The 57,671-nt window shown below is 47.0% G+C and carries 55 protein-coding genes (2 of these 55 only partly in view); 10 read left to right on the plus strand and 45 right to left on the minus strand.

The genetic code is table 11. The features are described 5' to 3' along the window. Positions 1-1,850, minus strand: partial view of a glycosyltransferase gene (locus tag KNQ18_RS10675; protein WP_214768993.1) — the 5' portion only. Its footprint begins 775 nt before the window's first position; 1,850 of the gene's 2,625 nt are visible here — the first part of the coding sequence; it begins with the start codon at positions 1,848-1,850; the stop codon falls past the left edge of the window. Positions 1,851-2,137: 287 nt separating this feature from the next. Here KNQ18_RS10675 and KNQ18_RS10680 point away from each other — a divergent pair, with 287 nt between their 5' ends. Beyond that, positions 2,138-2,302 carry a hypothetical protein gene (locus tag KNQ18_RS10680; RefSeq protein WP_167507528.1) on the plus strand — a complete coding sequence of 55 codons (165 nt, stop codon included), beginning with the start codon at positions 2,138-2,140 and terminating at the stop codon, positions 2,300-2,302. Between the two features lie 58 nt (positions 2,303-2,360). Here KNQ18_RS10680 and KNQ18_RS10685 read toward each other — a convergent pair whose 3' ends face one another. After that, positions 2,361-3,356 (minus strand): NADP-dependent oxidoreductase, encoded by a 996-nt coding sequence (locus KNQ18_RS10685; RefSeq protein ID WP_050678356.1) that lies wholly within the window; start codon positions 3,354-3,356, stop codon positions 2,361-2,363. 188 nt (positions 3,357-3,544) lie between these two features. Here KNQ18_RS10685 and KNQ18_RS10690 point away from each other — a divergent pair, with 188 nt between their 5' ends. Next, positions 3,545-4,603 (plus strand): PTS sugar transporter subunit IIC, encoded by a 1,059-nt coding sequence (locus KNQ18_RS10690; protein ID WP_215084729.1) that lies wholly within the window; start codon positions 3,545-3,547, stop codon positions 4,601-4,603. 86 nt (positions 4,604-4,689) lie between these two features. Here KNQ18_RS10690 and KNQ18_RS10695 read toward each other — a convergent pair whose 3' ends face one another. From KNQ18_RS10695 to KNQ18_RS10705, 3 genes are all read right to left on the minus strand, one after another. Further along, positions 4,690-5,319 (minus strand): HAD family hydrolase, encoded by a 630-nt coding sequence (locus KNQ18_RS10695; RefSeq protein WP_215084731.1) that lies wholly within the window; start codon positions 5,317-5,319, stop codon positions 4,690-4,692. Between the two features lie 25 nt (positions 5,320-5,344). Beyond that, the gene (locus tag KNQ18_RS10700) at positions 5,345-5,908 is read right to left on the minus strand and encodes a DedA family protein (protein ID WP_050676927.1); all 564 of its coding nucleotides are present in this window, start codon (positions 5,906-5,908) and stop codon (positions 5,345-5,347) included. 129 nt (positions 5,909-6,037) lie between these two features. Continuing rightward, complete coding sequence (locus KNQ18_RS10705; RefSeq protein WP_029341012.1) at positions 6,038-6,472, minus strand: YkvA family protein; 435 nt, start codon at positions 6,470-6,472, stop codon at positions 6,038-6,040. A 135-nt stretch (positions 6,473-6,607) separates the two neighbouring features. Between KNQ18_RS10705 and KNQ18_RS10710 the strand changes: the two genes are divergently transcribed. Both KNQ18_RS10710 and KNQ18_RS10715 read left to right on the plus strand, forming a co-directional pair. Continuing rightward, positions 6,608-7,357 carry an SDR family NAD(P)-dependent oxidoreductase gene (locus KNQ18_RS10710; protein WP_050676928.1) on the plus strand — a complete coding sequence of 250 codons (750 nt, stop codon included), beginning with the start codon at positions 6,608-6,610 and terminating at the stop codon, positions 7,355-7,357. A 346-nt stretch (positions 7,358-7,703) separates the two neighbouring features. Further along, positions 7,704-8,951 carry a murein hydrolase activator EnvC family protein gene (locus KNQ18_RS10715; RefSeq protein WP_133207947.1) on the plus strand — a complete coding sequence of 416 codons (1,248 nt, stop codon included), beginning with the start codon at positions 7,704-7,706 and terminating at the stop codon, positions 8,949-8,951. A 64-nt stretch (positions 8,952-9,015) separates the two neighbouring features. Here KNQ18_RS10715 and KNQ18_RS10720 read toward each other — a convergent pair whose 3' ends face one another. The 15 genes from KNQ18_RS10720 to lepA all read right to left on the minus strand — a co-directional run bounded on the left by KNQ18_RS10720 (position 9,016) and on the right by lepA (position 26,288). Next, complete coding sequence (locus KNQ18_RS10720; RefSeq protein ID WP_050676930.1) at positions 9,016-10,665, minus strand: methyl-accepting chemotaxis protein; 1,650 nt, start codon at positions 10,663-10,665, stop codon at positions 9,016-9,018. Continuing rightward, complete coding sequence (locus KNQ18_RS10725) at positions 10,662-11,636, minus strand: BMP family lipoprotein (protein WP_058704806.1); 975 nt, start codon at positions 11,634-11,636, stop codon at positions 10,662-10,664. Before KNQ18_RS10725 ends, KNQ18_RS10720 begins: the two co-directional genes overlap by 4 nt. A 138-nt stretch (positions 11,637-11,774) precedes the next feature. Then, positions 11,775-12,440, minus strand: a complete 666-nt coding sequence (gene deoC / locus KNQ18_RS10730) for a deoxyribose-phosphate aldolase (RefSeq protein WP_215084733.1) — start codon at positions 12,438-12,440, stop codon at positions 11,775-11,777. Positions 12,441-12,516: 76 nt separating this feature from the next. Next, entirely contained in the window at positions 12,517-13,401 is an 885-nt protein-coding gene (gene rarD / locus KNQ18_RS10735) for an EamA family transporter RarD (RefSeq protein WP_215084735.1), read from the minus strand. Between the two features lie 16 nt (positions 13,402-13,417). After that, positions 13,418-14,293: an EamA family transporter RarD gene (gene rarD, locus KNQ18_RS10740; protein WP_050676933.1), complete on the minus strand. Its 876-nt coding sequence runs from the start codon at positions 14,291-14,293 to the stop codon at positions 13,418-13,420. Positions 14,294-14,346: 53 nt separating this feature from the next. Continuing rightward, the gene (rluF, locus tag KNQ18_RS10745) at positions 14,347-15,042 is read right to left on the minus strand and encodes a 23S rRNA pseudouridine(2604) synthase RluF (protein WP_023467446.1); all 696 of its coding nucleotides are present in this window, start codon (positions 15,040-15,042) and stop codon (positions 14,347-14,349) included. A 107-nt stretch (positions 15,043-15,149) separates the two neighbouring features. Continuing rightward, complete coding sequence (mtaB, locus tag KNQ18_RS10750; protein ID WP_214724414.1) at positions 15,150-16,484, minus strand: tRNA (N(6)-L-threonylcarbamoyladenosine(37)-C(2))-methylthiotransferase MtaB; 1,335 nt, start codon at positions 16,482-16,484, stop codon at positions 15,150-15,152. A 5-nt stretch (positions 16,485-16,489) separates the two neighbouring features. Further along, the gene (locus KNQ18_RS10755) at positions 16,490-17,236 is read right to left on the minus strand and encodes a 16S rRNA (uracil(1498)-N(3))-methyltransferase (protein WP_215084737.1); all 747 of its coding nucleotides are present in this window, start codon (positions 17,234-17,236) and stop codon (positions 16,490-16,492) included. 4 nt (positions 17,237-17,240) lie between these two features. After that, positions 17,241-18,188, minus strand: coding sequence for a 50S ribosomal protein L11 methyltransferase (prmA, locus tag KNQ18_RS10760; protein WP_029341002.1), 948 nt, complete (start codon positions 18,186-18,188; stop codon positions 17,241-17,243). A gap of 25 nt (positions 18,189-18,213) precedes the next feature. Next, the gene (dnaJ, locus tag KNQ18_RS10765; protein ID WP_023467442.1) at positions 18,214-19,320 is read right to left on the minus strand and encodes a molecular chaperone DnaJ; all 1,107 of its coding nucleotides are present in this window, start codon (positions 19,318-19,320) and stop codon (positions 18,214-18,216) included. 132 nt (positions 19,321-19,452) lie between these two features. Then, positions 19,453-21,279, minus strand: a complete 1,827-nt coding sequence (gene dnaK, locus KNQ18_RS10770; RefSeq protein WP_029341001.1) for a molecular chaperone DnaK — start codon at positions 21,277-21,279, stop codon at positions 19,453-19,455. 48 nt (positions 21,280-21,327) lie between these two features. Then, on the minus strand, positions 21,328-21,885 hold the full coding sequence (gene grpE / locus KNQ18_RS10775) for a nucleotide exchange factor GrpE (protein ID WP_023467440.1): 558 nt from the start codon (positions 21,883-21,885) through the stop codon (positions 21,328-21,330). A gap of 24 nt (positions 21,886-21,909) precedes the next feature. Then, a complete protein-coding gene (gene hrcA, locus KNQ18_RS10780) occupies positions 21,910-22,944 on the minus strand; it encodes a heat-inducible transcriptional repressor HrcA (protein WP_023467439.1) in 1,035 nt (344 codons plus the stop codon). A gap of 316 nt (positions 22,945-23,260) precedes the next feature. Further along, complete coding sequence (gene hemW / locus KNQ18_RS10785) at positions 23,261-24,406, minus strand: radical SAM family heme chaperone HemW (protein ID WP_215084740.1); 1,146 nt, start codon at positions 24,404-24,406, stop codon at positions 23,261-23,263. 58 nt (positions 24,407-24,464) lie between these two features. Beyond that, positions 24,465-26,288 carry a translation elongation factor 4 gene (gene lepA / locus KNQ18_RS10790; RefSeq protein WP_023467435.1) on the minus strand — a complete coding sequence of 608 codons (1,824 nt, stop codon included), beginning with the start codon at positions 26,286-26,288 and terminating at the stop codon, positions 24,465-24,467. 232 nt (positions 26,289-26,520) lie between these two features. On the opposite strand from lepA, the gene rpsT reads away from it, so the two are divergent. After that, positions 26,521-26,781: a 30S ribosomal protein S20 gene (rpsT, locus tag KNQ18_RS10795; protein WP_023467434.1), complete on the plus strand. Its 261-nt coding sequence runs from the start codon at positions 26,521-26,523 to the stop codon at positions 26,779-26,781. Positions 26,782-26,907: 126 nt separating this feature from the next. On the opposite strand, the gene KNQ18_RS10800 is transcribed toward rpsT, so the two are convergent. Both KNQ18_RS10800 and holA read right to left on the minus strand, forming a co-directional pair. After that, complete coding sequence (locus KNQ18_RS10800; protein ID WP_251133344.1) at positions 26,908-27,351, minus strand: GNAT family N-acetyltransferase; 444 nt, start codon at positions 27,349-27,351, stop codon at positions 26,908-26,910. 13 nt (positions 27,352-27,364) lie between these two features. Next, the gene (holA, locus tag KNQ18_RS10805; protein ID WP_215084742.1) at positions 27,365-28,366 is read right to left on the minus strand and encodes a DNA polymerase III subunit delta; all 1,002 of its coding nucleotides are present in this window, start codon (positions 28,364-28,366) and stop codon (positions 27,365-27,367) included. 100 nt (positions 28,367-28,466) lie between these two features. Between holA and KNQ18_RS10810 the strand changes: the two genes are divergently transcribed. Further along, positions 28,467-28,628, plus strand: coding sequence for a YqzM family protein (locus tag KNQ18_RS10810; protein ID WP_023467431.1), 162 nt, complete (start codon positions 28,467-28,469; stop codon positions 28,626-28,628). A 36-nt stretch (positions 28,629-28,664) separates the two neighbouring features. On the opposite strand, the gene KNQ18_RS10815 is transcribed toward KNQ18_RS10810, so the two are convergent. The 15 genes from KNQ18_RS10815 to KNQ18_RS10885 form a co-directional block, all read right to left on the minus strand. Then, the gene (locus tag KNQ18_RS10815) at positions 28,665-30,827 is read right to left on the minus strand and encodes a DNA internalization-related competence protein ComEC/Rec2 (RefSeq protein ID WP_215084744.1); all 2,163 of its coding nucleotides are present in this window, start codon (positions 30,825-30,827) and stop codon (positions 28,665-28,667) included. After that, positions 30,827-31,435, minus strand: a complete 609-nt coding sequence (locus tag KNQ18_RS10820) for a helix-hairpin-helix domain-containing protein (RefSeq protein ID WP_214804379.1) — start codon at positions 31,433-31,435, stop codon at positions 30,827-30,829. The genes KNQ18_RS10815 and KNQ18_RS10820 overlap by 1 nt, the downstream gene beginning before the upstream one ends. Before the next feature lie 228 nt (positions 31,436-31,663). Further along, positions 31,664-32,392 (minus strand): class I SAM-dependent DNA methyltransferase, encoded by a 729-nt coding sequence (locus tag KNQ18_RS10825; RefSeq protein ID WP_058704798.1) that lies wholly within the window; start codon positions 32,390-32,392, stop codon positions 31,664-31,666. Continuing rightward, on the minus strand, positions 32,392-32,739 hold the full coding sequence (rsfS, locus tag KNQ18_RS10830; protein WP_023467427.1) for a ribosome silencing factor: 348 nt from the start codon (positions 32,737-32,739) through the stop codon (positions 32,392-32,394). Before rsfS ends, KNQ18_RS10825 begins: the two co-directional genes overlap by 1 nt. Next, the gene (gene yqeK / locus KNQ18_RS10835) at positions 32,736-33,311 is read right to left on the minus strand and encodes a bis(5'-nucleosyl)-tetraphosphatase (symmetrical) YqeK (RefSeq protein ID WP_023467426.1); all 576 of its coding nucleotides are present in this window, start codon (positions 33,309-33,311) and stop codon (positions 32,736-32,738) included. Before yqeK ends, rsfS begins: the two co-directional genes overlap by 4 nt. Continuing rightward, positions 33,301-33,870, minus strand: a complete 570-nt coding sequence (nadD, locus tag KNQ18_RS10840; RefSeq protein ID WP_215084746.1) for a nicotinate-nucleotide adenylyltransferase — start codon at positions 33,868-33,870, stop codon at positions 33,301-33,303. The genes yqeK and nadD overlap by 11 nt, the downstream gene beginning before the upstream one ends. Beyond that, positions 33,867-34,160: a ribosome assembly RNA-binding protein YhbY gene (gene yhbY / locus KNQ18_RS10845; RefSeq protein WP_023467424.1), complete on the minus strand. Its 294-nt coding sequence runs from the start codon at positions 34,158-34,160 to the stop codon at positions 33,867-33,869. Before yhbY ends, nadD begins: the two co-directional genes overlap by 4 nt. A gap of 2 nt (positions 34,161-34,162) precedes the next feature. Further along, complete coding sequence (gene aroE / locus KNQ18_RS10850; RefSeq protein ID WP_058265063.1) at positions 34,163-34,951, minus strand: shikimate dehydrogenase; 789 nt, start codon at positions 34,949-34,951, stop codon at positions 34,163-34,165. Beyond that, on the minus strand, positions 34,951-36,060 hold the full coding sequence (gene yqeH, locus KNQ18_RS10855) for a ribosome biogenesis GTPase YqeH (RefSeq protein ID WP_023467421.1): 1,110 nt from the start codon (positions 36,058-36,060) through the stop codon (positions 34,951-34,953). The genes aroE and yqeH overlap by 1 nt, the downstream gene beginning before the upstream one ends. A 143-nt stretch (positions 36,061-36,203) precedes the next feature. Beyond that, positions 36,204-36,788 (minus strand): YqeG family HAD IIIA-type phosphatase, encoded by a 585-nt coding sequence (locus tag KNQ18_RS10860; protein WP_023467420.1) that lies wholly within the window; start codon positions 36,786-36,788, stop codon positions 36,204-36,206. Positions 36,789-36,924: 136 nt separating this feature from the next. Continuing rightward, positions 36,925-38,274 carry an ArsB/NhaD family transporter gene (locus KNQ18_RS10865; RefSeq protein ID WP_195865607.1) on the minus strand — a complete coding sequence of 450 codons (1,350 nt, stop codon included), beginning with the start codon at positions 38,272-38,274 and terminating at the stop codon, positions 36,925-36,927. A 50-nt stretch (positions 38,275-38,324) separates the two neighbouring features. Next, positions 38,325-39,104, minus strand: coding sequence for a phosphatidylserine decarboxylase (locus KNQ18_RS10870; protein ID WP_214724403.1), 780 nt, complete (start codon positions 39,102-39,104; stop codon positions 38,325-38,327). Continuing rightward, positions 39,097-39,585, minus strand: coding sequence for a thioredoxin family protein (locus KNQ18_RS10875; RefSeq protein WP_050677692.1), 489 nt, complete (start codon positions 39,583-39,585; stop codon positions 39,097-39,099). Before KNQ18_RS10875 ends, KNQ18_RS10870 begins: the two co-directional genes overlap by 8 nt. Before the next feature lie 13 nt (positions 39,586-39,598). Further along, positions 39,599-40,732 (minus strand): beta-aspartyl-peptidase, encoded by a 1,134-nt coding sequence (gene iadA / locus KNQ18_RS10880; protein ID WP_215084748.1) that lies wholly within the window; start codon positions 40,730-40,732, stop codon positions 39,599-39,601. Positions 40,733-40,795: 63 nt separating this feature from the next. After that, on the minus strand, positions 40,796-40,990 hold the full coding sequence (locus KNQ18_RS10885) for a YjzD family protein (RefSeq protein ID WP_023467415.1): 195 nt from the start codon (positions 40,988-40,990) through the stop codon (positions 40,796-40,798). Between the two features lie 198 nt (positions 40,991-41,188). On the opposite strand from KNQ18_RS10885, the gene KNQ18_RS10890 reads away from it, so the two are divergent. Next, positions 41,189-41,998, plus strand: a complete 810-nt coding sequence (locus KNQ18_RS10890) for a Cof-type HAD-IIB family hydrolase (RefSeq protein WP_214768965.1) — start codon at positions 41,189-41,191, stop codon at positions 41,996-41,998. A gap of 260 nt (positions 41,999-42,258) precedes the next feature. Here KNQ18_RS10890 and KNQ18_RS10895 read toward each other — a convergent pair whose 3' ends face one another. From KNQ18_RS10895 to KNQ18_RS10925, 7 genes are all read right to left on the minus strand, one after another. Beyond that, positions 42,259-43,110, minus strand: coding sequence for a YitT family protein (locus tag KNQ18_RS10895; RefSeq protein WP_023467413.1), 852 nt, complete (start codon positions 43,108-43,110; stop codon positions 42,259-42,261). A gap of 185 nt (positions 43,111-43,295) precedes the next feature. After that, the gene (locus tag KNQ18_RS10900; RefSeq protein WP_215084750.1) at positions 43,296-45,596 is read right to left on the minus strand and encodes a glycoside hydrolase family 65 protein; all 2,301 of its coding nucleotides are present in this window, start codon (positions 45,594-45,596) and stop codon (positions 43,296-43,298) included. A 227-nt stretch (positions 45,597-45,823) separates the two neighbouring features. Next, positions 45,824-46,855: a LacI family DNA-binding transcriptional regulator gene (locus KNQ18_RS10905; protein ID WP_035398727.1), complete on the minus strand. Its 1,032-nt coding sequence runs from the start codon at positions 46,853-46,855 to the stop codon at positions 45,824-45,826. Between the two features lie 34 nt (positions 46,856-46,889). After that, positions 46,890-48,413, minus strand: coding sequence for an alpha-amylase family glycosyl hydrolase (locus KNQ18_RS10910; protein WP_215084752.1), 1,524 nt, complete (start codon positions 48,411-48,413; stop codon positions 46,890-46,892). Between the two features lie 22 nt (positions 48,414-48,435). Next, complete coding sequence (locus KNQ18_RS10915; RefSeq protein WP_050677686.1) at positions 48,436-49,269, minus strand: sugar ABC transporter permease; 834 nt, start codon at positions 49,267-49,269, stop codon at positions 48,436-48,438. A 1-nt stretch (position 49,270) separates the two neighbouring features. Then, the gene (locus KNQ18_RS10920; protein WP_050677685.1) at positions 49,271-50,626 is read right to left on the minus strand and encodes a carbohydrate ABC transporter permease; all 1,356 of its coding nucleotides are present in this window, start codon (positions 50,624-50,626) and stop codon (positions 49,271-49,273) included. 126 nt (positions 50,627-50,752) lie between these two features. Then, entirely contained in the window at positions 50,753-52,009 is a 1,257-nt protein-coding gene (locus KNQ18_RS10925; RefSeq protein ID WP_193749045.1) for an extracellular solute-binding protein, read from the minus strand. A gap of 455 nt (positions 52,010-52,464) precedes the next feature. Between KNQ18_RS10925 and KNQ18_RS10930 the strand changes: the two genes are divergently transcribed. Continuing rightward, positions 52,465-54,252: a glycoside hydrolase family 13 protein gene (locus KNQ18_RS10930; protein ID WP_215084754.1), complete on the plus strand. Its 1,788-nt coding sequence runs from the start codon at positions 52,465-52,467 to the stop codon at positions 54,250-54,252. Between the two features lie 138 nt (positions 54,253-54,390). Continuing rightward, on the plus strand, positions 54,391-55,542 hold the full coding sequence (locus tag KNQ18_RS10935; protein WP_214724389.1) for a cation:proton antiporter: 1,152 nt from the start codon (positions 54,391-54,393) through the stop codon (positions 55,540-55,542). 57 nt (positions 55,543-55,599) lie between these two features. Here KNQ18_RS10935 and KNQ18_RS10940 read toward each other — a convergent pair whose 3' ends face one another. Next, positions 55,600-56,373: an enoyl-CoA hydratase/isomerase family protein gene (locus tag KNQ18_RS10940; protein ID WP_064300354.1), complete on the minus strand. Its 774-nt coding sequence runs from the start codon at positions 56,371-56,373 to the stop codon at positions 55,600-55,602. 194 nt (positions 56,374-56,567) lie between these two features. On the opposite strand from KNQ18_RS10940, the gene KNQ18_RS10945 reads away from it, so the two are divergent. Further along, a protein-coding gene (locus KNQ18_RS10945; RefSeq protein WP_029340978.1) for an MATE family efflux transporter crosses the window boundary here: on the plus strand, positions 56,568-57,671 show its 5' portion. Its footprint extends 279 nt past the window's final position; only the first 1,104 of its 1,383 coding nucleotides appear in the window; its start codon is at positions 56,568-56,570; the stop codon falls past the right edge of the window.

Genomic DNA, 57,671 nt, shown 5'->3' on the forward strand with positions numbered 1-57,671 from the left:
CCGCCTGTCTCGAAGAAATAAGTTCTGACATTTCCATAGCGTCGCGCGAGACGCTCTACGGCTTGACGTGTCGCTATGTCCGTCGATCCATCATCTACGAGTAAAATCTCCGACTCCATGAATCGATCCATCCGCGTTAGACTGGCGAAACATTTATACGTGAGGTGTTTCCCATTGTTATAGATCGGAACGACGACCGACAGTTGCGGGGTCTGATTCGTCGGAACTACCGTCTGCTCGTTCCACTCAAATTGATCGATCAACAGTGTTTTTCCGTTCAGTTCATCTGCCTGGAACATGTCATATCCGATAGCTGACCGCCAAACAATCGCACCGTTTCGGCTACCGCTCATCTCTTGTACATGATACGGATGCTCGCTTCCCTTTCGGACGATGCTGGCATCGCTATATTTAAAGCCATTCACGAGGTCCTCTAAATAATATTCGCCATAAGATTCCTGTCCATCCATCCAAGCAACGAGATCCGCTTGATCATAGGTTTGCTCCGTCAACGTATCCGCTGAGACGATTTCGTCTGGTGTGAGACTTTGGCGATCAATCACGTCACGAATGGCTTCCCCATCCTGGGCGACGACGATGAGTAAGCGATGTTTCCGTGTTTCAGGTACTCGTCCAATGAACGCTAGGATCTGATCCATCCGTTCGAAGACCGTATGCTCCGTCATGACGGCACGAAGTCCTTCTGCCCGTAACCGTTCGATTTCATCCTGTGACGTACGTTCCACGATTGCCGTCGCCTCCTGTGCGTCATGCACAGTGAAGATATTCGGAAACTCGTTGTTGACGGCGATACTGTAATTCGACAAGATCAAATTCCCGAGTGCTTGCGATTCATAAACGCGACGAGCACACATCGTTTTACTGTATTTGATGCTATTCAGGTTCAAGACCCAGTCGTAACATTTACTGACTTGTTGTAAAGCATCGTAAGGAATCGCTGGTGCGACCCGTGATTGATAGCGCTCCGGAAACTGATAGGCTGGTAAGTCGAGATGATAATTCCGGTCCACGATATCGAGTTCGTGCGAGGATTGCATCACCCCATCAAACAACATCTCCGTATCTTTAACACGCTCCGGATATTTCGCCATCCAGCTACCGGCAAATAAAACACCTTTCTTTCGGCTACGTGTCGCTCCGATCGGATTGTGAATCAATGGATTGACACCAAACGGCATCGCCATGATCCGATCATGACCACATAAGACGCGGTATTCAGGAATCATCGCCTCATCTGAAGTCAGGACATAATCGGCAGCTTGCGCCACGTCTTGAAACCGTTCATGATTGCTCGGATCTTCCGTCGATTGAAAGACGACTGGAATTCCTTTGGCTTTGACTTCCTGCATCATCGAAAGCAGTCGTTGGCGTTTCTTTGAATTCGGTGTGGCGACACCTTTCCAATCGTCTCCTCGTAACCCCTTCCATGAGGAAACGACTAAAAAGAGATCAATCTCACGCTCGAAGACTTCTTCGAATGTATGCGCATTGACGTAGTGGAGATGAACGGCATCTTCATAATAGGCATACATGAATTCCGAGCAGACGATTGCCATCTCGATTGGTCGCTTTTCATAGTAACGCGTCGTCGTCCGGACCGGAATCTCCGAGACATCCAATTGATTCAGCAGTGATGCTTGGCTATTTTGTCGATAACGTGTCGTCGTGTTATTAGAAGTTCGAACCGTCGGCAGTCGCAAGACGTCTAACTGACGGAGTTTTTCGAGTGCATCTTTACTTGCGGTCGTCGCGCTCGTAAGCCGTTTTTTCTCTTCGCGGACCCAGTTCAGTTGTTGCATGATTTGTCGTTTCCATTTTTGATCACTCACACGTAAACACCCTTCCTCTTTTCAACTCTTTCTTAGTCTACGGAAGCAGTTCAAAGGCTACTTGAAGGACTTGCAAGGTTTTTGTAAAGACTTAGTGAAGCTTTTTTGGATTTTCCTTACATTCCAGTTCAGTCAACCTGTATTTCCTAGGAAATCGACCAGTTTCGCTTTCTTGTCCGTGGAAGTCATTCACATGTTTTCAAAAACGAATCCTATGCACTCTCATTGTTTTGGATTTAAAAAACGGGGAAACATTACTACGTACTGATAAAAGGAGATGACTGGACATGTTAAACGAAAAAAATCATGATTTACCAGATGAAAAGGCAGACGTTGGTCTTCACCCGGATCCTGATCCAGCTGAGACATCAGATCCCGGAATCAAGCCTGCGGAAACACAGCATCCGGATCCTGATCCAGAAGAGCTCGAGCGCGATCGAAAAAATTCGTGAATCTCACGCCATAGAAAAAGAGGTTGCGGAAATGATTCCGCAACCTCTTTTGGCATGTTCACTTAACTTTTACTAGTAGTTTCCCTGTGTTCGAACCATCGAACAAGCCAAGGAACGCATCTGGTACACGATCGAATCCTTCAAAGATCGTCTCTTCGTATTGCAACTTCCCTTCACTAACCCATTGACCAAGTTGCTCAGCTGCCTCTTTAAAACGTTTTCCATAGTCGCCCACTAAGAAACCTTGCATGCGCGCGCGCGCGATGATTAATTTCGATTGAACACGTGGACCAATGTCCTGTTGTGCGTTATATCCAGAAATGGCACCGCAGACTGGTACCCGCGCGAATGGATTGAGTCGATCAAGGACTGCATCACCAATCTCTCCGCCGACGTTTTCAAAATAGACATCGATCCCGTCTGGACATGTCCGGTCCAATGCCTCTCGGATGTCTTCCGTTTTATAGTTGATGACTTCGTCAAAACCAAGATCTGCTTTTAAGTGTTGTAGCTTTTCGTCACTTCCTGCGATTCCGACGACACGTGCTCCTTTGATTTTAGCGATTTGACCAACGATTGATCCAACAGCCCCTGCTGCTGCCGATACGACGACCGTTTCCCCTGGTTGTGGATTCCCGATATCAAGCAATCCGAAATACGCTGTCATCCCTGTCATTCCGAGAACACCGAGTGCTGTTGAAATAGGTGCGATCTGCTCATCGATTTTACGAACGGTTTTCGCATCGACGACTGCTTTTGTTGCCCAATCGAGCATCCCGACGACGACATCACCAGACTTGAGCCCTTCACTTTTAGACTCGATGACACGCGCTACGACACCTCCGTGAATCGGTTCATCAATCTCAAATGGTTGCGAATAAGAACGCGCATCGTTCATACGACCCCGCATATATGGATCGACCGAGATATAGAGTGACTCCAGTGCGACTTGTCCTTCCTTCAGCTCTGCTAACTCAAATGATTCATAGCGGAATGTTTCCCCTGTTGGCTTTCCGTTTGGTCGTGCTGCTAATACGATACGTTGTTCTGACATGATTCATGACCTCCTCATTCAATGTACTTCTTCACTGTAACAATTCCGTTTCTGAAAGACGAATCCTTTGCTCGTTTGGAATTTTCTAACTTTTTCTTGACGTCCTTCTGTTCTTGCCGTAAGATAAAACACAATTCATAACTTTTATACTGTTATGCATAAAAGCGTTACATAAGGAGAGGACTTGTATGGATTCATCTATTTTGCGTAAGCCGCGTCAATTCGCCGTTCATGTTTTAAACGGACTCAGTATCGGAATTCTCGTTGCCCTTATTCCAGGAGCACTACTCGGGGAACTCGCTAAGGCATTGTTGCCATACGTATCCGGAGCCCAGCATGTTTTAGATGCCACCACACTCGCGATGCGTCTTTTGCCGATGGTGATTGGTGTTGCCGTAGCCATGCAATTTAAAGTGACTCCGATTGCGACCACGTCGATTGGTCTTGCGACGGTCGTTGGATCAGGCGTTGCAACTCGTGCAGATGCGACCTTCGTTTTCGTCGGCACGGGCGACGTCATCAATGCTGGTCTGACGGCAGCTGTTGCGACGGCAATCGTCTTATTGATCGGTGAACGTTTCAAGACGTATACGGTGCTTGTCATGCCAACGATTTTGATTGTCGGTGCCGGTGGGATTGGTGTGTTAACGTATCCATTCGTGACACGGATCACGACAGCGATCGGACATGTCATCTCAGACTTTACGGCACTTCAACCCGTCTTAATGGGTATTCTGATTGCGATTACTTTTTCCGTACTTATCGTTTCTCCGCTTTCAACGGTCGGCATTGCGACAGCCATCAGTTTATCCGGTGTTGCCGCCGGAGCTGCGAATCTAGGCGTCTGTGCCGCTGGATTCGGTCTTGCGATTGCCGGGTGGCAAGCGAATTCACGCGGAACGTCGATTGCTCATTTTCTTGGTTCTCCTAAAATCCAGATGGCGAACTTCATACGTAATCCATTGATGATCCTACCTGTCATGTGTAGTGCTGCTATCCTTGGCGCACTAGCAGGAATGCTCGGCGTCCAAGGTACGCCGTTTAGTGCCGGCTTCGGGATGTCTGGTCTAATCGGTCCGATCAATGCGTTACATCTGATGTCAGGGGGCTGGACATTGTTCAACATGACATTCGTTCTCGGATTATTCATCGTCTTGCCCGTCATTCTTTGTCTGTTGTTCCATCTGCTCTTCCGGAGATTCCGTCCATGGATGAGTGCAGAGCCATACCGACTGGATTTTGAGTAAGTTCATCGTTAGCGTTCTTTCATCACAAAAAAAGCCAAGCCGACCGTCTAAAAAATCGACGGATCGAACTTGGCTTTTTTGTGCATTTATTTGATCACTGTCAGTAAGTCAAGCGGTGTCTCGATGACATGGTCCGCCGAATCCCACTCGGATTGTGTCCCAAAACCATACTGGCATAAGACGACCGGCATGTTTTGCTTACGGGCCGCTTCAACATCGGAAGACCGATCCCCGATCATCCAGTAGGACTCTTCCCCAAACTCCTCACGGTGTGCTCGCAAGATATCCGCTTTTTCTTTCCCGTTGACGGATTCTAAGCATTTCGGACTCGTGAAGAATGAACGAATTCTCTGGCTATCCAGCACAAGGTTTAGATAGTGGTTGCCACAATTACTCGCTGTTGAAATGGTATGTCCTGCGGAAACTAGCGCTTCTAATAAAGATCGAATTCCGTCGAACAAGACGTTCTGTTCTGCCATCGTCGCTTCTAGATGACCATGTCTTTTTTTACGAATCAACCGAATATCCTCTTCTGAGGCTTCCGGAATCGCCTTACGCCAAAAGGCACTTCCCGCCAAACCATAGCTCGCTTGTACACTCGATTGAGAAGGTTTTGGAAGATGCGGCATGTCCTCCATCGCTCGATGGATTGCTTCTGTCATCTGTTCCGTTGAATCAATCAATGTACCGTCAATATCGAATAAGATAATTGCCATGTTCCCACTCCTTTTAGATCTCCTCTTAGATCTCTTTTTTTGCTTTTCTCTTTTTTTGAATCAAGTAGCCAACCGTAATCAACACGCCTAAACCAATCCAAACTATTGGATGATTGAGGTGGTGCAATTTTCGCCATTCATGTCCGACGGCTTTCCCGCCCCAAATGAAAATCGCCGACCAAAGGAAAAAGGAAATCGTCGTCACGACGGTAAACGTCCAGCGTGAAACACCAGTCAGACCGGCACCAATCGCAAATCCGATGCGCCACATCGGAGACAGAAGAAGGATATAGCGTCCCTTTGTCTCCATTTGTGTCTGAAACTGAAGCATTTTTGTTTCCGAAATCCGAAACCATTTGAATAAACGATTCAATAACCGTTCACTCCCGAACTGACCAATCGTAAAGAAGAGGTTCTGACTAATGACGAAGCTCACTACAGCGAGGAACAACATAAATAAAAGATTCGCCTGTGCGGTATGCACGAGATATCCGGCATACGCGAGCGGTACTTCGCTCGGTATGAATGGAAACATGAGCGTCATCATAATCCCGATATAACCGTATGATTCCATCCACTGGTGTCCCATCTTCGCCCCCCTCTCTCTTTACCAACTATTTCTAGTGTATCGAACTTTCAAGAAGGCGTACAGGAAACGGCTCTCCGTAGACAAAGAAGAGCGACTTCTCATAGTGAAGTCGCTCGGATCATTATTTGATTAATACGCATCCTCACTTTGTACTGGTTGCGTACGACGCTTTTGTTGTTCATCTTGCCAGTCACTGAAACGTGTCAACTCTTCAAAGACTGTTTTCGTGACGAAAAGGATGACGGCGATATCGTCTGCGAAACCAAATCCGAGTACGAAATCAGGTACGAGATCAATCGGTGACACGAGGTAAATCAACGCTCCGATTACTTTTAAAATCGTCGTACGACGAATGTTGCGATATTCACCTGACTGGTACGCGCGAATCATATCGACGAACAACGTCAACGGCGAGAAGACGACGGACAAACGAGAGTTCCCGTTCACTTTAGCAGTTGCTCGTTGTAACAGCGAGTTCGTCTTTTTCGGACGATCGATATAATCTTTTGCATCTTCGGCATATTGATTTTGTTGTTTTTCTAATTGTTGATTTGAGAATTTCATTCCTGTTTTCCCCCATTCTAAAGTAACTTCAACGCTTTTCTATTTCCCTGTTCCTACGTATGATAATCCTGTCAGGTTTCAGGATATGATGGAACGGTAAAAAAGGGAGAGAAGCGTTACAGAAAGGATGATTTTATGAATCATGTTAATCAAACCGTCATCATTACGGGAGCGGCGAATGGAATTGGTGCAGAACTCGCCCGCACCTACGCTACGCATGGCGCAAATGTCGTTCTTGCTGACATCGATCAAATGACAGGAGACGAACTAGTTCAACAAATTGAAGAAGATGGTGGAACGGCTTACTTCTATCACCTCGATATCCAACATGAAAAAGACGTTCAACTGTTGATCGAAAAAGCGATTGAACATACGGGTCGCATCGACATCGTCATCAACAACGCCGGTATCATGATCCGAAAACCCTTACTCGAATTGTCGCTTGAGGAATGGGATCGGGTTCATCATACGAACCTGCGTAGCATCTTTCTAACGACTAAGGCCGCTACACCCTATTTGAAACAAAGTAAAAGTGGTGGTCGGATCGTCAACCTCGCTTCGACCCGCGCCTTCATGTCGGAACCGCATACAGAATCTTATGCGTCGACGAAAGGTGGCATTTTTGCCCTGACCCATGCACTTGCTGTCTCACTCGGAGAAGACGGAATTCTCGTCAACGCGATTGCTCCGGGTTGGATCGAAACCGGTGACTACCAAGAATTATCACCCGAAGACCACAGTCAGCATCCAGCCGGTCGCGTCGGAAAACCAAGTGATGTCGCACGTGCTGCTCTTTATCTAACGCATCCAGATAACGACTTCTTGACGGGAGAAACACTGGTCCTAGACGGCGGGATGACACGAAAAATGATTTACGAAGAATGATTCATGAAGAGTGCCTGATTTAGGCACTCTATTATTATTTTCATTTTACAAAAACTATACTTATACCTTTCTCAATTCTTCTTAAACCTTCTCTTGATATGATGTTACAAAAATATATCTTCTGACATCATTCGGAAATCAATTGATTACACGATAAACTTCCCCTTCATATCAACGATTTGCCCTTATCCGAATCTTAATCAATCATTATTTTCATAAATTCTTCATACTTTTCGCTAGCTTCTCTTGCATTTTTTTAAAAGAATTGTAAAGTTGATTTTCCGATTTTCTTGTTAGAGTGGGAAAGGTAACACTTCATACAAGGGAAAGGAATGACGCTTAGTTTATGAAACGACCTTTCGGAAAGTCAATTGGGCTATCGCTCATGACACTCACTTTACTCGCAAGTCCGCTCATGACGACAACTCCCGTCGACGCGGCAAGTTCATATAAAGAAAAGCAACAACAAAACCAGCAACAACAATCGAAGCAACGTGAGGCGTTGTCTCAAAAGAATAACCAGTTATCTAAAGCACAACAACAAGTCTACGCACTGGATCAACAGATTAATGGGCTGACATTACAAGTCGTCGAGAATCAAAAGAAAATCGACGAGAACACGAAACAGATTGCTCGATTAGAAGATAAAATCGAGAAGCTACAAAAGAAAATCAAGAAACAAGAAAAAATGCTCGGTGATCGTCTGGCGGTCCGTCAGTCGAAAGCCGATAACGCTCCGCTGCTTGAGGCCGTATTCGGCGCAAAAGATGTCGGTGATATGATTAGCCGCTTCAATGCCTTCAATACAATCGCGGAAAGCGATGCTTCTTTGTTAAAAGATTACGAATCAAACAAAAAAGAACTGGCAGCTGCGAAAGAAGAACTAAAGCAGACACGCCAAGACTTGATTGAAGATCGTAATGTTTTAAAAAAGAAACAACGTGAACTGAAACAAGAAAAACAAAAGCGCACAGCACTTTTGAAGCGTCTGACGTCGCAAAAGAAAAAAATTGAATCCAATATCCTAAGCCTGAAAGAGGCATCGGCCCAACTGAAGGCACAGGAAGCAGCTGAAAAAGCAGCAGCACGAGCAGCAAAGGCAGCTGCCGCAAAAGCTGCGAAACAATCGGCAGCACCAGCATCTGTTAGCAAGGCCAGCACGAAAGTCATCTCAAAAGCAAAAGGTAAATTCATCAAACCTGCTCAAGGCTCTGTTTCGCAAGGAATGGGTGCAGCAAGCGGAAGCAATGGTTATGCGTACCACAATGGAACCGACTTCGCTGGTCCACTCAACTCGCCAATCGTTGCATCTGCAAGCGGGACAGTCATCTTAGCAAGTTCAGGTGGTCCTTACGGCAACCACGTCTATATCTCTCATAATATCGACGGGAAAACGTATACGACCGTTTATGCCCATATGAATGCCTTGAACGTTAAACAGGGACAACAAGTCAAACAAGGACAGCAAATCGGTGTTCTCGGAAGCACCGGTAACTCAACTGGTCCACACTTGCATTTTGAAATCCACGATGGTGGGTACCAGTATGATGCGAATGGACGGACGAATGAGCTCGACCCAGAAAGCTTCTTCTAAGTCGATTCAAGAAAAAGTGCACTTCTTCTCTTCCCGAGAAGGAGTGCACTTTTTGCTGTGTTCATTAAATTTTGAATTGATGTGTCTGACTGTCAAGCGACGTCGTCGTCGACTCGAGTTCTTGCATCAATTGATGAATCTGTTCAAACGAGGCCTGTTGATCACGCATCGAAGCAGCGATCTCTTCATTTCCAGCTGCAAGTTCTTCCATGACACCACTGACTGTACTGACTTGACCAACGACATGGCGGGCTTGTTGCTTCGAATGAACGAGTTGTTTCGTCACGTAATCGAGGGTTTCCGTCACACTCGCTACCTTTTGACGTGTTTCACCGAAAGCTTGTTGAACATGCGTAAAGTTCTCGACCTGATTCGTCTGCTCCCGCTCCGCTTGCACGAGTGCTTCTTGTAAAACAGCACCGTCCTGACGAATCGAACGGACAAGCGAGAAGATCGAGCGCGTCGCTTCGTGTGTCTCATCTGCTAACTTTTTAACTTCACTTGCCACGACGGCAAATCCTCGACCAGCTTCTCCAGCCCGTGCCGCCTCGATTGCCGCATTGAGTGACAATAAGTTCGTCTGCGCGGAGACTCCCGCGACAAGTTGTGCCATCTGTTCAATTTGTTGCGTCTGTTCTAAGAAACCTTCCAGTTTCTGACCGAGTTCGCGATTTTGTTCTGTTGACGCGCGAAGTGACCGTGCTTGCTGTTCCATGACGGAACTACTTTGAACCATCACGTGATCGGCCGCCTGTCCTTCTGCATAAGCCGTTTGTGCACGTTGTTCACTCTCTTCAAAGAGCTGTTGCATATCGGACATCGTACTGACTGTCGTCTGGATATCGTCCGACACTGTTTGTGTCCCACTTGCCATCTCATTGATCGCATGGGTCATGTTTCCCGATACTTCAACGATGTTCGCGTTCTCTGTCGTCGCTTCCGTACTCATCTGACGAATCGTGTTCGACGAACGACTAATCGTTCCGATGACCTCATGCAATGTTCCTTGCATCTGCGCAACCGCTGTCTCGAGTCGACCAATCTCATCTTTTCGACCGGATACGACTAATTCCTGCGATAAGTCTCCGTCCGAAATCTGTTCTGCCGTCCGGACGACACGGCTGATCGGTCGCGTGATGCTACGTGCGAAGTACCAGTTGTATAACGCAAGACCAATCAGGAGAATGAATGTAGCGATCAAGACAGTCCGCGTCAGATTTAATGTCTCGTCTTTTGCTTCACGTTGTAAGACATCATAAAACTCTCCATTTTTCGTATGTAACGTGTAGAGATCACTGAGGACACCCTCAATCTGTGCAGCGTGCGAGCGAATTTCAATCGGATTCATCGCGTCCGTCAGTTCTGTCCGCTTCGTTGCAAGCGTCTTATACTTCATATCCGCCCGGTTCAACTCTTCTTGAAATGCAGGAATCAAATACGTCTTCTGTAATTCGTTTAATGCTTGTTCGTTCTTTTTACTAAGTGCCTGTACTTGCTCCGCCTGACTCTCAGACGGTTGGCTTGCCAGTCGGTTCCAGGCTGCTTGTTCGTATAAGAGCTTCGTTTCAAGTTCTGAGATCTCAACGAGCTGTTTCCCATAATCTTCGTTGTAGGACTGAATTTGACGGAGCTGGAACAAAGTCCATCCCATCAAGATGACGACACTCAAAATCGTCACTAACGTTGAGAGTAAAAATCGTTTCCGTAACGTCATTGGATCGTCACCTTACCTTCGAGCACATCTTGCTGCAGCTGCTCTAATTTTTTTCGTTCTCCGTCCGTAAAGTTCGTGTTTCGGATTGGAGCCAACTGGATCGCTCCTTCTTTGACGCCAAGGACGACTTGTCCGGACTGTAGACCTTTCGCAGCTACATCTTGTCCGATTTTCGTAATCGCAAGATCAACTTGTTTTAGCATTGACGTCATGACGGCGTCAGGTGCAATCGCGGTCTGATCGCTATCGACACCGATGGCTTTTTTCCCCTTCGTTTGCGCTGCCTCCAGGACACCACTTCCCGTCAATCCAGCAGCTGCGTATAATACGTCTGCCTTTTTCTGCATCATTTCGTTTGCGAGCGTCCGTCCCTTTTCGGGCGCTGCAAAGTCTTCAGCATATTCGACGAGTACTTTTGTTTTTGGATTGACGGCTTTTGCGCCAGCTATGTATCCTTTTTCGAATTTTTCGATCAGAGGTGACTTCATCCCACCGACGAAACCAATCGTATTCGTCTTCGTTTGGATCCCTGCCGCAGCACCGGCTAAGTAACTACCCTCATCTTCCTTGAATGTAACCGAGAGCACGTTCGGTAACGTCGAAACAGCATCAATCAAGGCGAATTGTTGTTTCGGATATTTTTTAGCAACCGTTTCAAGATCCGTCTGTCCCATAAAGCCGAGTCCGACGATAACGGTCGGCTTCTTTTTCGCTAACGCTTCGAATGCTGCTTTATAAGTCTTCGTTTCATTCAATTCTCGGTAATCGATCGACCAGCCTTCCTTCTCGCGTAACAACGCCATACCACTCATTGCCGCATCGCTGAACGACTGATCGCCAAGTCCCACATCAGACAAGACGACTGCCATTTCCTTTCTTTCCTTGACTGCCCGTTCTGGATCATCGATGACACTACCGCACCCTGCGAGGCTAAGTGTCGATGCCAGGATGATTCCACTCCATCGTTTCATCTATTCCACACCCTTCCAACATTCTACATCTGATTATCGGAAGCGATGTCTGACTTCTTAATACAAAATTTAAAATCAGAATACTTTCATAACAAAAAAAACATGCCCCTCTTAAAAAGAGGGACATGTCAGATATTCTTAGTAGTCGCTATCAGACGTACCGCCTGTAACGATTGCAATTCCTGCTGATGCACCAATTCGCGATGCACCTGCATCGATCATTGCTTTTGCACCTTCGAAGTCGCGAACACCACCAGATGCTTTAACACCGATGTCAGGACCAACTGTCTCACGCATGAGACGGATGTCTTCAACTGTAGCACCACCAGTTGAGAAACCAGTCGATGTCTTCACGAAGTTAGCACCTGCTTTAACTGAAAGTTCAGCAGCTGTTTTGATTTCTTCTTTTGTAAGAAGGCAGTTTTCGAAAATGACTTTAACGAGTGTACCGTTTGCCGCTTCGACAACCGCACGAATGTCACGTTCAACTAACTCAAGATCGCCATCTTTTAATGCGCCGATGTTGAGAACCATATCGATTTCTGTTGCACCGTTTTGGATCGCATCTTTTGTTTCAAATGCTTTCACTTCTGGCGTGTTTGCTCCAAGTGGGAAGCCGATGACTGTACATACTTTGACGTCATCATCTGATTTTAAGAGTTTTGCTGCTAACGCGACGTATGTTGGGTTAACACAGACGCTTGCAAATTTGTATTCTAATGCTTCTTTACAGAGTGTTTCGATCTGAGCACGTGATGTTTCTGGCTTCAGTGCCGTATGGTCGATCATTCCTGCTAAATTCATGTTTGTTGTCCTCCTTAAGGGTATCCCTTAGACTCTGTTTTTATTCTATCACGCAAGAGGTCAGACTTCTATCTTTTTAAGCGACTTTTCGAAGCTGTTTTTTCCGAATCCAGACACCATTGAGCGTAAAGACGATTGCTGCTGTCCAAATACATGTAAACGCCACCATGTGTGTTTTAGTAAATGGTTCGTGATAAAGCAATACACCGAGTCCAAGCGACAAGGTTGGTGCGACGAATTGGAGGAATCCGACCCACGTGAATGGAATCCGTTGTGCCCCGAATCCGAATAACAAAAGTGGAACGGCGGTGACGATCCCGGTCAAGATGAGTTCGGTCGTCGTACCAACGGATTCGGTCATCGAAGACGTCCCTTGCACCTGCCAATACCCGAGAAAAATCAAGGCAAGCGGAAGCGGCGCCATCGTCTCAAGCGTCAGACTAACCGTTGATTCGAGCGGTCGCCGCTTTTTGACGACGCCGTAAAAGCCGAAGCTTAAGGCAAGTGCGATCGAAATCCATGGAAACTCGCCGTAGCCAATCGTTAAAATCAAGACACCGATTGTCGCAAGGACAATCGATACCCACTCGATCCGTGAGAGTTTTTCACGAAAGAATACGACACCAAAGACGATGCTGACGAGCGGGTTGATGTAATAACCAAGCGACGCTTCGACAATGAATTGATGATTGACGGCCCAGATATAGATGAACCAGTTCAGACTGATGATCAGTCCGTTTAAGAAAAAGAGTCGGCGCGTGAACGGATCGCGCAGCGCCGTCTTCCACTTCCCAAGCGCTTTTTGAAATGATAATAGGATGAGCAGAAATAAGAATGACCAGATGATGCGGTGTGCCAGTATCTCTTCACTCGGTACATTGGCGAGCATCTTCCAGTAGAGCGGTAAGAGTCCCCAAATGATATACGCGACAAGTGTCGCAAAGAATCCTGGTAGATTCACGTAATCCCTTCTTTCATTATGATACCTTCTTCATTCGCATCTTTCCTGCCGATAAACCGCTGATCGTAAAGAGAGCAACAGCAATCCAAATGAACAGGAAAGCGATGAAGTGAATCGTCGTAAAGACGTCATTAAATAGATAAATTCCAAGGAGCAGCGTCAGCGTCGGGGCAATGTATTGGAGAATCCCGACGTAGACAAACGGGATTTTCGGCATTCCGTATCCGAATAACATCAATTGGACTGCTGTTGCGATTCCGAGCATGATGATCGCAATCAATGCACTCGTCGGCATCGCAAGCGGTTGACTATCTGTCACACCAAGCGTCAAGAGAGCGAACGGGAGCGTGACGAGTGTCTCTAAAAATAATCCGGATAATGGTTCGGCTGCTGCCTTTTTCTTTAGTACACCGTAAAATGCGAACGAAACGGCAAGTGAAAAGGCGATGATCGGAAATTGACCATAACCGAGCGTTAAAATCATCACACCGATGATTGCTGATAAAATTGCAATCACTTGCGGACGCGTCAATCGTTCCTTAAAAAAAATCAAACCGAACAAGACGCTGACGAGCGGATTGATGTAATACCCGAGTGACGACTCAACGATATAGCCTTCCCCGATGGCGTACAGATAGAGCGACCAGTTCCCACCTAATACGAGCCCTGCCGCAAGCACGGTATAGCGCTGACGTTTGTTTTGCCATAATTGACGAACGAATTGGAATTTCTTCGTCAGGCGTAACAACAGTGTCACGAAAATGAACGCACTCAAAATCCGAATCGAAACGACCGTCCATGCTGGAATACCAGCAGCAAATACTTTGTAGATCGGCAACAGTCCACCAATCACGTAGGCGACGAATGTCGCACTCATACCCCGTTTATCCACGGTCATCCCCCTTATGTAAGAAGAAAGCCGCCAGTGGCGACTTTCTTTGAACCTTATTGCCCGTCAAGCGTCGTAAACAATTCGCGTAATTCCTCTTCTGTCAAATCACGCCAAGAACCGATTGGTAAATCGCCGAGCTCGATATTCATGATCCGGACGCGTTGCAGACGCTTAACTCGGTAGCCGAACTCTTTACACATACGGCGAATCTGACGATTTAACCCTTGCGTCAAAATGATCCGGAATGTCCGTGTCTCAAGTGGTTCAACGATGCATTCCTTCGTTGTCGTACCGAGAATGTCAACACCACTCGCCATCCCTTGAATGAACGTATCCGTAATTGGTGCATCGACGGTTACGATATATTCTTTGTCGTGATTGTTTTCTGCTCGTAAGATCCGGTTAACGACATCACCGTCATTCGTCAACAGAATCAAGCCGTCTGAATCTTTATCGAGGCGACCGATTGGGAAAATCCGCTTCGGATGATTGACGAAATCGATGATGTTTCCTTCGATATCAAGCTCTGTCGTACACGTGATGCCGACTGGTTTATTTAAGACGATGTAGACAGGTTTTGGTTTTGTCTGGAGCGGCTGACCGTCGATTTCGACGACGTCCGTTTCTTCAGCTTGCGAGCCGAGTTCTGCTGTCAGACCGTTGATCGTCACACGACCTGCATCGATTAGTTTATCGGCAGCACGTCTTGAGCAAAAGCCCGTTTCGCTAATGAATTTGTTGATTCGCATGAATGATATCCTCTTTCCTTAATTGAACTGTATTCAGTGTAGCGCATTCCTGAAATGAAAACAAAAAAAGTGGCAAAGAAAACCAGAGGTTTCCTTTGCCCTTTCGATTAGACTGCAGCGTCTTTTAATGTCTGCATGATGCGGACGAATTGACCATCATTCATCGGATAGCCGGCTTTCATGATTTTGACACGAACGAGTTGTCCGATCATTGACTCATCGCCTTCGATTGCAACACGCAGATAGTTATCCGTGTAACCGACGAGACGACCGCCTGCTTCTTCCGAAAATTCTTCCGGAATGATCTCAAGCAGTTCTCCTTCGTATTTCGAAGCATATTCCTTCGCGAGTTGATCCGATAAAGCAATCAAACGCGCGACGCGTTCTTCTTTGATCGATTCCTCGACTTGATCGTCCATCATCGCAGCCGGTGTACCGGTCCGTTTCGAGTACGGGAAGACATGCAACTCACTGAACTTATGGTCATTGATGAAGTTGAACGTTTCCATGAACTCTTCTTCCGTCTCACCTGGGAAACCAACGATGACATCCGATGTGATCGCACAGTCAGGAAGGACTTCTTTCAGACGCGTGATCCGTTCTCCGAATTCCGCCATCGTATACTTGCGGCGCATCCGGCGAAGGACCGTATCGGATGCCGACTGGATCGGAACGTGCAAGTGACGAACGACGATCGGCGAATCCTTCAGGACATCAAGTACCTCGTCCGTGATTTGACTCGCTTCGATCGACGAAATGCGCAAGCGTTCAAGTCCATTGACGGATTCGAGTGCTTTAAGTAATTTTGCTAAGTTGTAGTCTTTCAAGTCTTCTCCGTATCCACCTGTATGGATTCCCGTCAAGACGATTTCTTTGTAACCCGCATCAACGAGCTGTTGTGCTTGCTTCAAGACATCTTCCGGTTGACGAGACCGCATGAGACCACGCGCCCATGGGATGATACAGAACGTACAGAAGTTGTTACAACCTTCTTGAATTTTCAGCGAAGCCCGTGTCCGGTCCGTAAAGGCCGGTACATCCAGTTCTTCATAGACTTTTGCTTTCATGATGTTTCCGACCGCATTGATTGGCATGCGTTCTTCACGGAATTGTTCGATGTATCCAATCATTTTATGCCGATCTTGTGTTCCGACGACGACATCGACGCCAGGAATCGCCATGATCTCAGCAGGAGACGTTTGAGCATAACAACCCGTTACGCAGATGACACTATCCGGATTTTGGCGAATCGCCCGTCGGATGACTTGGCGACTTTTCTTATCTCCGGTATTCGTGACCGTACATGTATTGACGACATACACGTCCGCATGATCAGCAAAATCAACGCGTGCGTAGCCAGCGTCCTTGAACAGTTGCCAGACAGCTTCTGTTTCGTAATGGTTGACTTTACAGCCAAGCGTTTGAAAGGCAACAGTTGCCATTTCGTTCACCCTTTCAATTCAAAATGATACGAGACGGCGGAAAGGACATACAATGGTGCCGTTTCCGTCCGTAAGATGCGACGCCCTAGAGCGGCTTTTTTAAAACCGGCATCCGTCAAACGTGCGATTTCTGCTTCAGCGAACCCACCTTCAGGTCCGATGACGACAAGAAGGGAATCACCCTCTTGCAATCCAGCAAGCGTCGTAGCGAGGACGGAGACCTCCCCTTGTTTCGCTGATTCTTCATAGGCAACCAGACAAGCCGTATAGTTCGATGCATCCTGTAAGACTTCATCATACGCCACGAAGTCGACTGTCGGCAAGTGGGCACGGTACGATTGTTCCGCTGCTTCCTTGACGATTTTTTCGAGTCGTTCAATCTTTTTCGGAACCTTCTTCTGATCCCATTTCGAGACGGAACGGTCGGCTTCGAAAATTCGTAGATGATGGATCCCGAGTTCCGTTGCTTTTTGGGCAACGAGTTCGATCTTATCGCCTTTTGGCAATCCATGGGCGATCGTCACACGAATCGGTAATTCCGTCTCGATCGGTAGAGTCTCTTCGATCCGGGCAGAAGCCGCTTGTTTATCGAGTGCTTCCAGACGGCACCGGTAAAGACCTGTCCCGTCGAGTACGAGAATCTCTCCGCCGACTTCCATCCGCATGACGTTTTTCATATGGTGTGCGTCGTCTTTCGGGAGATGAAAGACATCTCCCTGACGCATCGAGGGCTCGACGAAATACCGTTGCATGCGTTTACGCCTCCCGTTTCGCGATGATCGCGACCCAGTCCTCAAGCTTCGTCGTCTCGACGATTGTGAAACCTGCTTCTTGCATCGCTTGGACGACCATATCCTTCTTCTGACTGATGATACCGGAAGCGATGAAATGACCGCCTGGTAACGTCAATGTATAAGCATCCTTGACGAAGAGGAGGATGACTTCCGCTAAGATGTTTGCGACGATCAACTCGACCGGCTCACTCAATTCCTTCATCAAGTCGCCTTGACGGACCGTGATCTGCTCACTGACTTCGTTCAAAGCGACGTTTTCCGTCGCCGATTTGACAGCGACTTCGTCTAAATCCAGTGCAAAGACATCTTTTGCCCCAAGCTTCGCAGCTGCAATCGCTAGGACACCGGATCCCGTTCCGACATCGACGACACGGTCTTGCTCTTGCAAGTAGTTCTCAATCGCTTGAATACAGAGGACCGTCGTCGGGTGTGTTCCCGTTCCGAACGCCATGCCTGGATCGAGCTCGATGATTTTTTCATCCGGTTGTGGTGTATAATCTTCCCACATTGGGACGACCGTCAGATGGCGACTAATTTTGACCGGCTTATAGAATTGTTTCCATGAATGTGCCCAATCTTCTTCATCTACTTGAGTCAGCGTGACAGCACCCGTGCCAATCGACAAACCAAAGTTCGTCAACTGCTGGATATCATGTTCGATGCCTTTGATCGTGTCCGTCAAATCGCTGCTTTCTGCAAGATACGCCTTCACGAGTACACCTTGTGTCGGATACTCGTCTCGTTTCGTCTCATCCCAAATTTCACCGAAGTTATCTTCGCGGTGGGACATCATCTCGAAATCTTCGACATCCTCGATAACGACTCCGCTTGCTCCCGCTTCATGTAAGATGTTTGAAACTGCTTCGATGGCTTCTTGTGTCGTATGGACACAGATCTCTGACCATTTCATTTCTTGTCACGCTCCTCTGTAGTGATCACCCTGTGAAGAATGTCTTGATCCGGCTGAAGACACCTTCGTGTTGCTCTTCGACACCTTTTTCATCGCTGATTTCATTGAATTCCCGTAAGAGTTCTTTTTGACGTTCCGTCAGATTCTTCGGTGTAATGACGACGACATTGACGTACTGGTCGCCATGGTGACCGGACCGGACGTTCGGCATCCCTTTTCCACGGAGACGGAACCGTGATCCTGTCTGTGTTCCGGCTGGAATCTTCAGACTGACCTTACCGTGAACAGTCGGCACTTCGATCTCATCGCCAAGTGTTGCTTGCGCGAATGTAAGTGGCATATCCATGACGATATGATCGTCGACACGTTCGAACAGTTCGTGTGCTGCGACACGAACGACGACATACAAGTCACCCGCTGGTCCACCGTTGACACCAGCTTCCCCTTTGCCTGCTAAACGGATTTGTTGCCCATTGTCGATCCCTGCTGGAATTTTGACACGGACATCTTTGTTTTTACGGACGCGACCGGCTCCACGACATGTTTCACATGGCTCCTTGACGATTTGTCCACGGCCATGACATGTCGAACATGTCGTTTGGTTGACGACACGACCGAACATCGTGTTTTGTTCGACGTTGATATGCCCCGAACCACCGCATCGTTTACATGTTTCCGGATGTGTTCCTGGTTTAGCACCCGAACCATGACATGTACCGCAATCTTCTTCGACTGGAATCGTAATCGTCTTCTCGACGCCTGTGACCGATTCCATGAAGTCGATTTCCTCGACGTATTGTAAATCCTGTCCTTTACGTGGTGCGTTTGGATCTTGACGACGTCCGCCACCGAAGAACATGTCGAAGATGTCGCCAAATCCTTCAGCTCCACTGAATCCACCGCCACCTTGTGATGGATCTTGGTGACCGAATTGATCGTAACGTGCTCGTTTATTGTCATCGGATAACACTTCATATGCTTCCGATAATTCCTTGAATTTCGCATCCGCATCTGCTTCCTTATTGACGTCCGGGTGATACGTCCGGGCAAGCTTACGGTACGCGCGTTTGATTTCCGCTGATGAGGCATCGCGCGCGACGCCTAGTACTTCATAATAATCGCGTTTTTCCACGTGCAGTCTTCCTCTCTCTATTCCGATTCATTTCATACTGTTTGATTTTACCGAACTTCGTGCGACATGGAAAGAGCCAAAGCGCGGATACGCTTTGGCTCTCTCTAGCGCCCGAAAAATCGGTCGGATGAATTACTTGTTGTCTTTCTCGTCGACTTCTTCGAACTCAGCGTCCATGACGTTGTCGTCTTGGCTACCAGCTTGTGCGCCTTCAGCGCCAGCTTGTTGCTGTGCCATGTTCTCGTAGACTTTTTGTGTCAACTCTTGAACGACTGTCGACAATTCGTCTTTTGCAGAACGGATTGCTTCGATGTCTGTTCCTTCGAGAGCTTTTGTTACTTTTTCTTTTGCAGCTTCTGCTTTTTCTTTATCAGCGTCAGCGACTTGCTCACCGAGGTCTTTGATTGCTTTATCTGTTGCGAAGACGAGTTGGTCTGCTTCGTTGCGTAATTCGACTTCTTCTTTACGCTTGTTGTCTGCGTCCGCGTTTGCTTCTGCATCTTTGACCATTTGCTCGATATCCGCTTCAGTCAAACCGCTTGATGATTGGATCGTGATCGACTGTTCTTTGTTCGTTCCGAGATCTTTCGCAGAAACGTTAACGATACCGTTCGCATCGATGTCGAATTTAACTTCGATTTGTGGCACGCCACGTGGTGCTGGTGGAATGTCTGTCAATTGGAAGCGACCGAGTGTTTTGTTATCTGCTGCCATTGGACGTTCCCCTTGGAGGACGTGGATGTCAACAGCTGGTTGGCTGTCTGCCGCAGTCGAGAAGACTTGTGATTTCGAAGTCGGGATCGTTGTGTTGCGATCGATCAATTTCGTCATCACGCCACCCATTGTCTCGATACCGAGTGAGAGTGGAGTTACGTCGAGAAGAACGACGTCTTTGACGTCTCCTGTTAACACGCCACCTTGAACCGCTGCACCGAGGGCAACGACTTCATCCGGGTTAACCCCTTTGAACGATTCTTTACCAGTGAAGTCCTGGATTGCTTTTTGAACTGCAGGAATACGAGTCGAACCACCAACGAGGATGATTTTGTCGATTTTGTCTGGTGTCAGACCTGCATCGTTCATAGCACGGCGTGTTGGTTCCATCGTACGTTCAACGAGATCTGCTGTGAGATCGTCGAATTTCGCGCGTGAAAGTGTCATTTCCAAGTGAAGTGGACCTGATGCGCCAGCTGTGATGAACGGAAGGCTGATTTGTGTTGAAGAAACACCTGAAAGGTCTTTTTTCGCTTTTTCAGCTGCATCTTTCAAACGTTGAAGCGCCATCTTATCTTGAGCAAGATCGATGCCGTTTTCTTTTTTGAATTCTGCTACAAGATGGTCGATGATTTTTTGGTCGAAATCATCTCCACCAAGACGGCTGTCACCAGCAGTTGAAACAACTTCAAAGACGCCATCACCGAGTTCAAGGATCGACACGTCGAACGTACCGCCACCAAGGTCATAGATGAGGATCGTGTGATCTTCGCCTTTTTCGAGACCGTATGCGAGTGCTGCCGCTGTAGGCTCGTTGATGATCCGTTTTACATCAAGACCAGCAATCGTACCAGCGTCTTTTGTCGCTTGGCGTTCTGCATCGTTGAAGTAAGCAGGTACTGTGATGACAGCTTCTGTGACTTTTTCACCGAGGTAGTCTTCTGCTTGCGCTTTTAGTTTTTGAAGGATGATCGCAGAGACTTCTTGTGGTGTGTAGTCTTTGCCTTCAACTTCTACTTTATAGTCCGTACCCATATGACGCTTGATCGACATGATCGTGTTCGGGTTCGTGATCGCTTGACGTTTTGCGACTTCCCCTACTTGACGCTCGCCGTTTTTGAATGCGACGACAGATGGTGTCGTACGGTTTCCTTCTGCGTTAGCGATGACGACTGGTTCGCCACCTTCCATTACTGCAACACATGAGTTCGTTGTACCTAAGTCAATACCGATGATTTTTGCCATGATCTATTTCCTCGCTTTCAATGATTGGAATAATAAAGTGCAAGCTGGTTACTCAGCTACTTTAACCATACTCGGACGAATCACACGATCGTGCAATTTGTACCCTTTTTGGAATTCAGCGATGACGACGCCTGATTCGTGTTCTTCGCTCGCTTCTTGAACGACCGCTTGGTGTAAGTTCGGATCGAACGCTTCACCGACAGCTGGAATCTCGACGACACCTTCGTTTTGAAGCGTTTCGACGAGTTGACGTTTCACCATTTCGACACCCGTCAAGACGGATTTCGTCTCTTCGTTTTCCGTCTCGATTTGGAGCGCACGGTCCAAGTTATCGACGAGTGGCAATAGCTTTTCGACGATGGCTTGTGAAGAATACTTCGCGCGATTCTCTGCTTCGACACGGTTGCGGCGTTTGAAGTTCTCAAAATCCGCACGGAGGCGTAATTCTGAAGCTTTCGCTTCTGCGAGTTGTGCTTCGAAGTCTGGTTTCTCATCTTCGACGAGATCCGCTTGGATGACTTCTTCCTCTGTGACTTCGACGGTTTCAGTCGGCTCTGTCACGTTTTCTTCTTGTTGGAGGTTTTGATTCTGTTCTTTTTCTTCCACTCTGAATCGAGCCCCTTTCTATATTCAATCCAAATTGTTCTTATGCAATTCGGTTTGGAATGCTTGAAGTAGATGGATGATCGAGTTGATTCCCCGGTTGTAATCCATCCGTTTCGGTCCGATCAAAGCGAGTGTCCCGATCGAGACACCGTCGACCGAATAATGGGCCCGGATGACGCTACAATCTTTTAATGCATCCACATTGTTCTCACTCCCGATCGTAATCAGGATTTGATTATCGAGATTCGGTCGGAGAAAATCGAGAACGGCTTCTTGCTGTTCGATCAACTCGAGAACAGGTCGTAGTTTTGCGACGTCCTGAAATTCAGGCTGATCGAACATGTTGGCTTTCCCGCCCAGATAGATGAACGGTCGCTCCTCTTGATCCGTCAAGACAAGATCAAGTGCCTTCGAAAGCAACACCGTCTGTTCAGAATGCTCTGAACGGAAGCGACGGATTTCCTCGAGCAGACGACTGCGCAAGGCTGAGAGCGGCGTACCGCGTAACGTCTGATTCAGACGTTCCATCAGTCGGCTCGCTGCTTCCTGGGACAACGCTTGATTCAATTGCAAGGTCTTGTGTTCGACATGTCCCGTCTCGGTGACGAGAACGATGACGACACGACCTTCGGCAAGAGGAATCAATTCCAGATGATGCAAGCGTTGTCCCTCTTCTTTTGGTCCAAGTACAAGCGTCGTGTAATGGGTTAAATCGCTCAACAGGTCTGCTGTGTGCCGAATCAACCGATCATTCTCATTCACGGAATGGGCAAAGAGTGATTTCAATGCCTGCGCTTCTTTTGGTGTGATGCTTTCCGGACGAATCAGATGGTCGACATAAAAACGATATCCGAGTTCGGAAGGAATCCGTCCTGCGGAAGTGTGTGGCTTTTCAATCAGACCCATCTCTTCGAGGTCCGCCATCTCGTTACGAATGGTCGCGGAACTGAACGTCACGTCGTCTCGCTTGGAGAGCGTCCGTGAGCCGACGGGTTGAGCAGTCTTGATGTAATCATCGACGATTGCACGTAAAATCAACAATTGACGATCCGTCAGCACCTTCTTCACCACCTTATTTTGTTAGCACTCACTTTTAACGAGTGCTAATTACATCTTTTACTATAAGGAATTGTCCGTCCGATGTCAACCGAATTGCGTGACCCTTTGAACAGTTTCCCATTCTGCGATACAGTGAAACAAAGAACGGAAAGGATGAATCGGATGATTGAATTATTGGCAATGGCAGGGGTCTTTGTCTGGCTGTTCATCGCGGTCATCGGAACGACTGCTTATTTTTTAAGGAAATCCAAAAAATGAAAAGAAGCGGTATTCCTCTTTTTTAAGGGAACACCGCTTCCTTTCATTTATTCAAGACTCATTGAACCTGCGCTTCACCGATGAATTCTGCAAAGACTTCATTCGCTAACGGAATACCGGCAGGCGTCAAACGGATATGTGTCTCCGTCTGTTCGACGAGACCGTTTGGCAATAAGCGTTTCATGACATCACCAAACACATCTTCAAACGCTACTCCATATTTCGTCTGGAAACGTTCGAGTGATACGCCATCCTTCATTCGAAGTCCAAGGAACATCTCTTCTTCCATCCGCTCGACGTTCGTCAACGGCGTCTCTTTTCGAACCGGTAACCCTTCCGCCTTGATATAGTGCGGAATTGGTGCGATGTTCGCACGACGCGTCTGATTGATATAGCTGTGTGATCCTGCACCGAATCCGTAGTACTCATCGTTTTCCCAGTAGACGCGATTATGACGACTCTCTTTTCCTGTTTGCGCGAAGTTCGAGATCTCATACTGCGCATATCCACCTGCTTCGATCGTATCGATCATCACTTGATACATCTCTGCCTCGAGATCTTGCGTCGGTAGCGGTAACTTTCCTTTTCGCTCTTGAATCGCAAAGACCGTGTGCGGTTCTAAAATCAACGAATAGGAGGAGATATGCGTGATCGGTAATTGAAGTGCCCGCGAGACGTCGTAGCGGACCTGATCGAGCGTCTGATTCGGTAAGCCGAACATCAAGTCGACGGAGATGTTATCAAACCGTTTTGCTGCTGCGTCGAGCGTCTGCGCGACTTTCGCTTCCCGGTGCGTCCGACCGATGCGTTCGAGCAAACCGTCATCAAACGATTGGACACCGAAACTGACGCGATTGACACCGCCCGCCTTCATGATATCGAGCTTCTCTTCTGATACACCGTCCGGGTTCGACTCGACTGTATACTCTAAATCATCGCCTGTCAGGGGCAACAAGTGTTTCTGGATGATTTCCATCAACCGTTGCATCTGTGGTTCATTTAAAGCGGTTGGTGTTCCGCCACCGATGAAGATCGTCTCGAGATGATCCGTCGGGTATTGTTTCAACGTCAGTTCGATTTCGCGTTCGAGCGCATCGAGGTATTCATCGACGGGCTGATTCTTTAAAAAGACTTTATTGAAATCACAGTAATAACAAATATGTTCACAAAAAGGGATGTGGACATATGCGGCGCGTATTCCCATTTCGCCTCATCCTTTCTCTATAAAAACCAAAAAGGGGACGCAAGCGCCCCCCACCTGTTTAATCTTCGTCCATGGATAGAACGGACATGAAGGCTTCTTGCGGTACCTCTACTGAGCCTACCATCTTCATGCGTTTCTTACCTTCTTTTTGCTTCTCGAGCAGCTTCCGTTTCCGAGAGATATCTCCCCCGTAACATTTCGCGAGAACGTTCTTCCGTAATGCCTTGATCGTCGAACGAGCAACGATCTTCGTTCCGACAGCGGCCTGGATCGGCACTTCGAACTGCATCCGCGGAATCAATTCTTTCAACTTATCAACGATGACTTTCCCGCGTTCGTACGCAAAGTCACGGTGAACGATGAAGCTGAGCGCATCGACGTTCTCGTTGTTGAGCAGGATGTCCATCTTGACGAGACGCGACTGTTGGTAGCCGATCAATTCATAATCAAGTGACGCATACCCTTTCGTACTCGATTTCAACTGATCGAAGAAGTCGTAGACGATCTCAGATAACGGTAACTCATACGTGATTTTGACACGTGTCGTATCGATGTATTGCATGTCAACGAATGTCCCACGCTTCTTTTGACACAACTCCATGATCGCACCGACGTAATCATTCGGTGTCATGACAGCAGCCTTAACGAAGGGCTCTTCGATGAATTCGACTTTTTGCTGATCCGGCATCTTCGATGGGTTATCGACGTGCAAGACTTCACCCGCTGTCGTCGTCACGTGGTAGATAACCGATGGTGCCGTCGTGATCATATCGATGTTGAATTCACGTTCGATCCGCTCCTGGATGATTTCCATGTGGAGCATCCCGAGGAATCCACAACGGAATCCGAATCCGAGTGCTTGTGATGTCTCTGGTTCGAACTCAAGCGCCGCGTCACTGAGTTGTAGTTTTTCAAGCGCTTCTCGTAAATCGTTGTACTTCGCAGCATCGATTGGATAGAGTCCACAGTACACCATCGGATTCATCTTCCGGTATCCTGGCAGTGCTTCAGTAGCCGGCTGTTTCGCAAGCGTAATCGTATCCCCGACACGTACATCGCCGACCGTTTTGATCGACGCAGACAACGTTCCAACATCACCAACCGTCAGTTCTTGCTGACGTAATGGTTTTGGTGTCGCAACGGCAAGTTCCAGAACCTCAAAGTCCTTACCTGTCGACATCATCCGAATCTTATCGCCGACTTTAACTGTTCCGTTGACGATTCGAATCGATGCTACGACACCCCGGTAAGCGTCATAATAGGAGTCAAAGATCAATGCTTCGAGTGGTGCAGACGGATCACCCGTCGGCGCTGGTACTTTCTCGACGATTTGTTCGAGAATTTCTTCAATGCCGATCCCTGCCTTCGCAGAAGTCGGAACAGCTTCAGACGCATCAAGTCCGATGACATCTTCGATTTCTTGACGGACGCGTTCGACATCCGCAGAAGGTAAATCGATTTTGTTAATGATCGGAAGGATTTCGAGATCGTTGTCGAGTGCTAAGTAAACGTTCGCAAGCGTCTGCGCTTCGATTCCTTGCGCCGCATCGACGACGAGGACAGCCCCTTCACAAGCTGCAAGTGAACGCGAGACTTCATATGTGAAGTCGACGTGTCCAGGTGTATCAATGAGGTGAAGAATGTAATCTTCCCCATCTTTTGCTGTATACTTCAATTGAACAGCGTTGAGTTTAATCGTGATGCCACGCTCACGTTCGAGATCCATGGCATCAAGTGTCTGATCTTTCATTTCGCGCGATGTCAACGCGCCAGTTTTTTCTAAAATTCGGTCAGCGAGTGTCGACTTCCCGTGATCGATATGGGCAATGATCGAGAAGTTACGAATACTCTTCTGCCGCTTTAAACGGTCTTCATTCGTCATGTTTAGAGTCACCTTACCTTATTTTCAAACGTACATACGGTTCATTATACCAAAAAGCGCTTCACTGTACTATCTCGTTTTGTTTTACCCGAAAAACAAAATGTGAAGATTCCCTAGACGTCGTATTGCTTTTAAGAAAAACGTTTGCTACAATTGTGTTTGTTCTGTTGAACGATAACTGCAGATATGCGAATATAAATCTCGAATGAGTTTTATTGGAGGTGAATCATCCATGGCTAACATTAAATCAGCAATCAAACGCGTTAAAACAGCTGAAAAACGCCGCGTCGCTAACGTACAACGTAAATCGGCAATGCGTTCAGCGATTAAAGCAGTCGAAACTTTCGCAGCTGAAGGTAACAAAGACCAAGCGGTCCTTGCTTTCGCTACAGCTTCTAAAAAAATCGACAAAGCTGCTGCTAAAGGTCTCATCCACAGCAACAAAGCTGGTCGTGACAAATCACGTCTCGCTAAACTCGTAAACGCACTTTAATTCTTTCCGAAGAATACGGTGATGGGTCGCCACTAGGAGGTATCTCCAGTGGCGATTTTTTATATGATCTAAAATGGCGGACGAAGGACTCGTGTAAAACGATTCCTTCGTCCGCCATTTCTTGTCTTACTTGTCGTCTAGACGATCGATCATGACATAGTGTAGACCGATCCCTTCAATGAGGAACGGTTCTCCAACACGTTCCAGTCCGAGGCGCTCATAAAAAGGAAGTGCCGTGACGCGGGCGTTACACCACCATGCTGTCACTTGACGTTCTTTCAATAGACGACGGGCTTCTTCGATCAGCGCCCGACCATACCCTTCACCACGCACGTCTTCACTCGACGCCATACCACGAAGCTGATACGTCGCTCCTGGCGCTTGTGCATGCGATTGTTCCGAGAAACTACCGATTGCGACGATTTGTTGTGCTTTTATCCCGCCGAGATGAAACGTCGATGGCAAGGTATCGTCTGGATAAACACATGCTTCACGTGGTTGATGTGGACGTAACACATCATGCCGTAATGGGATGACCTCTTCTGCTGTAATGACCTGGACTTCCATCATCGTTTGCCTCCTCTTATAGCGTCGCTAAGCGAACAATCAACGCATCGAATAGAATCTTCTTATCACCGCGTCCTGTTTTCATACCTTCATCTGTCGTCGTGATGGCGATGAGTGCTTGCTCGAGCTGCGCAAACGTAAACCGTTTGGCAGACTGGAGTGCCAATTTGATCGCATACGGATGAGCTCCGACTTTTGATGCGATTTGTCGTTCTCCGTATCCTTGTTCTGCTAATCGTTTCGACAGCAACATCATCCGGTATTGGCGTGCCATCAGTCCAAGGAGAGCCAACACTTCCTGTCCTTGTTTTTCAAGGTCGCGAATCAAGCGGATCGCTGGTTCGAGTTGACGCTTCATCAAGTAGTCCGTTAATTGAAAGACGTTGTCCTCTAATGTCCGCGGAACAAGCAAATCGACATCCTCGATTTCGATTGTTGGTCGGTCCCCTGCAAACAACATCAACTTCTCAAGTTCATGGGCTAATGTCCCCCACATCTCAGCAGTCAAGAAAATGAGTCGCTCGATTGCTGGACGTTCCATCCGGTATCCTTTGTCGTTGACAGCATCCAGAACGAAGCGGAACAACTCTTCGGTCGTCGGTTTTTTTGCCTCTAGTACCGTCGCGCGCTCCTTCAATCGTTTGACGACGGTTTTTCGTTCATCGAGCTTTTCTGCTTCGACGATCAAGACAACGACCGCGTAGTCTGCCGGTTGTAGGATATAATCTGCTAACCGTTCGAGGTTATGTTGTTTTTTATCTTTCGCTCCTGTCAGAAACGTTGCAGGTTTTGCAACGACGACACGGTAGTCGCTTAAAAAGGATACCGTCTCCGCTTCATCGAGTACCGCATCAAGCGGTTGGTCGTTCAAATCGATTTTCATATAATCAAAGCGTTCTCCGTCCGGAAGAGCCGCTTTTACGATTTCACGTTCCCATTCTTCTAACAAGTGTCGTTCTGTTCCATATAATAAGTATAAATTCGCTAATTTTCCGTTGACGAGCCAAGGAGTTTTCATCATTCCCACCACATTTCACAGTTTGTTCTTAACTTCATCATAGATAATCCTCTTTTATTCCGCTATACTAGAAGCGGAATCTATTAAGGGGGAATGCAGCATGGCACATTCAGTACGCCCACCAAGTGAAAACGCGTTCGAGAACGATATTCAATCAAAACGCAACGATGCGCTCGACTCTGCCGTTGGTTTTGGTGCATCATTCGGCTTCTTCGCAGTCTTGTTCATCATCGGTGTCGCAATTAAGTTCTTAAGTCTATAATCAGTAAAACAGCAACCTTGGGGGGTTGCTGTTTTTTTATTTTATCATAGGTTCACAGCCCGCTGAAGAACAAGTTACACTCCCGTCCTCATCCGTTCGAAAGACGATCCGATCTGTCCCGATCCGCTCAAGCACGTCCGGATGCGGATGCCCGTATCGATTTTTTCGTCCGACTGATAAGATGACAATCTTCGGATTTGTCTTCTGCAAGAGTTCTTCACCGGTCGACGTGTTCGAACCATGATGACCTGCTTTTAGAATATCGATTGTTCCAACGCTTAATTCGTCCTCGATTGCTAGGCCAGCGTCACCCGTCAGTAAAACACGTTGTTTGGCAATCTGTGCAAGTAATATAATAGACCGATCGTTCTCTTCTTCTTCTCGTCCAGTCGGTGCAAGTACATGTAACCAAGGACGAATCGTTTGCCCCTTTTGAACGAACTCGACACGCGTCCCAGTTGCTTCGATCGAACGAATCAAATCGTTTCGCTTCTCATCCGTGTTGTCATACGCACCTAAATAAATGGTTTTCACGCGAACTTGACGCAGTAATCCTAGAAGTCCACCGACGTGATCATGATCAGCATGCGTCACGATGAGACCGTCGATTTCTGCTTCTCCTCGTGTGAATAAAAAGGGCGCGACGATATGACTACCCGGATCAAACGGACGGAGCAGTGGATGCGTCGTTTGTTGATAAACGCCACCGGTATCCACGACGAATGTCTCTCCTGCTTTCTCAAGCACGATACTATCGCCTTGCCCGACATCTACAAACGTGATCTGTTCAGGTGCGTGCCACTCCGTGTAGCCCCATGCCGTAAGTAAAAGGATCAACGGTAGAGCATGCCCCCACCATCTCCGCTCAGCAATGAACCAAGCGATTCCCGTTCCGACAACGACAATCGTCAAGACGATAGGAGAAAATGCCGGAACGGCAACCATCGCCAACGGTAGATCCTCCGCCAGTCGTAACGCTTGATCCATCCATTGAATCGCATACCGATGCGCGATCTGAAACGTTGAACGAATCGGTAAGAACGGAAGTGTCGCAAGAATGAACGATCCCGGCAGAATCACCCATTCAATCCAGCCACCAATCAATAAGTTCAAGAATGGCGACCAAATTGAAACCGTCGTCTGTTCAATACCCTGTAAAAAGAGGAGTGTTCCAAACTGTGCCCAAGCACTGATAAGCAGCCAGTTCCAAGGACGACGAACCGAACTCATGAGTCGTCTCGACAGCACAAGAAACAGCGTCAGTCCGACCGTCAATTGAAATCCGATATCGTAAATGACAGTTGGTTGAATCGCTAATTGAAAAGCTGCGACCCCCGCAATGACCTCGACCGGATCTAACGGTTTGTGGAAACGACGACCGAGCAACAGAATGATCGCGACGAGCACAGCCCGCGTGACTGGAGGACTCCACTCCGTCAACCATCCGTAAATCGGCAGTAAGATCAGAACGATATCAAGTCGTTTTTCTTTTGTCATTCTGATTTTTCGTAAGACGTACAGCAGACTAACTACTAAAAAAGCGATATGTGATCCTGAAATGACGATCGCATGTAATAAGCCGAATTTCTTAAACCGTTCGAGCGTCACTTGATCCATTAATCGATCCTCACCAAATACAAGTGCTTCGACGTAGAATGCTTGCTTTTGTGGTAACAAGTCTTCTATCCGTTTCAACCATGCTTCACGTACCCGTCTTCCTTCTGCCGCATACCCAAGTGTCGGATGACAGGAATCAAACGAACGTACTTCCCACTTTCCAGCGTAACGATGCGTATGCATGAATTGCAGTTCGTCAAAACCTCCCGCATTCGATTGTTGGCGGACATCGAGCGGTTCCGTATTGACGTGACAGGAGTAACCGATTCGTTCGTATCCTGTCTCATCTTCTGCAATCGTTGCCGTCAATAGAACCGATTGACCATTGCTCTCCGCATCATAGCGAATTCGATCCCCATTACGCTTACCTGATAAGATGTCAACAGACGAGACGTCGTGCGGTTCAGGTGACAGATGACCCATTCCGATGAATAGACAACTCAGAATGAACAAAAAGAAAAGACGACCGATTGAAAAAGACCATGACTTCATGACAGTAAATAGCATCAGCGTCACTAACCACCAGATCGATTCTTTAATGGCGACAATGAGTAAGAGAACGAACAGCGCATGAAGCGGCATCAGTAGACGATCAGGTAGGATTTAAGCGATTCTAACGTCTTTTCCCCAAAGCCCTTTACATCTCCGAGTGATTCATACGTCGCAAATCCTCCCTTCTCCTCACGATAGGCTAAGATCGCTTCTGCTTTGGCAGGACCGATTCCCGGAACCTCCATCAACTGTTCCGCCGTTGCCGCATTGAGGTCAATCAGTCCTTTTGGTATCTCTGCTTTTGAGCGTTTCGTTGGTTTCGGCTGATCTTTCGTCTTTTTTACCGGCACGATGACTTCCTGTCCATCAATGAGACGTGCCGCGAGATTCATTTGTCGAATGTCAGCTTTCTCAGTCGTCTTTGCTTTTTCGATTGCATCCTTCACTCGATCACCGAGATGGAATTGATAGGGTCCAGGTGCTTCTACCGCCCCTTTCACATCGACCATGATGAGTTTGTCACGAATCGAGGTCTCCTTTTCTGCTGGCTCTGCTTTTGCCTCTTGTTGTTTATCCGTTAAGGACGGTTGATCGACCATCGCTTCATTCGAGCAAGAGGGTAATGGTACGAACAATAAAATGATGAGTAGCAGGACGACGACGAGACCTGCGATTTGTTGCAAACGTGGAACGGTCAAGACGAATCCCTCCTTTTTCCACGACTCTAACAGGTCGCTACGGACTTCAGGAAACGAAGGAATACGCACTAACCACTCTTTTACAACATGATACGGTGTGTTATGTCGGATAAAGATCATATCATCCATACCATAACTTTGAATTAGCATCTGTTTGACGAACAAAAAATCCGTCTCCTTCAAGCAACACGAACGTGTATCGCTTAAAGAAGACGGATGAGATCACTTTTACATTTTTTCAGCAACGAAGAAAATCCGCTCGGCTGTCTCAGAAGGAGCATCCGGTCCAAAATCGCCTGTGACCGCAAGAACCCGGAATCCGGCGTCGCGTAACCACGTCACGTACTGTGCTGGAGGATACGTCCGCTGATGATGCGTTTCATCGACACGCTCGTAGCGACCGTCCTCTTCCTCGATGAAGAAAGTCAGTTCATGGACGACAGAAAGCGGTGCTTCACCAGGATCCGCGAACCAGATATACGAACTTTGCTCCGCATGTGTCGCATATGTCTTTCCATTGAACAACGTTTCCATCTTGTATGGAGAGTGTGTATCAAATAAGAGACGTCCACCCTCTTTGAGGATTGCTGCTACATGTGTAAACGTCTGTTTGACATCCTCTTCCGTCCGGAGATAGTTCAAGGAGTCGCATAGGATCGTCACGGCATCGACAGGTGTCGGCAATTCGATTTCGCGCATGTCTTGCGCCCAGAATTGAATGCGTAATCCCTCTTCCATCGCTTTTTCCTGCGCGACTTCGAGCATCTCTTCCGATAAATCGATTCCGAGCATCTCATAGTGCGCCGCTAATGCAAGCGTCGCCGTACCCGTTCCACATCCGATATCAGCAATCGTACTGCCAGTCGGAACGTATGCTTTGACCCAGTCGACCCATTGATCGTACGGGACGTCTTGCATCAATTCATCATAGATGTAGGCGAACTGTTCGTATGCCATTAGTTGACCTCGACTTCAACCTTTGGAGCATCTGCCCAGAGTTTTTCGAGATTATAGTAATCACGATCGTCACGGTGGAAGACGTGAACGACGACGTTTTCAAGATCCGCTAACACCCAACGTGCCGCATCGAATCCTTCGAGACGTTTGATCGGCAGGTTATGTTCGTGCGCGACTTCTTTGAGTTCACGTGCGATTGCCTGTACTTGTTTTTCTGAATTCCCTTCACAGATGACGAAGTAGTCGGCAACTGGTGAGATGCTCGACATATTCAGGACGACGATATCTTCAGCGCGTTTATCGTCGATGGCATTTACGATTAATTGTAATTCTTGTTCGACTGTCATAGGACGGTCCCCTTTCGTTTGGCCGCGACGAAGGCATTATAAGTCTCAATCGTACGCGGAAAGATGATGGCTTGTTTTTTACATAAAAAATGAATCGTCTGACTGAGTGTTGCAATGACAGCGTCCGTCAAATCCTGCTCCGCTACTTCACGAAGCGCTTCGACACCTGGATAACTGCGATTTGGTTCAATCGCATCCGCGACGAAGATGATTTGATCGAGCAACGGCATACCGGGTGCCCCCGTCGTGTGATTTGCGATGGCCTGATAAATCACGTCTGAATCAAGACCAAGTTCTCGACGGACAAGCTCCGCACCCACTGGCGCATGAAGCAGTTCGTCATCATAATCGAGTAAAACACGTTGATTCAATTCAACGGCAATCGAACGCATCTCATTCGTATCGCGGTATTTCGCATAGTCATGAAGCATAGCAGCAAGTGTTGCTTCTTCTTCGTCAACACCATATTTAAGAGCTAAGTGTCGCGCTGTCTCGACGACACCTAATGTGTGCACATAGCGTCGCTCAGGCAACGTACGCTCAATGATTTGACGTGCTTCTTCAAGGCGCATATAGATTCCACTCCTCAATCCGTTGTCGAACGGCTTCCGGTACAAGGTAGCGAATGCTCCGTCCGCGCGCGACCCGTTGCCGGATATCCGTCGAAGAAATTTCTAGCAATGGCATATCGACCGCTTTCACACGGGCACCACGCGGAATCAGATACCGACTGCCCGGTCGAGCGACGGCACCAAAGACGACTTCCTCGTATAACCGTTCGGCTTGATACCACGTATCGAGACTCACGAGTGAATCTGCTCCAACGAGAAACAGAAACTCATGCTCCGGGTACCGATGCTTGAGTGCACGAATCGTATCATACGTATAGGAAGGCTCTTCGCGCTCAAACTCGATTGCTGAGACGGAAAAAGCAGGATTCAATGCAATTGCTTCTTCTACAAGACGTAGACGCTTGGTTGCGTCTGTGACAGTACGTTGTTTATGCGGTGGCACATTCGATGGTACGAACCAGACCGCATCGAGTTCGAGTTGTTCCTGCGCTTGTTCGGCAATCAGGAGATGACCGATATGCGGAGGATCAAACGTTCCGCCCATCAGTCCGATTTTCATCGTGGCAATTCGAGCGTCTTGTTCTCTTTTGATTCTTTATAGAGAACGATGACTTTTCCGATGACTTGAACGAGTTCAGCATTCGTTCCTGCGACGAGTTCTTGTGCGACATCCTTCGGTGCGTCCGCACAATTTTGCAATACTTGTACTTTCAAGAGTTCCCGTTTTTCGAGCGCATCCATCAAATCAGCGCACATCGCTTCTCCGACTCCATTTTTACCGACTTGGAAAATCGGGTTTAAGTCGTGAGCTGTCGCGCGTAAAAAACGTTTTTGTTTACCTGTTAACATGATTAAAATTCCTCCAATTGCTTTCGTATCACCTGCTCGCCAAGTGCAAGGTCAGGTGCTTGTCCGGTGAAGCGTTCAAATGCTTCAGCCGCTTGTAAGACGAACATCGGGACGCCGTCAAGTGTGTCGAGACCTTTTTCGGTCGCTTCACGCAATAGACGGGTCGGCGTCGGTCGATAAATAATATCACAAATCAAGGCGTGCGTCTCCGTCAATTCGATCGGACGTGCCTCGATATGTGGCGCCATCCCGACAGAAGTCGTATTGATGATGACGTCGTAACTCGTTAAATCAAATGTTTCTTGCCATGGTAGAACGGTTGCTCCGAATTCATCGGCAACTGCCTTAGAGCGTTCTTCTGTACGATTCGTGATCGTCACATCTCCGGGCAACGCAGCAATGATGCCTCGCGCCGCACCGCCCGCACCAAGAACGAGCGTCTTTTGAAATGACGGACGACGTTCTGTCAACGCGCGGACGAATCCGATTCCATCTGTATTCGCACCAATCAACTGCCCATCCTGCCGATATACCGTATTCACGGCGCCTGCTTTTTGAGCTGCCGGCTCTAGCCGATCCAGATACGGAATGATTGCTGTTTTATGCGGAATCGTCACATTGATTCCGTCTAGCTGATGTGTGCGTAATTTCGTAATGATTTGCGGCAATTGCTGCTCCGTTACATCGATGAGGTCATAACAGCCGAAAAGCCCAGCCGCTTCCAGCCAAGCTGTATGCAGCTCAGGTGAAAGTGAATGGGCAATCGGATGACCGATGACGGCAAAGCGCATCAGACGAGCGCCTCACGTAAGGATACAGCGACACCTTTCGGGGCGTAAGCAGCGACACGTCCACCTTTTCCGTGAACCGCAACCCACCCGAGTCCACTGAAGACGATATCCGTCTTCATGTTGTCGCGGAGGCTGAATTCATGACGGACAAGCGGCGGTAGCATCTCACGCGTCTTTTCGTTTGGCGGAGACAACAGCTCACCGTTGTGGTTCGCGTATAAATCGTCTGCCTTTTCAAGCTTCGTCCGGTGAACTTTCAATTCGTTCGACATGTAGATGACGAATGAACGCTTGTTCCCTTCCATATAGTCCAATCGTGCAAGACCTCCGAAGAAGAGTGTCTGTTGCGGGTGGATTTGGAAGACTTGTGGCTTGATCTCTTTTTTCGGTGTGATCAGCTTCAAGTCCTTTGCATCAACATAGTGAGCCATCTGATGATGATTGATGATCCCCGGTGTATCATACAGGTTACAGTTATCATCGAGTGGAATGTCGATCAAGTCTAGTGTCGTTCCTGGGAAGTGACTGACCGTGATGACGGCTTCATCTTCTTCACCGAAGCGTTTGATGACTTGGTTGATCAGCGTCGATTTCCCGACGTTCGTACAACCAACGACATAGACGTCGCGACCTTTTCGATAATAATCGATTTTTTCAGCGAGTTCATCGACTCCGTGCCCTTTTTTCGCACTGATCAGATGAACGTCGACTGGACGTAATCCAAGTTCTTTCGATGCTTGACGCATCCAGTTCATGAGACGGTTCGGGTTGAGTGACTTCGGTAATAAATCGGCTTTGTTCCCGACGAGTAAGACGTCGTTTTTACCGACGAACCGATGTAATCCCGGTAACCAGCTTCCATTAAAATCGAAGATATCAACGATTTTAACGACAAGTGCATCTTTTTGACCGATTCCGTCTAAGATTTTAACGAAATCATCGTCCGATAACGATACATCTTGAATTTGATTGTAGTGCTTTAATTTAAAGCAACGTTGGCAAATGACCATTTCACGATCAAGTGCAGATTTAGGTGCGTATCCTGGTGCTTTTGTGTCTTCCGTTTGAATGGCGACACCACAGCCAGCGCAGTGGATTTCTTCGATCATATTATGTTGAGCCGCATGCGGGAACGATATCCCTTCTCTTTTCACCGTAGCGCCCTGCTCGCTACTCCAAGAGCGTAACTTCCGACCTCTCGCCGTACATGTTGCGACTGCTGCCTTCCCTTTCATCTACCGATCTGACAGGGTTATTGTTGCTTATCCTGACGAAGTGTTTCGATCGGATGCTCCAGTGCAGAAGGATCTTCCTTGACGCGTTGTGTCAATTTATAGATTCCTTTGCGTTTCATCCGGCGGAAAATGACACGTTCCATCAGGCGATTGAATTTCGTGACGACACCGTCCGTCTTAACGACAGGTTGAACGTGGATGACTTCGATTCCAACGGAGTTTGCACCGAGTACATCCGTAAAGAGTTGGTCTCCTAAGAAGACAACTTCCTTCGCGTGATAACCGAATTCCGTCAATGCCCGTTTAAACCCGATAGGAAGCGGTTTTCGAGCTGGCGCAATATAATGCAATCCGAGTGGATCCGCGAACTTCTTGACGCGGTCTCCGTTATTGTTCGATACGATGATGACGTCGAAACCATATTGATTATTCACCATATCCAGCCAAGCAACCAATTCGTCTGGAGCATCTGCGATATTCCATGCGACGAGCGTATTATCAAGATCGGTCAAAATCGCTTTGACACCGTTTCGTTTGAGCATTTCAAGGTCGATATCGTAGATCGAAGCCACGAAATGTTTCGGATAAAGTCGTTTGAACAAGAATAAAACCTCCAGATAATGGTCTAGCTCTATAGTTAAGTTTAAGAAACAGTTATGCTCTTATCGTTCGATTATAGCACAATCAGGTAGTAAGAGCGACGCACAAAAGAAAACGGAAGGTGGACCTTCCGTTTTCTTAATAATACCGAATCCACAAATAGAGTTGGGATAGAATCAACGTTACGATCGTGATCGGTGCTCCGTAAATCAAAAAGCGCATATAGGTGAATTTTTCACCTTGTCGTGTTGCGAGACCCGCGACGATGACGTTCGCCGATGCACCGATCAATGTCCCGTTACCACCGAGACATGCACCGAGTGCGAGGGACCACCATAACACGTCCACTTTCGCATCTGCTGGTGATAATCCAATTCCAGCAGCCACATCGTTGATGAGTGGAATCATCGTCGCAACGAACGGGATGTTATCGATCGTCGCACTGGCGATACCAGACAACCAAAGCACAGCAGTTGCTGTCGTCTGAATATCACCGCCTGTCAGATCAATCGTCTTTTCGGCGAGGTAACGGATGATGCCCGCTTCCTGAATCCCACCGACGAGCACGAACAATCCGGCGAAGAAAAAGATTGTCGTCCACTCGATACGGGCAAAGATTCCCTCTAACTGATGATCGTTTTCAATCGTCAGCAGCATCAGAACGGTCGCTCCAAGGATCGCGATCGCTGGTGCTTCGAGATGAAGTCCGATTCGATCAAGCACCGGATGTAACACGAACAGCGCAATCGTACTGACGAGAACGATACTACTTCGCGTGACCAATTTTCGACTGACGATATAACTCTTCTCATCGATTTCCATCAGTTTTTGTCGATCTTCCGCTTCGACATGCAACTGCTTCCGGAAGATGAAATACAGGATGCCGATCGTTACGACCGTGATGACGAGGATAATTGGTGCAAGATTCACTAAAAAGGCATTGAACGTCAAGTGTGGATTCGCAGCACCAATCATGATATTCGGTGGATCCCCAATCAAGGTCGCCGTCCCACCGATATTCGCAAATAGGACTTCTGCGAGCAAGAACGGAAACGGCGCGATTTTAAGTATCTTCGTAATCGAAAATGTGATCGGAACGATCAATAGAACCGTCGTGACGTTATCAAGGAATGCCGATCCAAGTGCCGTCAATGCGGACAGTAAAATCAATACCTTGATTGGATCACCTTTCGTCGTCTTCGCCGCACGAATCGCAATGTATTCGAACAAGCCAGATTGATTGGCAATCGTGACGAGAATCATCATGCCGATCAATAAGACGATCGTTCCCCATTCAATATATTCAAACAATGCGGTCTCGAGATCCACGATACCGATGATGACCATCGCGAGCGCTCCAAGCAAGGCGACGATCGCCCGGCTTACTTTTTCACTGATGATGAAGCCATAGGTCACTAAAAAAATGATGAGTGCGATATACGTCTGGACCTGTGTACTTCCGATTTCTGCTAATGCCAGTGCCGGCATGATTCATTCCTCCTAAACGTAAGGAGACGCCCAAAACGGGCGCCTCGCTTTCATGAATGCCATTGTCCGAGGCGCTGCCCCATTAAAACTGGTCCAATCGCCTGACTGTCTAACGTCAATGCATCTTTCGGACAAATCAGGACGACCGTCGAACCGAATGAGAAGTATCCAAACTCATCCCCGCGACGAAGGTCCTTCGACTCGTTCGTCCGAACGATCGAGTTAACGTTCAGTGCGCCGACCATGACATGTTCAAGCGCATGTTTCCCTTGGACGATGCGCGTCACACGACGGTAGTTCCGCGTCAATGGACGAAGCGCATGTGTGAGACCGATCTCATTCACTGGTGCTGAATCGCGACCGAGCGTATAGCTCGTCCGGACTGTTCCATCCATCGGCACATGAACACGATGGTAGTTTTGCGGACTTAAGTAAAAGATCATCACACGTCCACCAACATATTGCTGTGCCTCGTGATGGGAACCGAGTAACTCAGATACCGTATACGATTGTCCTTTGACAGTAAAGCGGCTATCAGCCGTCAAGTCGTCAACGACGGATAGCACACCGTCACACGGACTGACGAATGCGCCTTCTGATTGATCAATCGGTCGCATTTCCGGTTTGACATGACGAATGAAAACGTCATGTAAACTCGAATACGCTTCTAAATTCCGAGTCGCTTCTGTCATATTTAGATCGTATGCCTGAACGAACGGACGGATGAATGGACGACTGATACGGCTCATCGCAAAACGTTTCAGTTGTTTGGCAACAAGCGGGTGTCCATTTAATTCGAACACGCGAGAGTAAAACCATTTTTTAATCATTGAGATCACCGGATGATTCTTCTTTTGAGTCCTTTACGTCTTTTCCAGCGAAGAACTCTTTATAGCTGTCTTCCGTTTGTTCACCTGCTACACGTCCGACTTCCTTACCATCCTTAAAATGAACAACCGTCGGTGTACCCTCGATGCCAAACGTGTCCCAAGCCGACTGTTCGACAGCAAGATCAATCTGTTCGAATGGGATGTCCTGTTTTTCACCAAGCGGGACGAGATATGGTTTTACTTTTTCACAGTGAGAACAACCTGTTTGATAGAAATACGTATAGAATTCATCACCGGATTTTACTTTATCTGCGACTTGTGTAGCCGTTAGGTTGCCGTTCTTCGATGCAGAATCTTCTCGATCCGTGAAGACGAGAAGTAATCCTCCCACCAATACGATCAAGGCGATGACTCCGGCTGTAATCCAATTCGCCTTGGATTGCGGTTTTTTCGTGTTTTTACGTTTCGACTTCTTTGACACGTCTATCCCTCCGTCATTCTGGTATTAGCCATTTTTTCTGAACCATTATAGCATGACCATTCGCAAGAATCGTATCGATTTGCAAAGCGTCATCAATCAGTAACAGATCCGCTCGTTCTCCAACCGCTATTCGCCCGCCCGGTATACCATATGCATCCGCGACATGTCGCGTGATCGTCGCGATTGCCTGATCAAAAGTAACACCATGCTCCACTGCATCGCGTACGGCTTGCATCAAGGAAGAGGGTTTTCCTGTATCAATCCGCACTAAGCGACCTGCATCATCAAACGCCGGAAGACTTGCGCCAGCGTCGCTCGACATCGTGATCTGCTCGGGTGGGATTCCCGCTGCTAAAGCACGGGCAACAGCCTGTCCTGCTGGAATCTCGCCTTCCGCAATGAAGCTTTCCGTCGTACACGTCGTGAAATCGATTCGACCTCCCCGTTTCGCCCAGGCGAGTCCCGCTTCAAAGATCCGTTCACTTCGGTTGATATGCGTCGGAAGGAATTGTTGAATCGGTAGATCGGTCGTGTCGATCACTTCATGTAATAGATCGAGCCCTTGTTTCCCGTCTCCGATATGGACGTTCATCGTTCCCGACACTCCTTTGACCATGCCGGCAATTCGGGCTTCTGACGCTAATCGCGCGAGTTCATGAGCCGTCGGTTGTGTCGATCGGTGATCGTTGATGGCAATCTCTCCGATGCCAATCACTTCATTGATGAGGACGATATCATGTCCTGTCGATTGCGTCAGGAAGACCGGCGGAACCATATAACTTCCGCTTAATAGAAAGGGACGGATACCAGATGCAGCATATCCCCGTATGTGTGCCAGTAGGTCAATTCCTGTTCGTGTCCAACCATCCGTTCCGAGCAATCCGACGACCGTCGTGACACCGCCTTCGAATATGTCACGAACAGTCAACGGAGCCGTTCGCGTGGCAAATCCGCCTTCTCCACCTCCACCGATCGGATGTAAGTGTCCGTCGATGAATCCGGGGACTATCCGTTTGTTGCGACCATCAATCCGTTGCGTGATCAGTGCTTCATCTATGGTGTAGGAACCGATTCCGATGATCTGATTCCCTGCGATGTAGACATTTTGCGGCATCTCTTGCCACAGAACCTGTTCGATGACGATCATCGTTCATTCCTCCTTAAGACAAAAAGCGAGCCTATCGCCCAAGTGACGACATCTCGCTTTTCCTTATTCTGCCTTAGTCCCTTGACCAAGACCTAAATCTTCATTGACGGCATCGAGTGCGAAGACGACAAGTGAAGTGACGACAGACATAGCTGTCGCGAATCCGAAGCTATACGTTACTGCATCAACTGCCGATACGATGAACACAGCCGTGTTCACGAGTAAGAATGACCAAAAGAATGTAACGAGAAAACGCATGATTTCCCCTCCGTTTCCATAACGTACTATAGAGTTATCCTACGATTTGTAGTATACCATTTTTTAATCCAAGCAACAGCTTTTCTCTAATTTTTTCAAGCGCTTTCTTTTCCTTGAAAAACTTAATCGTTTCATACGAAGGACAATCGCTTCATATGCTACAGTAGAATTAACGAAAAGAAAGCGGAGGATTTCATCATGACCCGTCACTTAATCGCTGTCGATCTCGACGGCACCCTTTTAAAAGATGATAAGACAATCAGCGCTGCGAACATCGCTGCGCTCCAGCGTGCGCGTGCGAACGGTCACGAAGTCGTCATTGCAACCGGACGACCATTTCGTCACGCCAGGAAATATTACGAACAACTCGGTTTGACGACACCGATCGTTAATTTTAACGGTGGTCTCGTTCATCACCCGCAAGATATCCACTTCGAAGTCCAGCATCATCCGATTCCATTAAAAACTGTTCAACATATTTTAGAATCTGTCGCTGAGACGAAAACACAAAATATCGTCTGCGAAGTCACGGATCATGTCTATTTTCAATATGACCCGGTTGGCATTTACGAATTCTATACCGACCATGCCTTATCCGTCACGACCGGAGATTTACGAAAGGTGCTTATGCATGAACCAACATCTCTTTTGATTCATGCCAAAGGAGAACACGTCGATGAGATCCGCTCCGAACTATCTGGTATCCATGCCGAGACGGTACTCAATCGTCAATGGGTGAAGCCTGAATTCATGGTCGAAGTGATGCGAAAAGGTACAAGCAAAGCGGTCGGTCTTGCCCATATCGCCGACCACCTTGGTATTAACTCTAAACAAATCATTGCTTTCGGTGATGAGGAAAACGATTTAGAGATGATCGAGTATGCTGGACATGGTGTCGCGATGGGTAATGCCATCCCCGCGCTGAAGCATCTGGCAAACGGCACGACGAAGCGAAATGAGGATGACGGGATCGCGTATTACTTGAGACACGTCCTTGGACTCGCATGAAAACAGATAAAGAGGCTGACTCAAAAAAAGAATGACGCGTCTTTTCACGCCCTTTCCTCAGGCGAGACACAAGCCAGTTTTCTTGCTTCGTTGAAGCAGGAAAGCGGGTCTTGTTCGTCTCTGACAGCGCATAAATGCGCTTGTTCCTGTAGGAGTGGCGTGTGACGCGTCATTCTTTTTGTTACGAGATAAGGATGGCAGATCATCATTCTGCCACCCTTATCTTTGTAGAGGCTGACTTTTGTGTCAGCCTCTTTTCATTATCCTTTTCGGAAGTATCCGACGACCGAGTCCGTTGCGACGACGTTGATGAAGACCGTCTCGTCCGCTTCCCGGCAAATCCGTTCAATGTCCCGTAATTCATGACGCTCGATGACCATCATCAACGTCGCTTTTTCAGCTCGAGAATACGTACCAATCGAAGGAATTTGCGTGATGCCTCGAATGATGTGCTGATGCAAAGCCGTCGTGATGTCATCCGCATGATTCGTGACGATGAAAATCGTTAGACGCTGATTGCTCGTATGAATCTCATCGACGACCTTAGACGTCACGTAGATGAAGACGATTGTGTATAAAGCAGTCGACCAACCGAACAACGCTCCTGCTAATAATGCGATTAAGAAATTCAAGACGAACAGATACAAGCCGACACTGCGATCGGAGAAACGAGCAAAGATGAGGGCGACGATATCAAACCCACCCGTCGAAGCACCGAACTTAATCGTGATACCGGTACCGATCGCAAGCAAAACCCCTCCAAACACTGCATTCAGTGTTTGATCACCTGGTATGACAGCATATTGAGGAATAAGACCAATGAAAATCGTCGTTGCCAAGACCGAAACCAACGTAATGATTGTAAAACTCCGACCTAACATGATCCATGCGAGCACGATCAAAGGGATGTTCAACGCCAAGAACCAGACGTTTTCACCAAACGCAAATGCTGTATTTTGAAGGACTTGCGTCAGGATTTGGGCAAGTCCTGTAAATCCAGTCGAATAGACACCACTCGGAATCAAAAACCAGTTCATGGCAACGGCAATGACGAATCCCCCAATCGAAGCCACGATCACTTTTAACATACTTTCCTTTACTACTGCTGTCACACGCCGTTCTCCTCTCATTCATAACTATCTTGAAACACTTTAGCACATTCAAATGTCGTCGGATAGTCAAGATTTCCAAAGATTGATGTTCTTTTTCATGATGGCGTTTTCATTTGTGACAAAGGTGTCCTGCTTCTTGTTACACACAAAAAAAGAACCGACTCAAAAATCGGTTCTTTTTTCTCTTATACTGTCATCGAAGCAGGAACTGTAATCTGTCCTCCTGCCGGAACTTCAACAGTTGTTCCATGAACGTTTAAGCTGAATGCTTCGCCTTCTGTTTGGGCGATTTCGACGGCATTTGGCTGTACATGGACATGGATATGATGACCGCGCCATTGCATCCGGAACGTATAGCTCGTCCAGCCTTTTGGCAACATCGGCTTGAAGGATAACGTATCGTTCGCCACCCGTAATCCAGCGAATCCGTGGACGATCGACATCCATGATCCAACCATTGACGTGATGTGTAACCCGTCTTCCGTATCATTGTTGTAGTTATCGAGGTCAAGTCGTGCTGAGCGTTGGTACAGTTCGACCGCTTTTTCCTCATAACCGACTTCCGCCGCAATGATCGAGTAGATACATGGTGATAATGACGATTCGTGAACCGTACGTGGTTCATAGAAATCGAAGTTCGCTTTTTTCTCTTCTACACTGAAGCGATCCGTCAAGAAGTAAAGACCTTGTAAGACGTCTGCTTGTTTAATGAAGACAGAGCGAAGGATCCGGTCCCATGACCAATTCTGGTTTAGCGGGAGATGTTTTGGATCGAGGTCAGCGACCAAGATTTGTTCCTTATCCATGAAGCCATCTTGTTGCATGAAGATTCCTGGTGCTGCCTCATCTTTCGGAAAATACATCTTCGCGTCGATATCTGCCCACTTTGCCAGCTCCTCATCCGTCAACGCTAATTGATGCATGAGTTCTTGCAAACGTTCTGGTTCTTCTTGTGCCAAATGACGGTGGACGGTCTGCGTATATTCGAGACACCATGCCGCAATCAGATTCGTATACCAGTTATTGTTGACGTTGTTCTCATATTCATTCGGTCCCGTCACGCCAAGAATCATATAGACATCCTTGTGCGGCACGTAATTGACACGGCTTGCCCAGTAGCGGGAAATCTCGACTAACACTTCAAATCCGTATTGTCCGAGGTACGACGTGTCTCCCGTGTAGTTCGTGTAGTTATAAATCGCATGCGCGATTGCACCGTTCCTGTGAATTTCTTCATGTGTGATTTCCCACTCGTTGTGGCACTCTTCTCCGTTCATCGTTACCATCGGATAAAGTGCACCCTTCATTCCGACATTCTTATCCGCATTTTCTTTCGCTTGCGGTAATTGATTGTGACGATACTTGAGTAAATTCCAAGCAACTTCCGGTTTCGACGTCGCAAGGTAGAAGTTTAAGCAATACGCTTCAGTATCCCAATACGTCGCACCACCATACTTCTCACCCGTGAATCCTTTTGGTCCGATGTTGAGGCGTGAGTCTTCACCTGTGTAGGTCTGGAACATATGGAAGATGTTGAAACGAATCCCTTGCTGTGCCTCGACATCACCTTCAATCTTCACATCCGCTTCTTCCCAGTGGTGCAACCAAGCTGCTTCATGTGTCGCAAGCAATGGTTCAAAGCCTGATTCGAATGCGACGTGAACACGTTTCATCGCTTGCTCCAGTAGCGCATCGATTTCATGATCGCGATTCGTTACGAGTGCGACGAATTTTTCGACTGTGACACCCTCACCTACTGCGGCTTGTTTCGTGAAACGATTCGCGACGTACTGCGTATTGCCATCGACGACCTCACACCGTGCGCCTTCGACATCCGTGATCATCGCTGCCGTCACATGCCAATCGAGCTTTTTCGTTTTTGATGTGACATAACCGAACCGTTCTTCAATTCCGTGTTCGACAGGAAGCCAGAACTTCTCGTCATAGTTCGAGTCTTCATTTTCAACATCCGCATCGAGATACGATTCAATGACAATTTCTGCTTCAAAATTGACAGGTGTCACCGTATATTGCAAGGCAGCGATTTCTTTATCGACGATCGAGAAGAAACGCTTGGATTCGACTTTTATCTCTTCTTCTCCATGCTTCAACAACATCGTCCGCGTCAACACACCATGTTGCATATCAAGTTCACGTTTGAAGTCAACGACTTCCCACGTATTCAAATCAACAGCTTTTCCGTTGACAGATACTTTCAAGCCCATGATGTTGACAGCATTGAGTACTTTCGCGAAATACTCCGGATAACCGTTTTTCCACCAGCCGACACGTGTCTTATCCGGATAGTAAACACCTGCGACATACATGCCTTGATGCGTGTCCCCTGTGTATTCTTCTTCAAACGTCCCGCGCATTCCCATATGACCGTTTCCGATCGATGTCATCGATTCTGCCAATCGATTATCTTCTGGATGAAAACCAAGCTCTGTAATTTTCCACTCATTGACCTCAAAAAGTCGTTTCATCGTCAAGTCGCTCCTTTTTATGCTACGCATGTCGGTCACCCTGATCATGTAAGCGTTTCATCTATACTATACATTCTTTATTGTACACATAAAAAGCACCAATGCAATCGTTTGCACGAAAATAAATTTCTTTTTCTGCAACCGCTTCCTTTTACTAGAAATAGACGTCGATTTGAATCAAAAAAAGTCTATTTTCAAACCGATCGGCTTAAAAATAGACTGTCGTTTCATGCTTCAGATTTTCCGCCACAAGACTGACGGACGACGAGATAATGCGGGACGATGACGCGCTTCCCATAAGGTGTCGCATCTTCATTGATTTGTTCAATCAAACAATTCGTCGCTTCAAAACCAAGTCCAAAAATGTTGATTTCAACAGAAGTCAACGGTGGGCTTGAGAATTCTGCGATGAACAAGTTATTGAAACTGACGACGGCCATTTGATCCGGCACACCGATCCCCATCTCATTCAGGGTACTCATGACACCAAGTGCCATCATATCATCACTGACGACGACAGCCGTCGGCGGATGTTCAAGCGACATCAGTCGTTTGACTGCCTCGGCGCCTCCTGTCGTCATGAATGGTGCACTGACGATGTAGGATTCTTGAATCGGGATGCCCTCTTCCATGAGAGCCGTCTTGTAACCCCCGACACGCTCTTGCGTCACAGCTAAGTCCTGTGCGCCTCCGACGAATGCGATACACTCATGCCCAAGTTGATGCAAGTACTTCGTCACTTCGCGACCGGCTAGATAATTATCCGTATCGACATACGTGACATGTGATGAATCACTGAATGGTTTTCCGACGACGACGAACGGAAACTTCGAATCCTGCAGAAATTGAACGACTTTGTCATCCGTGCGGGAATACAGCACGACGACACCATCGACACGACGGCCCTGAACCATCGAGACGACACCTTCATATACTTCTTCTTCCGAGACACCTGTCGTCATATATAACGAATATCCATTTTGATGCGCTTTTGTACTGATTCCTCGAATGACTTCCGAAAAGAACGGGTTTTGTAGCGTTTTTGTTGCAGCACTTGGCATGACGAGACCGATCGCTTGTGTCGTTCGATTCGCTAGACTGCGAGCATGAACGTTCGGATAATATCCGAGCTCATCCATCGCCTGCCGCACCCGTTCCTTCGTCTTTTGACTGATGCGTGAACTATTCGCAATGACGCGTGATACCGTCGAGGGTGCGACATTCGCTTCCCGTGCTACATCCTTGATTGTTACCTGCATCCCCTTCACCTCACATTTCCCCTAGTTAAGTATTTTATTTTGTTTGACGTTGCATGCGTTTACGGTGAACGAGAAGAAGTATGAGCGCTAAAATCGGAGCAATCGCACCAATGGCGATGATCGACCACCAGTTGACTTGTGACTTTTCGATGACATAGCTGTTCGCACTATTTGCATCAAGCGTGATCTCATAGGCGTCACCATCTTGACGCACCAAGTCTGAGAATAAAAGTCCTCTTAAACGCTGGTCATCACCGATTTCTTTCGCAGACACGCGTAAGCTCGTCTTTTTTTCTCCAAGATTGATCGCGTAAACGACTTGTTGTTGTTTCGTCTCCCGTGAGTAGACTGCCATATGATCGGTTTTTGCGATCAAGCGTTGCTTCCCTGTTGCAAACGCTGGGTAGTCCTGACGCATCTCGTTCAACGTTTTTACGTACTGTTGCATCTTCTTGTTTTGATCAAATGTCATCATCATCCGGTTTCCGGGATCCTCGCCACCTGGCATCGCCACCTCTGTTCCTTGGTAGACGATCGGCATCCCCGGGGCAGCATAGAGTGCAAACAGCGCCAATCGAAGCTGCCGTTCCTCTTCGTCTGCTCCACCAATCTTTGCTTCCGTGATGAAGCGTTTGACATCATGATTATCAATGAAGGTTGCAAGTCCCTTGGCATTCGGATTAAACGTAGTATCTCGATTATAAACTGAATCGAGCTCTTCCGCGGAACCATTTTTGCGGGCAAACTGATCCTTGACTCCATAATAAAACGGGAAGTTCGTCACGGAATCAAAACCTAATTTTGAATAGGATGCGATTTTTCGCGGATCTCCATCGAATACTTCAGCCAACAAGAATAAGTCCGGATGCTTTTCTTTGACTGCTGGAATGAACGTTTCCCAAAAAGAGGCTGGCACATGGCGAACCGTATCGAGCCGGTATCCGTCTATACCCGTTTCGTCGACCCAGTAGTTCGCGACATCAACTAAATAATCCATGACTTTCGGATTTTCCGTATTGAAGTCCGGTAAATCGAACAGCCAGTTATTTTCGACTTCCGACGGGTTATTCCAGTTCATGATTGGTTGATTTTTATGGAACCACTCCGGTTTTTCTTTCACCATTGGATGATTTGGTCCTAAATGATTGACGACAAGATCAAGGACGACCTTGATATCCCGGTCATGAGCTTCCTTGACGAGGCGTTTAAACTCTTCCTTTGTTCCGAAGTGCGGATCAATCTCGTAATAATCATCCGTCCAGTATCCATGATAACCATTCGGACGGTTCTTAAAGATCGGCGTTAACCAAATCGACGTGAATCCCTTTTCCTTGATGTAATCGAGACGTTTCGTCACGCCTGCTAAATCACCACCTTGAAACGCTTTTAGATTTTCAGGATCCGCCTCTCGATCATTACTCGGATCGCCATTCTCGAACCGGTCCACCATGATGAAATACATTCGTTCTTTTTCCCAACCTGCTGCTTCACCCGTCATCGGCTGAAGTCCGATAGACAAGAGAAGCGGCAAGAGGAGAAGCATTATGCCTCGTCTCATGCCGCTGATTTCCCCCTTATGATTATCCTTTTGTTCCACCTGCTGTCAATCCAGACACGAAGAAGCGCTGGAATGCGAAGAAGAGAAGAACGATTGGAACTGCTGATAATACGGCACCTGCCGCAAATAACGTGAAGTTATTGTCGAACTGCTCCGACACCATGTTGTACAACCCGACCGCAAGTGTCTGTTTCTCAGGAGAACGCAGGACGAGCGATGCTAAAATGAAGTCGTTGAATGGTGCCATGAAGTTGAACAACGCGATGACGGCGACCATCGGTTTTGCGAGCGGTAAGATGATTTGCCAGAAGATTCGTAAGTGACCGGCACCATCCATCCGTGCCGCCTCATCGAGTTCTTTTGGAATCGTATCGAAATATCCTTTTGCAAGATACGTATTCATTGGAATCGCGCCACCCGAGTAGAGTAGGATGAGCGCCAGATGCGTATCAAACAATTCTAACATATTAAGCAAGACATAAATCGCAATAATGGCAACGAATTGCGGTACCATCTGCAACACGAGGAACAAGATCAGTGAATTTTTCCGACCGACGAAGCGATAGCGTGAAAAAATGTATCCTGTTAACGTGATTAGCGCGACAGAGACGACCATCGTGATGACGGCAATCTTGATTGTGTTTAAATACCACATGCCATAATCCGTTTTTGATGGATCAAACAAATCGAAGTAGTGAATCAAAGTCGGATTACTTGGAAAGATATCCGATGTAATACTTTTCCCTGGGTTAAGTGAAGTCCCAACAACCCAAAGGAGTGGATAAACGATAATGATGGAGGCGATCGTCAAAATGAGATATGACAACGCCATGTTGATTCGGTTTTGTTTTCTCATATTAGATCATATCCTCATCTTTGAATGATTTTGAACGCTTGAACTGAATGACGGCAATCGTCATGATGAAGAACGACAACACAAGCGTGATCGCTGCTGCAAATCCATACTGCGGGTTCGCGCCAAGCGACAATTTGTAAATCCACGAAATCAAGATATCCGTTCCACCAGCCGATTGACCTGGTACTGCCGGTCCACCGTTGTTGAAGAGATAGATGATATTGAAGTTATTGAAGTTGAACGTATACTGCGTAATCAAGATTGGTGCCGTTGCAAACAAAATCATCGGCAACGTGATCAAGCGGAATTTTTCGCCTGAAGTGGCACCATCAATTGTCGCAGCTTCATAGAGATCCTCCGGAATCGACTGCAAGATCCCCGTCGTCAGTGTCATGATGTATGGGAAACCTAACCACCACTGAATCCCGATCAAGGCAAGCTTCGTATACGTCGGATCTGTCATCCAGTCGACACCGTCAGTAAGACCGATCGCTGGTAATAACGTCGTATTGAAAACACCGAATGTCTCATTGAACATCGAGCGGAAGATCAAGATTGTAATGAAGGCTGGTACTGCCCATGACAGGATCAAGATGGAACGGAAGAACCGTTTTCCTTTGAGTCCTTTTTGGTTCAGCAAGACAGCCAGTCCGATACCGATCGCGATGACACCTGTCGTCGAAGCGACGGTCCAGACAAGCGTCCAACCAAGAACGCTGACGAACGTATCGCGGAAAATATCAACCGTAAAGATATTCAAGAAGTTTTGAATCCCAATCCAGTCGACCAACTTCGCTGGAGGCGAGTTGTTGAACTTATAGTTCGTAAAAGCAATCAAGAAAGTAAAGATCAACGGTAAGACGACTGTGAACACTAAAAGCACTAATGAAGGAATCAACATCGCGTACGGGAATCCATTATCGCGGAAGTTCCGTAGCTGCATCTTCAAGGAAGGTACTTCGAGGTTCATGTCGCGCAACTTACCGATTCGATACGCATCGATAAAGTTCCAGACGTAAATGGCGATACCAAAGACAAGTAAAATCAAGGCAATGATGCCCTCGACCATTAGAAAGATCGAGTGATCCCCCCTTACGCCTGGTACCTCACCGAGTGTAATCAAGCCCCAGATCGCTCCGCGATCGCCAGGACCATTTCCGGCTCCTTTGAAGAACAGTTCAAAGTTGACGAGAAAATATGATAGTACGACGACAAAAAATGTCGCGCCTTTAAGGAATTGTTTATTGTATAGTTGTCCCACTCCTGGAATGATTGACATCAGCGCCGCAATCGTGCGGTGGTTCGTCTTTTTTTCAGGCGTTGGATTCGTCGGGTGTGGTGTTGCAATCGCAGCCATCGTCCGTTCTCCTTTCCAAAGGTCATGTCTGACCTCAGGCTTCTCTTCCAACCATAAAGATGAGGGGGAATCCAAGATCCCCCTCTCTTTATCTCTTTTTCATGGATTCACGCGTTCCATTTACGCTTATTGATTGTTAGCTTCGATTTGTTGCTTGATTTGTTTGACAGCATCATCAGCTGATTTTTGTGCGTCTTGTTTGTTTGTTGCAACAAGCTGAAGTGCTGCTGCCATTGGTTCCCAAACTTGACCCATCTCAGCGATGTTCGGCATTGGCACACCGTTTTGTGATTGTGCGAAGACTGCTGCTGCGACTTCGTTATCCTTGATTGCTGCATCTTCTTGAAGAGCAGTAACTGGTGGGATTTCATTGTATTTTTCGAACATTGCTTTAGCGTTTTCTTCACCTGTGAGTGATGCCAAGAACTTCTCAGCCCACTCTGCATTTTCCGAGTATGCTGAAATCGCGTATGTTTTTACACCAACGAATGTTTTGATCGGCTCACCGTTTGGAAGTTTCGGAAGTGCTGAAGCTCCGAGGTTGATACCTTTTTCTTTATAGCTCGCAACTGCCCATGGACCGTTCATGACAGCAACAGCTTTTTTATCGCCGAAGAGTTGATCAAGTGCTTGACCACCGCCACCACCGATAAGACCTTTCGGGAAGAGACCTTCTTTGTACCACTTGCCGATGTAATCCATACCTTCGACAGCACCTTCATTGTTCAAGCCGATATCTGCTGGATCCAATTTGCCACCGTTGTCTTTGAAGACATAACCACCGTATCCACCGATTGGACCGTGTGCGAAGTAGAAGTTATCCCAAAGCGCGAGGAATCCGTATTTGCCGTCTTTCTTTTGCTCTGTTGAGATCTTGTACAGATCATCCATTGAAGCTGGTGCTTCTTTTAATTCATCTTTATTGAAAAGGAGGATTGGTGTTTCAACTGCTTTCGGATATCCGTAGACTTTACCATCAAACGTTACTGCTGATTTCGCTGTATCGATGAATGGCTCAAGTGCTTTTTCGCCATCCTTGAGTTCCGCGATCAAGCCTTGGTCAACGACTGTACCGATTTGGTCGTGTGGAAGAAGCATGATATCCGGCCCTTTACCTGCTGGTCCGTCAAGTGCTACTTTCTTCTGCTGATCTGTCATCTTAACTTCTTTAACTTCAACTTTGACGCCTTCTTTTTCTTCGAACGCTTTAGCTGCCGCTTTAGTCGTTTCAGCTTTTTCAGTGTCTTCCCAGATGACGATCTTGCTTGGTTTTTTACTGCCCGAATCTGAAGATGATGATTCAGAATCCGATCCACCGCCACATGCTGCAAGCGCACCGATTGCCATGACAGATACAGAGAGACCTGCTACGAATTTTTTCATTTCCATGATTGAAATTTCCTCCCCAAGTTAACTTATGAATGATAAGTTTTAATGCACAACGTTTGCATAAAGGCACAACCATTTTCTCATGATAACAACCGAGTGGTTGTAAGCGTTTTATGAAAACGTTTGCATCACCTTTACATTTTTATTATACAATCTAAAATCCTTTTGACAAGTCCTTTTATTCAATTATTTTCTTACATTTCAAAAACTTTTTATTTTTGATTTCATTATTTGAATCAAACGCTAAAAAGAATAAGCGAACAAAAAGAAAACGTTTTCATTTTTATTGTTTGCACAACATGATGCAAACGATTGCATCATACTCTCGACTTTTATCAGGAATCCTTGATTTCACGGGATTGGAATTGACTTTAAGAAAGCGCTTTACTATTCTTAGGTCGAAGACATAATCAATACGATGCAAGCGATTGCGTTAAGGAGTGACTGCCATGTTCAAAGAAGCTGTGTTTCACCGTGCGATGTCTCCATTCGTCTATAAGTACGATGAGCGAACAATCCACATCCGTTTACAAACGAAAAAAAATGACGTTGATCGCGTCGATTTGATATGGGGCGACCCATACGATTGGCATACTGAAAACCCGGATGCTGCCGATTGGAACTTCGATCCCTCAAAATCAAACTACTGGAATACATTTGAAACACCGATGAAGCGAAGTGGATCAGATGAGTTATACGATTATTGGTTCATCGATGTCGTACCTCCTTTCCGTCGTCTACGATATGGTTTCCGTCTCCATGACGGTGCAACGAGTCATGTATTCACGGAACGTGGATGGTTTGATGAAAAACCGCTCGATGATACAGGCTACTATTTCTGCGTTCCTTTCCTTAATGCAGTCGACGTATTCACTGCACCAGATTGGGTCCAGGATACGGTTTGGTATCAAATCTTCCCAGATCGCTTCGCAAATGGCGATGCGACGAATGATCCAGCTGGTACACTTCCATGGAATAGTACAGCACCAACGACGACGAATCTTTTCGGTGGAGATTTCCAAGGCGTCATCGATCACATCGACTATCTCGTTGAACTTGGTATCACTGGTATTTACTTCTGCCCCATCTTCTTGGCGAAATCGAATCATAAATATGACACAATCGATTACTTAGAAATTGATCCACAGTTCGGTACGAAAGAGAAATTCAAGGAAATGGTCGATTTGTTACACGCACACGGCATTCGTATCATGCTAGATGCCGTATTCAATCATGCCGGCTTCCACCACAAAGCATTCGCTGATATTCGTGAACATGGTAGTCGTTCAACCTATAAAGAATGGTTCCATCTGCGCGATTTCCCACTCGTGACCGAGCCGCTACCGAACTACGATACGTTTGCTTTCGTACCTGAGATGCCGAAATTCAATACCGAGAACGATGAAGTAAAGTCATACTTACTCCATGTCGCCCGCTACTGGGTCGAAGAATTCGGAATCGATGGCTGGCGACTCGACGTCGCCAACGAGGTTGATCACGCATTTTGGCGTGATTTCCGTCAAGTCGTCAAGGAAGTCAATCCTGATGCGTATATCCTTGGTGAAATTTGGCATGACTCACAGGAATGGTTGCTCGGTGACCAGTTTGACGCCGTCATGAACTATCCATTTACGAATGCCGCCTTGAACTTCTTTGCCTTAGATAAGACTAAAGCAACTTCATATGCGAATGATATGTCGCATGTATTGTTCTCAAACACGATGAATGTCAATGAAGTGACCTTTAATTTAATCGGTTCACACGATACACCACGTGCGTTGACGCGCGCTGGCAATAACAAACAGAAGCTTCGTCTTCTCTTGTTATCGATGTTGACGTTCTCAGGTAGTCCCGTCATCTATTATGGTGATGAAATCGGTCTCGATGGCGATCAAGATCCAGGCTGCCGAAAATGCATGCCGTGGAATCCAGAGGAGCAGGATCAGGAGTTATTCGCCTATACGCGACATTTGTTACAGCTTCGAAAGCAGCATAAGACGCTTGCGAACAAAGGACATATCTCTTTCGTTCATGCGAATGATGAGACGAATACAATCATCATGCGTCGCATGAGCCCGGAAGGATTATATTATATCTACTTCAACAATTCAGATGCTCCCGTTTCGTTGACCGCTCCACAAGCTGGTCGGGGGCTTGATTTATTGACGAACACGCACCAGCAGACACTTGATGTCTCTCTCCCTGCGTATTCTGGAACGATCGTTCAAGTCTTATAATTATCTAAAAGCCTGTACACTCACCTTCTAAAAAGAAGTTTGTGTCCAGGCTTTTTCTGTATCCGTTCTTCAGGAGAGAAACAAGTTAATGAATGCCATCGAATTAGGGTATAGGGTACAGAAAGGAGGACATCCTCCATGGAAATTTTCTTTTACGCCGGTCTCATCCTCATCGGCTTATTTACGATCAGTTACTTGAGTGAACGATTCCACGTCCCGAGTATTCTCGCCTTCATCTTGATCGGAATCGTCCTTGGATTCTATTACGACCCTCCCGAAGAGCTGAAACTCGGGGGAGAAGCGGGCATCATCGTCCTGTTCTTTTTACTCGGTCTAAAATTTTCAGTGGCGGACTTGCTGATTCAGCTCCGTTCCATTTGGAAAGCGGGAGTCATTGATATTCTACTTTCGTTTGGTGGGACTATCCTATTGACCCTATCGTTTGGCTTTTCAGTCGCCGAATCGTTTTTGATTGGCTGTGTCTTGTATGCGACGAGTTCTTCGATTTCTGCTCGGCTGCTCGATCGGGAACCGGATAAACATCAGGATGTGAATCGCTTCGTGCTGTCCTTACTCGTCTTCGAAGATTTGATGGCACCAATCCTACTGACGACGGCCCCGTTCGTTTTAGGGACTGAGACGTTCTCGGTTGCCAAAATCAGCATCATCTTTCTCGGGTTCGCCTTCTTCTTCATTGCTCTGATGATCATGACGTTGTTTATCCGAAGACGTGGACGGTTAGTCGACTCCCTCTATCGACATCCTGATGCCGGCATCGGAATCATCGGCTTGATCTTATTGTTTTCTGGAATTGGAATCTTATTTGGTCTATCCGAAGTACTTGGTGCCTTCATCATCGGTATTTTGTTAACCGAACTGGATGAGACGCGTTATCTTAGACGACTAGTCACGCCATTCCAAGACTTATTATTACCATTGTTCTTTATTACATTCGGAATGTCATTCGAATTGACTGACGGATTACCGATTGATCTATTTTTCTTCGCTCTTGTCATTTGGGGAGTCGTCTCTAAATTTTTAGTCGGTTACCTCGGCGGAAGGTCCTTTGGTTTATCGAATTATCATGCGATCGAATCTGGCTTTTGTCTGGGTCCACGTGGTGAATTTTCGATACTTTTCATCACGCTCGCTAGTGGTGCATTCGTGACGTTGACCGGGATATACATTTTTGTTTCTGCTTTTCTCGGAATTCTATTATTCCGTATCTCTACAGGATTGACGAACCGTACACATGCGACCGCACGAAAAATCAAAAAGAAATTGAATTAAAAAGACGTCGGCGCATCGTGCGTTTCCGACGTCTTTCTTCTATAAAGTATGCTCGATTCATCGTCCGACAAAAACAGGGCGTTTTTTTTCGATGAAGGATTCAACAGCATGGCGATGGTCTTCCGTTTTTCCAGCACGTGACTGATAGATGATTTCTTGAGCAAGCATTTCCTCCAAGTTATTTTCATAACTCGCTGCTTGCAGCTGCTTGATGTACCCGATCACTTTTGTCGGACGATCTGCTAGCTGACGAGCAAACGCTGTGACCTCTTCTACAAATTTCTCTGATTCGATACTTCGTGTCGCAAGATTGAGCGAAACGGCTTCGTCTGCTGAAATCGTGTCACCGAGTAACGCAAGCTCCGTTGCTTTTGCTGCACCGATTAGTCGAGGTAAGAAATACGGAGCTCCTGCGTCCGGGACAAGACCGATATTGATGAATCCGAGCGACAATTTCGCTTCAGCGTGGACGAGCCGGAAATCACAGGCAAGCGTCAATGATAAACCGGCACCTGCCGCTACACCATTGATGGCAGCAATCGTCGGTTTTTTTGATTTAGCGAGTGCCCGAACGACAGGATGATAATACTGTTGTAGATATTCTCCATGATCGAGCTCAGGCGAGACGGTTTTCAAATCTTGCCCTGCACAAAATCCACGTCCTTCACCAGTCAAGACGATGACACGTACTTCCTCATCCTGATTCGCTTCTTCTAGAGCGTCTGCCAACTCCTCTAGTAAATTCGACGTTAATGCATTCAGTTGTTTGGGTCGAGCTAGCGTTAGCGTTGCAATTTGATCCTTGACGACATAATGCATTTCTCGTTTCATCGGATTCCCCTACCTTTAAAAAAATGAATGATTGTTCATTATGATGTATTCGTGATATTTTATGAAAATCCTTTTAAATCTCTTTTTTTTCGATGAAAGACAAAAAACCCTCTTTCATTATGAAAATCGAAGGCGTATAGTTTCAAAAAGATAAAGAAACACTATTCGTTTTATGAAACAAAGGGGATTTATTTATGAAAACAGTCAAGCAACCAAGCTTATTCCACATTACGTGGCCATTATTCATCGAGATTGCCTTGCACATGAGCCTTGGGATCATTGCAACGTTGATTTTAAGTTATTACTCAGATAGCGCTGCTGCGGCAGTCGGTGTATCCAATCAAATTTTGAATATCTTCATTATTCTCTTTAACATCACCTCGGTCGGTGCAACGATCATCATTGGTCAGTACCTCGGTGCAAGAAAGACGCAAAACGCTCGTCAAACGGCTCGTTCTGCTTTTGCGATTAACTTGTATACCGGTCTCATCGTTTCTCTGACCGTGGTGTTGTTCGGAAGACAACTCCTTGGATTTTTCTCGTTAGAAGGAGAGACGCTCGTCTATGGCGAAACGTTCATTAAGATCGTTGGTCTATTCCTTTTCTTAGAAGCCATCTCATTGACACTGGGTGCGATTCTCCGGAGTCATGGATTCACAAAAAATGCTATGTACGTCACGCTACTCATGAATTTCGTTAGTGCTTTTGGTAACGTCATCGCTGTTCTTGGACTCTTCGGCATTCCCGTTCTCGGTGTTGCTGGTGTCGCTTGGTCGATCGTCATCGCCCGAACAATCGCTGTCCTTGTCTTATTCTTCGTCGTTTACCGGAAACTCTCATTACGTTTTAAAGTAAAAGACTTGATTCATTTCGACCGGGAAGATGTGAAACGAATCATGAACATCGGAATCCCATCTGCTGGTGAAGGGATCTCATATCAATTCTCACAACTCATCATCACAGGATTCATCGCAACAATTGGTGAAGCAGCATTGTCTGCTCGTGTCTATGTATCAAACATCACGATGCTTTGTTTCCTATTTACGCTTGCCATCGCTCAAGGAACGCAGTTACTCGTCGCACGCCAAGTTGGTGCTCAACAATTTGAACAAGCATATGGACGTGCTGTGAAAACATTGAAGATTGCTGTTTTCGCAAGCTTCATCTCAGCTGTCGCTCTTGCTTCATTCGGTTCATCGATTCTATCAGTGTTCACATCGAGTCCTGAAATCATTGCAATCGGTATCCCACTACTCTGGGCAAGCGTCATTCTTGAACCAGGTCGCGCGATGAACATC

The organism is Exiguobacterium sp. s78 (assembly GCF_018618985.1).
GTDB lineage: Bacteria > Bacillota > Bacilli > Exiguobacteriales > Exiguobacteriaceae > Exiguobacterium_A > Exiguobacterium_A abrahamii.

Bases quoted from the DNA above. Each gene is read 5' to 3' on its own strand.
- KNQ18_RS10680 (WP_167507528.1), top strand. From the start codon at position 2,138: ATGTTAAACGAAAAAAATCATGATTTACCAGATGAAAAGGCAGACGTT.
- KNQ18_RS10685 (WP_050678356.1), bottom strand. From the start codon at position 3,356: ATGTCAGAACAACGTATCGTATTAGCAGCACGACCAAACGGAAAGCCA.
- KNQ18_RS10690 (WP_215084729.1), top strand. From the start codon at position 3,545: ATGGATTCATCTATTTTGCGTAAGCCGCGTCAATTCGCCGTTCATGTT.
- KNQ18_RS10695 (WP_215084731.1), bottom strand. From the start codon at position 5,319: ATGGCAATTATCTTATTCGATATTGACGGTACATTGATTGATTCAACG.
- KNQ18_RS10700 (WP_050676927.1), bottom strand. From the start codon at position 5,908: ATGGGACACCAGTGGATGGAATCATACGGTTATATCGGGATTATGATG.
- KNQ18_RS10705 (WP_029341012.1), bottom strand. From the start codon at position 6,472: ATGAAATTCTCAAATCAACAATTAGAAAAACAACAAAATCAATATGCC.
- KNQ18_RS10710 (WP_050676928.1), top strand. From the start codon at position 6,608: ATGAATCATGTTAATCAAACCGTCATCATTACGGGAGCGGCGAATGGA.
- KNQ18_RS10715 (WP_133207947.1), top strand. From the start codon at position 7,704: ATGAAACGACCTTTCGGAAAGTCAATTGGGCTATCGCTCATGACACTC.
- KNQ18_RS10720 (WP_050676930.1), bottom strand. From the start codon at position 10,665: ATGACGTTACGGAAACGATTTTTACTCTCAACGTTAGTGACGATTTTG.
- KNQ18_RS10725 (WP_058704806.1), bottom strand. From the start codon at position 11,636: ATGAAACGATGGAGTGGAATCATCCTGGCATCGACACTTAGCCTCGCA.
- deoC (WP_215084733.1), bottom strand. From the start codon at position 12,440: ATGAATTTAGCAGGAATGATCGACCATACGGCACTGAAGCCAGAAACA.
- rluF (WP_023467446.1), bottom strand. From the start codon at position 15,042: ATGCGAATCAACAAATTCATTAGCGAAACGGGCTTTTGCTCAAGACGT.
- mtaB (WP_214724414.1), bottom strand. From the start codon at position 16,484: ATGGCAACTGTTGCCTTTCAAACGCTTGGCTGTAAAGTCAACCATTAC.
- KNQ18_RS10755 (WP_215084737.1), bottom strand. From the start codon at position 17,236: ATGCAACGGTATTTCGTCGAGCCCTCGATGCGTCAGGGAGATGTCTTT.
- prmA (WP_029341002.1), bottom strand. From the start codon at position 18,188: ATGAAATGGTCAGAGATCTGTGTCCATACGACACAAGAAGCCATCGAA.
- dnaK (WP_029341001.1), bottom strand. From the start codon at position 21,279: ATGGCAAAAATCATCGGTATTGACTTAGGTACAACGAACTCATGTGTT.
- hemW (WP_215084740.1), bottom strand. From the start codon at position 24,406: ATGGGAATACGCGCCGCATATGTCCACATCCCTTTTTGTGAACATATT.
- lepA (WP_023467435.1), bottom strand. From the start codon at position 26,288: ATGACGAATGAAGACCGTTTAAAGCGGCAGAAGAGTATTCGTAACTTC.
- rpsT (WP_023467434.1), top strand. From the start codon at position 26,521: ATGGCTAACATTAAATCAGCAATCAAACGCGTTAAAACAGCTGAAAAA.
- KNQ18_RS10800 (WP_251133344.1), bottom strand. From the start codon at position 27,351: ATGATGGAAGTCCAGGTCATTACAGCAGAAGAGGTCATCCCATTACGG.
- holA (WP_215084742.1), bottom strand. From the start codon at position 28,366: ATGAAAACTCCTTGGCTCGTCAACGGAAAATTAGCGAATTTATACTTA.
- KNQ18_RS10810 (WP_023467431.1), top strand. From the start codon at position 28,467: ATGGCACATTCAGTACGCCCACCAAGTGAAAACGCGTTCGAGAACGAT.
- KNQ18_RS10815 (WP_215084744.1), bottom strand. From the start codon at position 30,827: ATGCCGCTTCATGCGCTGTTCGTTCTCTTACTCATTGTCGCCATTAAA.
- KNQ18_RS10825 (WP_058704798.1), bottom strand. From the start codon at position 32,392: ATGGCATACGAACAGTTCGCCTACATCTATGATGAATTGATGCAAGAC.
- rsfS (WP_023467427.1), bottom strand. From the start codon at position 32,739: ATGACAGTCGAACAAGAATTACAATTAATCGTAAATGCCATCGACGAT.
- yqeK (WP_023467426.1), bottom strand. From the start codon at position 33,311: ATGCGCCTTGAAGAAGCACGTCAAATCATTGAGCGTACGTTGCCTGAG.
- nadD (WP_215084746.1), bottom strand. From the start codon at position 33,870: ATGAAAATCGGACTGATGGGCGGAACGTTTGATCCTCCGCATATCGGT.
- yhbY (WP_023467424.1), bottom strand. From the start codon at position 34,160: ATGTTAACAGGTAAACAAAAACGTTTTTTACGCGCGACAGCTCACGAC.
- aroE (WP_058265063.1), bottom strand. From the start codon at position 34,951: ATGCGCTTTGCCGTCATCGGTCATCCGATTGCCCATTCACTTTCACCT.
- yqeH (WP_023467421.1), bottom strand. From the start codon at position 36,060: ATGATCGAAGAAATCCACTGCGCTGGCTGTGGTGTCGCCATTCAAACG.
- KNQ18_RS10865 (WP_195865607.1), bottom strand. From the start codon at position 38,274: ATGCCGGCACTGGCATTAGCAGAAATCGGAAGTACACAGGTCCAGACG.
- KNQ18_RS10870 (WP_214724403.1), bottom strand. From the start codon at position 39,104: ATGATTAAAAAATGGTTTTACTCTCGCGTGTTCGAATTAAATGGACAC.
- iadA (WP_215084748.1), bottom strand. From the start codon at position 40,732: ATGATCGTCATCGAACAGGTTCTGTGGCAAGAGATGCCGCAAAATGTC.
- KNQ18_RS10885 (WP_023467415.1), bottom strand. From the start codon at position 40,990: ATGCGTTTTCTCGTTACATTCTTTTGGTCATTCTTACTCGTGAACACG.
- KNQ18_RS10890 (WP_214768965.1), top strand. From the start codon at position 41,189: ATGACCCGTCACTTAATCGCTGTCGATCTCGACGGCACCCTTTTAAAA.
- KNQ18_RS10900 (WP_215084750.1), bottom strand. From the start codon at position 45,596: ATGAAACGACTTTTTGAGGTCAATGAGTGGAAAATTACAGAGCTTGGT.
- KNQ18_RS10905 (WP_035398727.1), bottom strand. From the start codon at position 46,855: ATGCAGGTAACAATCAAGGATGTAGCACGGGAAGCGAATGTCGCACCC.
- KNQ18_RS10910 (WP_215084752.1), bottom strand. From the start codon at position 48,413: ATGAGACGAGGCATAATGCTTCTCCTCTTGCCGCTTCTCTTGTCTATC.
- KNQ18_RS10915 (WP_050677686.1), bottom strand. From the start codon at position 49,269: ATGAGAAAACAAAACCGAATCAACATGGCGTTGTCATATCTCATTTTG.
- KNQ18_RS10920 (WP_050677685.1), bottom strand. From the start codon at position 50,626: ATGGCTGCGATTGCAACACCACACCCGACGAATCCAACGCCTGAAAAA.
- KNQ18_RS10925 (WP_193749045.1), bottom strand. From the start codon at position 52,009: ATGAAAAAATTCGTAGCAGGTCTCTCTGTATCTGTCATGGCAATCGGT.
- KNQ18_RS10930 (WP_215084754.1), top strand. From the start codon at position 52,465: ATGTTCAAAGAAGCTGTGTTTCACCGTGCGATGTCTCCATTCGTCTAT.
- KNQ18_RS10935 (WP_214724389.1), top strand. From the start codon at position 54,391: ATGGAAATTTTCTTTTACGCCGGTCTCATCCTCATCGGCTTATTTACG.
- KNQ18_RS10940 (WP_064300354.1), bottom strand. From the start codon at position 56,373: ATGAAACGAGAAATGCATTATGTCGTCAAGGATCAAATTGCAACGCTA.